This is a genomic window from Streptomyces sp. 2A115, from assembly GCF_052245575.1.
Taxonomy (GTDB): Bacteria; Actinomycetota; Actinomycetes; order Streptomycetales; family Streptomycetaceae; genus Streptomyces.
The window spans coordinates 57,672-114,619 of the sequence record NZ_JBQQCG010000032.1; the positions used below are offsets into that span (position 1 = coordinate 57,672).

At 69.3% G+C, this 56,948-nt stretch carries 51 protein-coding genes and 8 pseudogenes (1 of these 59 only partly in view); 36 read left to right on the top strand and 23 right to left on the bottom strand.

The window, feature by feature from the left end; translation table 11 throughout:
• Nucleotides 1–260, top strand: partial view of a PDR/VanB family oxidoreductase gene (locus ACTWQR_RS26395; RefSeq protein WP_443229657.1) — the end only. 844 nt of this gene lie to the left of the window's left edge; the window shows 260 of its 1,104 coding nt (coding positions 845–1,104); its start codon lies off the left edge, out of view; its stop codon occupies nt 258–260.
• Between the two features lie 310 nt (nt 261–570).
• On the opposite strand, the gene ACTWQR_RS26400 is transcribed toward ACTWQR_RS26395, so the two are convergent.
• The 4 genes from ACTWQR_RS26400 to ACTWQR_RS26415 form a co-directional block, all read right to left on the bottom strand.
• On the bottom strand, nt 571–1,383 hold the full coding sequence (locus tag ACTWQR_RS26400; protein ID WP_443229703.1) for an oxidoreductase: 813 nt from the start codon (nt 1,381–1,383) through the stop codon (nt 571–573).
• Between the two features lie 802 nt (nt 1,384–2,185).
• Nucleotides 2,186–2,755, bottom strand: a complete 570-nt coding sequence (locus ACTWQR_RS26405; protein WP_443229658.1) for a TetR/AcrR family transcriptional regulator — start codon at nt 2,753–2,755, stop codon at nt 2,186–2,188.
• 146 nt (nt 2,756–2,901) lie between these two features.
• Nucleotides 2,902–3,534 (bottom strand): GNAT family N-acetyltransferase, encoded by a 633-nt coding sequence (locus tag ACTWQR_RS26410; RefSeq protein ID WP_443229659.1) that lies wholly within the window; start codon nt 3,532–3,534, stop codon nt 2,902–2,904.
• Between the two features lie 1,089 nt (nt 3,535–4,623).
• Nucleotides 4,624–5,109: a carboxymuconolactone decarboxylase family protein gene (locus tag ACTWQR_RS26415; RefSeq protein ID WP_443229660.1), complete on the bottom strand. Its 486-nt coding sequence runs from the start codon at nt 5,107–5,109 to the stop codon at nt 4,624–4,626.
• A gap of 199 nt (nt 5,110–5,308) precedes the next feature.
• On the opposite strand from ACTWQR_RS26415, the gene ACTWQR_RS26420 reads away from it, so the two are divergent.
• Together ACTWQR_RS26420 and ACTWQR_RS26425 are read left to right on the top strand one after the other, a co-directional pair.
• Entirely contained in the window at nt 5,309–6,232 is a 924-nt protein-coding gene (locus ACTWQR_RS26420; RefSeq protein WP_443229661.1) for an RNA polymerase sigma-70 factor, read from the top strand.
• A 304-nt stretch (nt 6,233–6,536) separates the two neighbouring features.
• Complete coding sequence (locus ACTWQR_RS26425) at nt 6,537–6,977, top strand: hypothetical protein (RefSeq protein ID WP_443229662.1); 441 nt, start codon at nt 6,537–6,539, stop codon at nt 6,975–6,977.
• A gap of 308 nt (nt 6,978–7,285) precedes the next feature.
• Here the strand turns inward: ACTWQR_RS26425 and ACTWQR_RS26430 are convergent, their stop codons facing one another.
• The 6 genes and pseudogenes from ACTWQR_RS26430 to ACTWQR_RS26455 form a co-directional block, all read right to left on the bottom strand.
• Nucleotides 7,286–8,152: a calcium-binding protein gene (locus ACTWQR_RS26430; protein WP_443229663.1), complete on the bottom strand. Its 867-nt coding sequence runs from the start codon at nt 8,150–8,152 to the stop codon at nt 7,286–7,288.
• A gap of 290 nt (nt 8,153–8,442) precedes the next feature.
• Nucleotides 8,443–8,599, bottom strand: a pseudogene (locus ACTWQR_RS26435) (IS110 family transposase); the annotation flags it as partial.
• A gap of 571 nt (nt 8,600–9,170) precedes the next feature.
• Nucleotides 9,171–10,085 (bottom strand): hypothetical protein, encoded by a 915-nt coding sequence (locus tag ACTWQR_RS26440; protein ID WP_443229664.1) that lies wholly within the window; start codon nt 10,083–10,085, stop codon nt 9,171–9,173.
• Nucleotides 10,082–12,187 (bottom strand): PEP/pyruvate-binding domain-containing protein, encoded by a 2,106-nt coding sequence (locus ACTWQR_RS26445; RefSeq protein ID WP_443229665.1) that lies wholly within the window; start codon nt 12,185–12,187, stop codon nt 10,082–10,084. Before ACTWQR_RS26445 ends, ACTWQR_RS26440 begins: the two co-directional genes overlap by 4 nt.
• Before the next feature lie 115 nt (nt 12,188–12,302).
• Complete coding sequence (locus ACTWQR_RS26450; RefSeq protein ID WP_443229666.1) at nt 12,303–13,040, bottom strand: hypothetical protein; 738 nt, start codon at nt 13,038–13,040, stop codon at nt 12,303–12,305.
• A gap of 68 nt (nt 13,041–13,108) precedes the next feature.
• Nucleotides 13,109–13,288 carry a hypothetical protein gene (locus ACTWQR_RS26455; RefSeq protein ID WP_443229667.1) on the bottom strand — a complete coding sequence of 60 codons (180 nt, stop codon included), beginning with the start codon at nt 13,286–13,288 and terminating at the stop codon, nt 13,109–13,111.
• 183 nt (nt 13,289–13,471) lie between these two features.
• Between ACTWQR_RS26455 and ACTWQR_RS26460 the strand changes: the two genes are divergently transcribed.
• A complete protein-coding gene (locus ACTWQR_RS26460; protein ID WP_443229706.1) occupies nt 13,472–13,615 on the top strand; it encodes a hypothetical protein in 144 nt (47 codons plus the stop codon).
• Nucleotides 13,616–14,055: 440 nt separating this feature from the next.
• Here ACTWQR_RS26460 and ACTWQR_RS26465 read toward each other — a convergent pair.
• Nucleotides 14,056–14,334 (bottom strand): annotated as a pseudogene (locus ACTWQR_RS26465) (LLM class flavin-dependent oxidoreductase); the annotation flags it as partial.
• Between the two features lie 115 nt (nt 14,335–14,449).
• Nucleotides 14,450–14,914, bottom strand: a complete 465-nt coding sequence (locus ACTWQR_RS26470; RefSeq protein ID WP_443229668.1) for a MarR family winged helix-turn-helix transcriptional regulator — start codon at nt 14,912–14,914, stop codon at nt 14,450–14,452.
• Nucleotides 14,915–15,346: 432 nt separating this feature from the next.
• Here ACTWQR_RS26470 and ACTWQR_RS26475 point away from each other — a divergent pair.
• A pseudogene (locus tag ACTWQR_RS26475) lies at nt 15,347–15,442 on the top strand (IS5/IS1182 family transposase); the annotation flags it as partial.
• Between the two features lie 17 nt (nt 15,443–15,459).
• Nucleotides 15,460–16,218: an RNA-guided endonuclease InsQ/TnpB family protein gene (locus tag ACTWQR_RS26480; protein ID WP_443229669.1), complete on the top strand. Its 759-nt coding sequence runs from the start codon at nt 15,460–15,462 to the stop codon at nt 16,216–16,218.
• A gap of 84 nt (nt 16,219–16,302) precedes the next feature.
• On the opposite strand, the gene ACTWQR_RS26485 is transcribed toward ACTWQR_RS26480, so the two are convergent.
• Complete coding sequence (locus tag ACTWQR_RS26485) at nt 16,303–17,178, bottom strand: 3-hydroxybutyryl-CoA dehydrogenase (RefSeq protein WP_443229670.1); 876 nt, start codon at nt 17,176–17,178, stop codon at nt 16,303–16,305.
• Nucleotides 17,179–17,228: 50 nt separating this feature from the next.
• Entirely contained in the window at nt 17,229–20,459 is a 3,231-nt protein-coding gene (icmF, locus tag ACTWQR_RS26490) for a fused isobutyryl-CoA mutase/GTPase IcmF (protein ID WP_443229671.1), read from the bottom strand.
• 185 nt (nt 20,460–20,644) lie between these two features.
• Here icmF and ACTWQR_RS26495 point away from each other — a divergent pair, with 185 nt between their 5' ends.
• The 6 genes and pseudogenes from ACTWQR_RS26495 to ACTWQR_RS26520 form a co-directional block, all read left to right on the top strand.
• Nucleotides 20,645–20,923, top strand: coding sequence for a hypothetical protein (locus tag ACTWQR_RS26495; RefSeq protein ID WP_443229672.1), 279 nt, complete (start codon nt 20,645–20,647; stop codon nt 20,921–20,923).
• Nucleotides 20,924–21,103: 180 nt separating this feature from the next.
• Complete coding sequence (locus ACTWQR_RS26500; RefSeq protein ID WP_443229673.1) at nt 21,104–22,009, top strand: NADP-dependent oxidoreductase; 906 nt, start codon at nt 21,104–21,106, stop codon at nt 22,007–22,009.
• A gap of 185 nt (nt 22,010–22,194) precedes the next feature.
• Nucleotides 22,195–22,404 (top strand): hypothetical protein, encoded by a 210-nt coding sequence (locus ACTWQR_RS26505; protein ID WP_443229674.1) that lies wholly within the window; start codon nt 22,195–22,197, stop codon nt 22,402–22,404.
• 37 nt (nt 22,405–22,441) lie between these two features.
• Nucleotides 22,442–22,921 carry a MarR family winged helix-turn-helix transcriptional regulator gene (locus ACTWQR_RS26510; protein ID WP_443229675.1) on the top strand — a complete coding sequence of 160 codons (480 nt, stop codon included), beginning with the start codon at nt 22,442–22,444 and terminating at the stop codon, nt 22,919–22,921.
• 450 nt (nt 22,922–23,371) lie between these two features.
• Nucleotides 23,372–24,280, top strand: coding sequence for an SDR family oxidoreductase (locus ACTWQR_RS26515; RefSeq protein ID WP_443229676.1), 909 nt, complete (start codon nt 23,372–23,374; stop codon nt 24,278–24,280).
• Between the two features lie 269 nt (nt 24,281–24,549).
• Nucleotides 24,550–24,948, top strand: a pseudogene (locus ACTWQR_RS26520) (transposase); the annotation flags it as partial.
• Between the two features lie 435 nt (nt 24,949–25,383).
• Here the strand turns inward: ACTWQR_RS26520 and ACTWQR_RS26525 are convergent.
• Nucleotides 25,384–26,457, bottom strand: coding sequence for an alkene reductase (locus ACTWQR_RS26525; RefSeq protein ID WP_443229677.1), 1,074 nt, complete (start codon nt 26,455–26,457; stop codon nt 25,384–25,386).
• Between the two features lie 257 nt (nt 26,458–26,714).
• On the opposite strand from ACTWQR_RS26525, the gene ACTWQR_RS26530 reads away from it, so the two are divergent.
• Nucleotides 26,715–27,242, top strand: coding sequence for a MarR family winged helix-turn-helix transcriptional regulator (locus ACTWQR_RS26530; RefSeq protein ID WP_443229678.1), 528 nt, complete (start codon nt 26,715–26,717; stop codon nt 27,240–27,242).
• 350 nt (nt 27,243–27,592) lie between these two features.
• Here ACTWQR_RS26530 and ACTWQR_RS26535 read toward each other — a convergent pair whose 3' ends face one another.
• Nucleotides 27,593–28,060, bottom strand: a complete 468-nt coding sequence (locus tag ACTWQR_RS26535) for a MarR family winged helix-turn-helix transcriptional regulator (RefSeq protein WP_443229679.1) — start codon at nt 28,058–28,060, stop codon at nt 27,593–27,595.
• Nucleotides 28,061–28,552: 492 nt separating this feature from the next.
• On the opposite strand from ACTWQR_RS26535, the pseudogene ACTWQR_RS26540 reads away from it, so the two are divergent.
• From ACTWQR_RS26540 to ACTWQR_RS26570, 7 genes and pseudogenes are all read left to right on the top strand, one after another.
• A pseudogene (locus tag ACTWQR_RS26540) lies at nt 28,553–30,013 on the top strand (acyl-CoA synthetase); the annotation flags it as partial.
• A gap of 46 nt (nt 30,014–30,059) precedes the next feature.
• Complete coding sequence (locus tag ACTWQR_RS26545) at nt 30,060–30,470, top strand: AMP-binding enzyme (RefSeq protein WP_443229704.1); 411 nt, start codon at nt 30,060–30,062, stop codon at nt 30,468–30,470.
• A 667-nt stretch (nt 30,471–31,137) separates the two neighbouring features.
• The gene (locus ACTWQR_RS26550) at nt 31,138–32,169 is read left to right on the top strand and encodes an LLM class flavin-dependent oxidoreductase (protein WP_443229680.1); all 1,032 of its coding nucleotides are present in this window, start codon (nt 31,138–31,140) and stop codon (nt 32,167–32,169) included.
• A gap of 19 nt (nt 32,170–32,188) precedes the next feature.
• On the top strand, nt 32,189–32,905 hold the full coding sequence (locus tag ACTWQR_RS26555; RefSeq protein ID WP_443229681.1) for an NADPH-dependent F420 reductase: 717 nt from the start codon (nt 32,189–32,191) through the stop codon (nt 32,903–32,905).
• Between the two features lie 94 nt (nt 32,906–32,999).
• Entirely contained in the window at nt 33,000–33,377 is a 378-nt protein-coding gene (locus ACTWQR_RS26560; RefSeq protein ID WP_443229682.1) for a DoxX family protein, read from the top strand.
• 31 nt (nt 33,378–33,408) lie between these two features.
• Nucleotides 33,409–34,378, top strand: a pseudogene (locus ACTWQR_RS26565) (pirin family protein).
• A gap of 606 nt (nt 34,379–34,984) precedes the next feature.
• Complete coding sequence (locus ACTWQR_RS26570; RefSeq protein WP_443229683.1) at nt 34,985–35,374, top strand: hypothetical protein; 390 nt, start codon at nt 34,985–34,987, stop codon at nt 35,372–35,374.
• Nucleotides 35,375–35,421: 47 nt separating this feature from the next.
• On the opposite strand, the gene ACTWQR_RS26575 is transcribed toward ACTWQR_RS26570, so the two are convergent.
• Nucleotides 35,422–35,760: a GNAT family N-acetyltransferase gene (locus ACTWQR_RS26575; protein ID WP_443229684.1), complete on the bottom strand. Its 339-nt coding sequence runs from the start codon at nt 35,758–35,760 to the stop codon at nt 35,422–35,424.
• A 22-nt stretch (nt 35,761–35,782) separates the two neighbouring features.
• Nucleotides 35,783–36,772 carry a pirin family protein gene (locus tag ACTWQR_RS26580; protein ID WP_443229685.1) on the bottom strand — a complete coding sequence of 330 codons (990 nt, stop codon included), beginning with the start codon at nt 36,770–36,772 and terminating at the stop codon, nt 35,783–35,785.
• 94 nt (nt 36,773–36,866) lie between these two features.
• On the opposite strand from ACTWQR_RS26580, the gene ACTWQR_RS26585 reads away from it, so the two are divergent.
• A complete protein-coding gene (locus tag ACTWQR_RS26585; RefSeq protein WP_443229686.1) occupies nt 36,867–37,361 on the top strand; it encodes a carboxymuconolactone decarboxylase family protein in 495 nt (164 codons plus the stop codon).
• Here ACTWQR_RS26585 and ACTWQR_RS26590 read toward each other — a convergent pair.
• Together ACTWQR_RS26590 and ACTWQR_RS26595 are read right to left on the bottom strand one after the other, a co-directional pair.
• The gene (locus tag ACTWQR_RS26590; RefSeq protein ID WP_443229687.1) at nt 37,342–38,955 is read right to left on the bottom strand and encodes an amidohydrolase; all 1,614 of its coding nucleotides are present in this window, start codon (nt 38,953–38,955) and stop codon (nt 37,342–37,344) included. The genes ACTWQR_RS26585 and ACTWQR_RS26590 overlap by 20 nt on opposite strands.
• Nucleotides 38,956–39,004: 49 nt before the next feature.
• Nucleotides 39,005–40,498, bottom strand: coding sequence for an APC family permease (locus ACTWQR_RS26595; protein WP_443229688.1), 1,494 nt, complete (start codon nt 40,496–40,498; stop codon nt 39,005–39,007).
• A 145-nt stretch (nt 40,499–40,643) separates the two neighbouring features.
• Here ACTWQR_RS26595 and ACTWQR_RS26600 point away from each other — a divergent pair, with 145 nt between their 5' ends.
• A complete protein-coding gene (locus ACTWQR_RS26600) occupies nt 40,644–41,249 on the top strand; it encodes a TetR/AcrR family transcriptional regulator C-terminal domain-containing protein (protein ID WP_443229689.1) in 606 nt (201 codons plus the stop codon).
• 15 nt (nt 41,250–41,264) lie between these two features.
• Here ACTWQR_RS26600 and ACTWQR_RS26605 read toward each other — a convergent pair whose 3' ends face one another.
• A complete protein-coding gene (locus ACTWQR_RS26605) occupies nt 41,265–41,738 on the bottom strand; it encodes a helix-turn-helix domain-containing protein (RefSeq protein ID WP_443229690.1) in 474 nt (157 codons plus the stop codon).
• 122 nt (nt 41,739–41,860) lie between these two features.
• On the opposite strand from ACTWQR_RS26605, the pseudogene ACTWQR_RS26610 reads away from it, so the two are divergent.
• Nucleotides 41,861–42,025 (top strand): annotated as a pseudogene (locus ACTWQR_RS26610) (DoxX family protein); the annotation flags it as partial.
• 76 nt (nt 42,026–42,101) lie between these two features.
• On the opposite strand, the gene ACTWQR_RS26615 reads toward ACTWQR_RS26610, so the two are convergent.
• Entirely contained in the window at nt 42,102–42,857 is a 756-nt protein-coding gene (locus ACTWQR_RS26615; RefSeq protein ID WP_443229691.1) for an SDR family oxidoreductase, read from the bottom strand.
• The gene (locus tag ACTWQR_RS26620) at nt 42,854–43,804 is read right to left on the bottom strand and encodes an NmrA/HSCARG family protein (RefSeq protein ID WP_443229692.1); all 951 of its coding nucleotides are present in this window, start codon (nt 43,802–43,804) and stop codon (nt 42,854–42,856) included. The genes ACTWQR_RS26615 and ACTWQR_RS26620 overlap by 4 nt, the downstream gene beginning before the upstream one ends.
• Nucleotides 43,805–44,209: 405 nt before the next feature.
• Between ACTWQR_RS26620 and ACTWQR_RS26625 the strand changes: the two genes are divergently transcribed.
• The 13 genes and pseudogenes from ACTWQR_RS26625 (at nt 44,210) to ACTWQR_RS26685 (ending at nt 56,859) form a co-directional block, all read left to right on the top strand.
• Entirely contained in the window at nt 44,210–44,881 is a 672-nt protein-coding gene (locus tag ACTWQR_RS26625) for a hydrolase (protein ID WP_443229693.1), read from the top strand.
• 208 nt (nt 44,882–45,089) lie between these two features.
• On the top strand, nt 45,090–46,007 hold the full coding sequence (locus tag ACTWQR_RS26630; RefSeq protein ID WP_443229694.1) for an HAD family hydrolase: 918 nt from the start codon (nt 45,090–45,092) through the stop codon (nt 46,005–46,007).
• A gap of 378 nt (nt 46,008–46,385) precedes the next feature.
• Entirely contained in the window at nt 46,386–46,508 is a 123-nt protein-coding gene (locus ACTWQR_RS26635) for a helix-turn-helix domain-containing protein (RefSeq protein WP_443229705.1), read from the top strand.
• Nucleotides 46,509–46,648: 140 nt separating this feature from the next.
• A complete protein-coding gene (locus tag ACTWQR_RS26640; protein ID WP_443229695.1) occupies nt 46,649–47,428 on the top strand; it encodes a class II aldolase/adducin family protein in 780 nt (259 codons plus the stop codon).
• Between the two features lie 83 nt (nt 47,429–47,511).
• Nucleotides 47,512–48,846, top strand: a complete 1,335-nt coding sequence (locus ACTWQR_RS26645; protein ID WP_443229696.1) for an MFS transporter — start codon at nt 47,512–47,514, stop codon at nt 48,844–48,846.
• A 168-nt stretch (nt 48,847–49,014) separates the two neighbouring features.
• Nucleotides 49,015–50,091, top strand: a complete 1,077-nt coding sequence (locus ACTWQR_RS26650) for an MBL fold metallo-hydrolase (RefSeq protein WP_443229697.1) — start codon at nt 49,015–49,017, stop codon at nt 50,089–50,091.
• A gap of 791 nt (nt 50,092–50,882) precedes the next feature.
• Complete coding sequence (locus ACTWQR_RS26655; RefSeq protein WP_443229698.1) at nt 50,883–51,449, top strand: winged helix-turn-helix domain-containing protein; 567 nt, start codon at nt 50,883–50,885, stop codon at nt 51,447–51,449.
• 13 nt (nt 51,450–51,462) lie between these two features.
• Entirely contained in the window at nt 51,463–52,692 is a 1,230-nt protein-coding gene (locus tag ACTWQR_RS26660) for an acyl-CoA dehydrogenase family protein (RefSeq protein ID WP_443229699.1), read from the top strand.
• A 5-nt stretch (nt 52,693–52,697) separates the two neighbouring features.
• Nucleotides 52,698–53,000: pseudogene (locus ACTWQR_RS26665) on the top strand (TauD/TfdA dioxygenase family protein); the annotation flags it as partial.
• Between the two features lie 96 nt (nt 53,001–53,096).
• Nucleotides 53,097–53,555 (top strand): RrF2 family transcriptional regulator, encoded by a 459-nt coding sequence (locus tag ACTWQR_RS26670; protein ID WP_363109846.1) that lies wholly within the window; start codon nt 53,097–53,099, stop codon nt 53,553–53,555.
• Nucleotides 53,556–54,001: 446 nt separating this feature from the next.
• Entirely contained in the window at nt 54,002–55,108 is a 1,107-nt protein-coding gene (locus ACTWQR_RS26675; protein ID WP_443229700.1) for an ABC transporter substrate-binding protein, read from the top strand.
• 40 nt (nt 55,109–55,148) lie between these two features.
• Nucleotides 55,149–55,946 (top strand): ABC transporter ATP-binding protein, encoded by a 798-nt coding sequence (locus ACTWQR_RS26680; protein ID WP_443229701.1) that lies wholly within the window; start codon nt 55,149–55,151, stop codon nt 55,944–55,946.
• Entirely contained in the window at nt 55,933–56,859 is a 927-nt protein-coding gene (locus tag ACTWQR_RS26685) for an ABC transporter permease (RefSeq protein ID WP_443229702.1), read from the top strand. Before ACTWQR_RS26680 ends, ACTWQR_RS26685 begins: the two co-directional genes overlap by 14 nt.
• The last annotated feature ends 89 nt before the right edge of the window (nt 56,860–56,948 follow it).

The window sequence follows — 56,948 nt, forward strand, 5'->3', positions numbered from 1 at the left end:
TCGAACTTCAGCTGGGCGACACCGGACGGGTGCTGCCAGTGCCGTACGACCGCTCCGCCCTGGATGTTCTCCACGAGGCCCTGCCGAACCTGCCGTTCTCCTGCCGCCAGGGGTTCTGCGGCACCTGCCGGGTACGGGTGGCCCATGGCCGTGTCGATCACCGTGACCGCCGGCTCACCGCCACCGAGCGTGCGGCCGGCGCCATGCTGCCCTGCGTCTCGCGTGCACCGGAAGGAGAGCGGTTGGTGCTGGAGGTGTGAGCGATGGCCGAGCGCCCGTAGAGCGCGGCCGTCGCCGCGAGGAACCTCAGCGGCAGGGTTGATACCCGACCCATGGCGCGACGCCCTGCCTGGACGGTGAGACGGTCCATCTGAGACACCGGCCAGATCCAGAGGCAAGTCGCCTTGAGAGCCACCAGGCCGACCACCGGGCGCAGCGCGAACGGTTGACGGGACATCACTTGGCTGATCTTCACCCCAATCTCCGACGCTTCCCGCGCTCAACGGCGCGATGGGATTTTGCGGGCGGCCGGCGGCGAGTGGCGGCGGGTGGGTGGATGGATGGGGGGCGTCAGCCGGCGAGCTTGTTCATGGTGCGGATCTGCTTGTCCAGGACCCAGGCGGGAACGAAGCGGAGCATGCGTGCGCGTCCGGCCATGGGGCCGGCGGCGTAGCGCAGTTTCGGCTTGGTGTCGGTCGCTGCCGTGACGATCGTCTTGGCGACCACGGCCGGGTCGTCACCGCCCTTGATCGCTTCCGTCATCAGGCGGTCGAAGACGTGCCGCTGGTCGGCGTAGGTCTGCAGGGGAGTGTCGGGCTTGGCGCTGTTGGCCTCGAATCCGGTCCGGGTGTAGGCGGGTTCGACGAGGAGCGAGCGGACGCCGTACTCCCGGACCTCGTGGTCCAGGGACTGGGAGTAGCCCTCGATCGCGTGCTTGGACGCGCCGTAGACGGCCATGTAGGGGGCGGGGATGAACCCCTGCACGGACGAGAGGTTGATGATGCGTCCGCGACCCTGCGCGCGCATGTGCGGCAGGACCTCCTTCACCATGCGCATGACGCCGAAGACGTTGATGTCGAAGACGCCTTGGGCCTGCGCGAGGGAGGTTTCCTCGGCCGCGCCGATCGAGCCGATGCCTGCGTTGTTGACCAGGACGTCGATCCGCCCGAAGCGGCCGATCACCTGCTGGACCACGGCGGTGACCGACTTGTCACTGGCCACGTCGAGGTCGAAGAACGTCACCCCGTGAAGCGGGGCGACACGCGAGGTGTCCCGGCCCGTACCGGCCACCTCGAACCCCGCCGCGACCAGCGCGAGCGCGGCTTCCTTGCCGATACCGGAGGACGCACCCGTCACCAGAGCCACCGGCCGATTTGTCGTCATCATGCACTCCCGAACTCACCCGGGAAACCGATCGGTTTCCTCGTCTCGCCTCACTGTAAACCGATCGGTTTCCAATGCACAAGCTCAATCGAGGAACTGTTCCCAGGCACGCCTCACCGGCTGGCTTCAGGCTGGGCTGACCGGCGCCCGCCGGCATGGCGGCACGGGCCGAATGAGCAGGCAGGACATACGCGAGAGCGCCATACCCTCGCTGCGATCGCCGAGTTGGCGTTCAAGGGCTACTACGGCACCTCTAGTCCTCTACCGAGGCGATTGCCCAGCGTGCCGGTGTCACGCAGCCGCACCTCCTGCGGCTCTTCCCGGGCAAGAAAGTGATCGCCGTCGCCGCCTTGACGCGGAGCATTGAGGACGCCCGCCCGGCTTTCAAGAGGGCGGCCAAAGGGGGAAGGGGCGCAAGCGGGCCCTCCCACACGATGGCCAGCCCCAATGGCGACCGCTTACACACGGCGAATCTCGACGCACCCCGAAATGCTCCAGGTGCAGGTGCAGGGATACGCCATCGCCCCAGCCACCGACGCGCGGGGCGAAGGCCAGCTCGGCGAGCGTCTCGGCCGGCCGGATGAGGCTCCGGGAAACCAGGCCCTGCCGCCTGGCGCCGATACCGACAAGACCACAGTCCTCCCCGCGCCCGGCTGCTCATCAATTCCCTTACGGCCACCCAGCTTCGCCGCGAGTGCCGGGGAGCAGGGGCATGAAGCCATGCGGGCCGTGCCGGTTACCTGAGACCGGCATCAGCCCGGAGAGCACATCAGTCACGGAACCCGCCCGGAAAGGCGATGCGTCAGCGCATGCCTGCCGCATCGAGCAAGGTGGCCGCCGTGGGCACGATGAGCCCGGTCAGCTTGTCGGCGCCGATCCCCGCACGGGCACTGGCGCCGTCGAAGACCAGGATCAGCTGCCGGGCCAGCAGGCCGGGATCGCTCGCCCCACCCCGTTCGGCCTCGGCACGGAAAAAGGCCGTCAGGTCCTCCTTGATCCGGTGGGCCACCTGGCTCGCAGGATGACTGTGGTCCTTCAGCTCGATCTGCACAGCCAGGTACCGACAGCCTCGGAACTCGGGCGCACCCGCCTGCAGTTCCACCCGCTCGAAGACGTGCAGGATCCGCTCGCGGGGTGACCGGTCGTCGTCCGCCGGCGGCAGGGCCCTCGCCACATGGGCAAAGGCGCGTTCCTCCAGGCTCGCCGCGAGCAGTTCGTCCTTGCTCTCGAACAGCTGGTACATGGAGCGCTTGGACACCCCCGCCGCCTTGCACAGCGCCTCGACGCCGATGCCGACACCGTCTCGGTAGGTGAGCGTGGCCGCAGCGTCCAGCAGCCGCTCCCGGGGACTTCGCTTCGCCTTGATGGTCACACTGCGAGGTTAACTCGATTCCACCGAAATGAAAACCGATCGGTTTACACAGCGGTGCTGTCCAAACACTTCACAACGAACCCGTTGATGCAGTCCGCGCAACATTGCCCGGAGCCGCCCGCCACGGCAGCAGACACGCCCGTTCGTCACAGCCCGTCGAGCTCTCTCGTCGTCCGCCCGAGATGGGTGACCGGCCCCACGTCCGGCACCTCGATCTCATGAAAACCCAGGCGGTCGTAGAAGGCCCTGGCCGGAGCGTTGGCCGTCACCATGGACAGATGGACAGCCGGCACACCGCGGTCCTGGAGGGCCTGCAACAACGACCGCATCAACGCACGACCGTGACCACGCCCCTGCCACTCGGGAAGCAGATCGATGTGTAGATGAGCCGGATACGCGGCGACTTCGGGGACGACCATCCGCTCGGGGTGGTGCAGCAGCTGAATGATCGCCTCGTCCGGCGTGCTCGGCGCCCCGACGGGCTCCGGATATCGGTCCGCGACCAGCGGCAGCCACTGTGACCGGAACCGCTCGACGAAGCGGATCGTGTCCGCCGCACCGAGGACGTATCCGACCGCCCGCCCTTGCCCGTCATCGAGTACGAAGGCCAGCTCCGGCTCCAGATGGACGTACGGAGCGGCGAAGGTCACCGGAAAGATCCCGGGGTCCGCGTAGACGGGTCGGCTGTCCCGCCCGTTGTGCGCGGTGCGGACACAGATGTCGTCGAGGGCTTCTCGGTCGTCGGAACGGTACGGACGTACGGCGGGAGACGAGGTCATCGCAGCATCCTGCACAAATGGGAGCGCTCCCACAAGACGCTCCCCGGGGTGCGCCGGCGGCTGACCGACCGGAGTTCCGCACTGGTGGCTTTGCTGTCCCGACCGGCAGCCTGAGCCCGCCGTCCACTCCGGGATCGCCGCCGTGCGGAGCGCCGTCCGTTACAGCAGCCCTCGCATGAACTCCGCGGCCGCCTACCGCCGTACGCCCCTGCGGTCCGTCACCGCGAAGAGGCCCCCAGCCGGGCGGGGCGGTGCCCTCCGGGGCGGGCGGGGGCGAAGGTCAGCCGCCGGGCAGCCACTCGTACCTTCTGGCCGCCGCCGGCACCATGTGCCGGGCCTCGCCTTCCTCCCCTTGGGGGCAATCGACAATTCGGGAGGTAGGCTCAAGGACTGCTTCAGTCAGATCACTTGGAAGGAATGCCGTGGCCAGAATGCTGGAACGCCTCATGAGGTTCGCCCGAAGCCCGCAAGGGCAGCGTGCCGTGGCTCAGGCGCGTCGCGCGGCGTCCGATCCCCGCAATCAGGCGAAGCTGCAGCGACTCCTGGCCAAACTGCGCACGCGTCGGTAGGTAGCACAGCGGAAGCCTTCGGATACGAAGCCATCGGGCGCGCCCATCACAGACTCGACGTGCGGACCGGAGCACGATCCGAGGACGGACAGGTGAGTGTCGCGTCATGGGCTGGTTGCGCCTGTGCAGTCCAGGGCCTGTTGCATCGTCACCGGCTCGCGAGGCGGAGGCATCACGACCAAGCCGCTCTCAGCCCGCGCGGCCACTCCTTGCCGCACTCATGAAGAAGGCCGGCGGAAGCAAGGTCACACGGCATGCTCCCTGGGCCCAGGTGCTCCCACAGCCGTTCGGCGCCCCGCGTACTGACCGTCGGCGCCACGGCGTTGACCGTGACCCCGTACCTCTCCCACGCCGCAGCCACAGACCGGTCCACGCGTGAACACCGGCCTTCGCCACCGCGTAACTCGGCGCCAGGGGGTTCCCGCGGACCCCCTCTGCCGATCCGAGGTTGATGATCTGCCCGCCGCTGGGCCGACCCCGATCCAACGATCGAGGGCCGGACCGTCGGCATCAATGGTGATCAGACGGCGATGGTGGCGAGATTGCCCGGCTCGTAAGCGCCGCCCTGGTTGTTGAGGATCACACCGAGCCGGTTCGTCGCGTTGATCATGGCGATCAGGGAGACCAGCCCGATGACCTGGTCGTCGTCGAAGTGCTTGCGCACTTCGGCCCAGGTCTCGTCGGAGACACCCTCGTAGCCGTCGATGATGCGCGTGCCCGACTCGGTGAGGGCCAGCGCGGCCCGCTCGGCCTCGGTGAACACGCTGGAGTGGCGCCAGGTGGCGACCAGGTTCAGCCGGGCCGAGGTCTCACCGGCGGCCGCGGCGTCCTTGCCATGGATGTCGACGCAAAAACCGCAGCCGTTGATCTGGCTGGCGCGCAGCTGCACCAACTCCTGGGTCGGCTTGGGCAGCGGCGACTCCTGGATCACCTGGCTGACGGCGAAGATCCGCTTGCCGATCTTGGTGCCGATCTCGTGGTCGAACAGGTTCATACGGGGTTCCATCACAACGTCCTCGCTTGTGGAATCGTGTGCCGCGCGGATCGTCCGCGCAGCGTCCTGACGCACACAAGGCGCCGGTCGCCACGGCCCTGTGACAACACAGCGATGTGACGAAGGCCACCGGGCCCCTGTGTCACAAGACAGGGAGTGGCGGCGTCTTGTGCGCGACACGAACCAGAGACGCAACAGGCAGGAGCCGACGATGGACGAGCGCACCGAGCGAGCGACCGGCTTGACCGGGCACAGCCCTCGCGCCGGGCGGGCGGACTCGGCCACCGAGGCGTTCGTCGCCCACCGCAACCTGTTGTTCACCGTTGCCTACGAGATGCTCGGCTCCGCCGCCGACGCTGAGGACGTTCTCCAGGAGACCTGGCTGCGCTGGGCGGACGTCGACCACGACACGGTGCGGGACCCGCGTGCCTTCCTGGTTCGCATCACCACGCGCCAGGCGTTGACCCGGCTGCGTACGCTGCGTCGACGCAAGGAGTCCTACGTCGGCCCCTGGCTGCCCGAACCCCTGCTCACCGCACCCGATGTCGCCGAGGACGTCGAGTTGGCCGACAGCGTCTCCATGGCGATGCTGCTCGTGCTGGAGACGCTCACGCCGACCGAGCGGGCCGTGTTCGTGCTGCGCGAGGTCTTCGATCTCGGGTACGACGAGATCGCGCAGGCCGTCGACAAGACCCCCGCCGCGGTCCGGCAGATCGCCCACCGCGCACGGGCCCACGTCGCGGCGCGCCGACCGCGCGAGGTCGTCTCCCCGGCGCAGACGCGCAGTGCCCTCGCGGCTTTCCAACAGGCCGTCGAAACAGGCGACTTACAGCGCCTGCTTGACATGATCGCTCCGGATGTCGTGCTGCTGACCGATGGCGGCGGAGTCGTACGGGCCGCGCTGGAGCCTGTCGTGGGCGCCGAAGCGGTGGCCAACGTGCTGAGCAGGCTCACGTCCGCGACCTTGCAGCCTGCACAGGTCAACGGCCACCCGGCACTGATCCTGCGCGCGGGCGGCGAGATCGACGCCGTCCTGGCGGTACGCCTCGAGGGCGGCCTCATCACCGGTTTCTACGCCGTCCGCAACCCCGAGAAGCTGTCACGCATCGACCGGGAGACCCCAGTTGGCCGCTGAGCCGGAACCGATCCACCTCGGGCGACCTGGGGGAGCTGGGCGCTGCCCTTCAGAAGCGCGAGGAGGACAGTGGCAAGGCGGCCCCCTTCGCGCCTTTGGGCCGAGGACCGCATTCCCGCCCGGCCTGAAGACCGGGATTCCCTGCGAAGAGCAGAAGATGGGAAATCCACTGAGTGCGGCGCCTGGCCACTTCGGGCGCCCGGCGTCGACCACCTCGGATGCCGTCCGGAAGACCCGCGCCGAGGCCTCCTGAGTACAGGAACTCACGTGCGAGGTCATTCGTCTTGGGCAGACTGTGGTGTTCATGACGGATCAAGAAGGAGCGAACGTGGGACGCACGAGGAAAGCTCTGGCCGTGACGGCGTTGACGGTGTCGGGGCTGACGGGTGTGGGGGCGGGGCCTGCCGCCGCATCGACCGATGTCTTATTGCCCCACCCTGGTCCCGAGGGCTTGGTGTGGGTGGAGGAACGCACGGGAGATGGCGGTCTGGTGTCGGGGGGCGCGTGGGAGGGGCTGCCGACCATACTCACCGTGGCCTGCGAGGGTGGCGGCAGCGTGCGGGTGACGATGGAGTCGCAGCAAGTGGAGGTTGCCGCGTTCTCGGTCGATTGTCCGGCCGGAGCTGCCGGGGTGGGCTCGGTAACCATGCAGGCCGGGGTGGTTCGTCCGGGATCTTTCTCTGTGGCTGTCGACGCTTCGGCTGATTCGATTCGGTGGGCGCTGGCCGTGACACAGCCGGAGTAGCCGTCTGCTGACCTGTGGTCACCCGTCCGCGGACGGGTGACCACGCGTCGGCCATCACCAGGCGTGACAGGTGCCGGCCCGACATGGAACCGGCCTGGCGAGCCGTGCGATGCGTGGTTGCGGCTGCGGCCTTGCCGGGTTACCAGCCGCTCGCGCCGGCCTTCAAGCCCAGGGCCGCCATGACGCTGGGCATGGGCGACGTATCCGGCTGCCCGCAGCCTTCTGGGGAGACCGCGACCAGAGCGCCGCGTTCGGGGAGCTGGGGGAACCGCAAGGGTGACCGCACAGTTCCCCGGACGGTGAGACCGTCAGTCCTGACGGACGATGTTGTTGCCCGGGCCGCCGGAGAGCGTGTCCGTGCCGGGCCCGCCGTACAGCTCGTCGTCGCCGCTGTTCCCCCACATCCGGTCAGCGCCGGCGTTCCCGTGCAGGATGTCGTTGCCCCTGCCGCCGTACAGCTCGTCGTCGCCGTCGTCGCCGTAGACCGTGTCGTTGCCGTCGTCGCCTCGCAGCAGCTGGTCGCCCTCTCCACCGTGGATCACGTCGTCGCCCGCGTTGGCATTCACGATGCCGCCTTCGCCGTTGGCGTAGACCGTGTCGTCGCCGTCACCGCCCCCGGCGTACCCGTACACGCCCACCGTGATGATGTCGTCGCCTGCGCCGCCCCCGACGCTAGTGCCGTCGACGCGCCTGATGGTGTCGCCGGTCCCCTTGTCGTTGCCGTCGCCCAGCTCGATTACGTTGTAGTAGTAGATCTGGTCGGTGGCGTTGTCGAGGGAGACGGTGTCGTCGCCGTCGGCGAGGTCCATCTCCATGGAGTCGAGTGGGGACTGGCTCTCAGGGGCCTCGACCGTGCAGGAGATCTTGGTGTTGTCCGCGCTGTCGGGGTAGCCGCAGCGGTTCCCGGCGTCGATCGGGACGACGTCGTCGATCACATAGGTGAACCGAGTACGGTCGCTGGTGAACGACTGGGTGATGGCCACCTTGTTGGCCTGGCCGGGGGCGGCCGTGTAGGTGAGGTGCCAGCCGTACTCGTTCACCGCGGCCGTGGCCGACGGCTCCGCGGCGCCCGCCGTGCCGGCCACGGCGATCGGAATGGCCAGCCCTATACCGAGTACCGGCGTGAGAACCGACAAGGCGCGTAACACCCGGCGAGTGACGAGGCGAGACGACATTGCATAACCTCCATGAGGCGGTTGTGGATCCTTTCGCAATGGGTGACCCATGGGGCAAGTACTTGGTTGCCTGCGGCACAGAAATGCATCCGCTCTTTCACGGTGGAGACAGCGGGAGTAACCTGCGATGTTCGACCGAATTCACCTGCCCGTCATCCTTCTCGAAAGGCGAGCACGGCGAGAACACTCGGGCGCCCCTGCGGATCGGGTTCCCGGCCCAGTTTCGTGAAGATATTGCGACCGTGCGTCTCTGCGGTCTTGCCGTAGACGCGCAGCTCGAGAGAGGAAACCTAGCCGGTGGTGGGCTGAGGCGGGACGACTTGGCAGAGACGCCGCTTTCGGACCAGGGCTCACCGGGGCGTTGTCTCCGCGGCGGGCGAGCGCGAACAGGGACTGGGGGTGGCGTTTCCCCTCGGCTCGCTTTCGGTCATAAAAGAACCGGGAAGGTCGACATCTCGGGCGATACGGTACTTTCTTTCAGAATTGCCTGTAGTGCGCAATCGAAACTCTCTGAGTGTCAACGGGGCCAGAAGTTAGGATTTTGTGTTGCTCAGCTTCTAATGGTTCCTCCGAACACCCTCCGGGAGGCTGGAAATACCCTGGCTGTAGAGGCGAGGAATCGCGAAGGCGGACGTCGTGTCCTCGTACGGTCCGCACCGGGTACGGCGTCGCAGACCCGAACCGACGACGCGACCGTCCGCAGGGGGCCTCCGGGAGCAGCCACCACCAGGCACCGACCCGCAAGAGCCATGGCATCGGGACTGAACGCCACTCCCCGTACGTCCGGGAGGCGGACGCAGGGCACAAGCCAGATGGGCCTTGGCCCCAGGAGAACCACCCGGCCGCATCGCCGACCGGCTCGACCAGGCGGTCACGCGCATCGCAATCCGGCGAACAACGCACCCAACCGCACGTGGCTCACCATGCTCGACGTCCTGAGACTGGGCACAGCGGCCGATGTCCTCGGAGGTCCAGCACGGTCAGCTCGTGACGATCACGGTGGACGACGAGTTCGCGGTCAGCCCCGTTGCGCCACCTGCCCCTCCCCCAGCACGACGGCGCTGGTGCGGTTGGTGTTGGCGTCCTCGATGCACCCGCGCAGCCGCATCATGTCGTGCGAGGGCAGTGCGGGTCGAACGACGCCGGTGTACACGTCGGCGTCCATCCGGTTCAGGGTGGCGTCGCCGTTCTCTGCCGCCGTGGAGCGGCGGCAGGTCTCCCACAGGTCCTGAGCGGCGAGCTGGACTGCCTCCGGGCTCTGGTCGCCGCGGGTCTCCACGCGGAAGACCATGGTCGTACTCACGGCGTCCGGCGCCTCTTCGGCCCGTGTCTGCGTCGCGTCCGCCAATGCGGACCACAACACGGGCACCAGCACGAGGCCCGCCACGGCCGCCACCACAGCGATCGCCCGTCGGCCGGTGCGGGCGGGCGGTACGGCCGTCTGGTCCTCCAGGGAGGCCGTCCCGGTGGTCGGCGGGGCGGTCAGAACTGCCAGCCGTCCGGCCAGTCGACGTTCCGCGCCCGGCCGTGCCGTGGCTCCGGCGACCTTCTGGAGGACCATGGCGAGCCCCGAGAGCGCGGCACCGGCCACCATCAGCACGGGTACGAAGACGAACGTGCGGCTTCCGTTCACATCCGTCAGGTCGCTCGAGCGCAGCCAGTTGAAGTGGTTCGGCACCGGATCACGGGTCAGTTCGAGGCGCTTACGTACCTCCTCGACGCGGGCGTCCGACTGCTCCAGCCGGGCCTCCAGCCGGGTCAGGCGGGTGAGCAGCAGAACGGTGGCGAGGAAGACCTCGACGACGATGAGCAGGGCGGCGGAGATCAGGGCCCGCTGCCATTCCCAGCGGGTCAGGTAGAGCACGGTGTAGTAGCCGGCGTAGACGGCGGACAGTCCGCCGAAGGTGTAGCCGACCAGTCTGAGGGCCTTCATGCCGCCGGCTCCTCTCGTGTCGTGGTGGCTTCGGTTGCCGCATCGGTGCTGTCGTCCGCGGTGACCGCGCCGGTCCCGCCGTCGACGGTGAGTGCTGAGCCGGGCAGGAAGCGGTCCACCGCTCCGGGTACGCCGACCGCCGTGGGGACGCGGTACTCACGGGCGAGCACGGCGAGGTGGGACAGGGCGCTGCCGGTCTCCGCGACGAGTCCCGCCAGGCCGGGCAGCAGCGGTGCCAGGGCCGGGTCCAGGGAGCGGACGACGAGGACGGGATGGTCGGGGCGTGCGCCGTGGCCGTCCCAGGCCGTGCCCGTGCCGAATCCGCCGCCGGCTCCCTGCCCCTCGCCGGACGTACGGTGTCCGGGCGGGAGTTGGGCCACCGGGTGGCCGTCGGCCAGGCGGAACGCGGCGGGCAGCGGTCCGGTGTCCGGCCGCGGCTGTCGTTCGGCGAGGTCGGCCGGCAGCCCGGCGCCGTCCGCCGCCTTGACCAGTTCGTCCCAGCGCAGCAACGACAGGCGGGTCAGTCCGAGGTGGCATTCACCAGGGCCCAGCCGGCGTGTCATTTCCCGCACCATCTGTGCCTGCATCTCCTGCACCCAGCGGATGCGCAGCCGCAGTCCTTCGCGCACCGGCAGTGCGCCGACACCGCGCGGCGCCGTGGTCCAGCCGGTCTGTTGCGGCAGCGGTGCCCGGTCGCCGAGCGTGGGCGGCAGCAGGGCCAGCAGTACGGGGTGTCGTTCGACGAGCTGTTCGTCGGTCAGACCGCGGGAGCGGCCCTCGGCCAGCTCGGCCAGTGCCTCCCCCGCGGAGGTGGCGCCGGTCCCGGCGCCGAGGAGGGCGCCCGCGAGGGATTCCTGGGCGTGCAGGGAGGACAGCACTTGTCGGCCCCAGGCGACGGCGTCGAGGAGCTGGCCGCTGAGCATCTCGCCGGGTGGCGGGAAGTCGGCCAGCGCACGGTCCACGTCGGCCATCAGGTCGACCGCCAGCATCGGCAGCGCCGAGCGGAGTCGGCCCACGCGCCAGGCCGCTCCCGCTTTACGGGCACCCGGGCCGGGGTTGACGAAGTCCAGGACGGGGTGGGCGGATGGTACGGCGCCCAGCAGTTGCAGATCGGCCGCGGCCCGTCCTTCCACGGTGGTCACCAGGGGGAGTCTGCGCAGTCGGCGCCGCGGTGCCGCCCCGGCGATGTCGAGGGCCAGGGTGAGGCCGTGGGACATCGGGGTCACCCACAGGTCCTCCTCCAGTGGCTGAAGTACACCGGGCAGGGTCTCGGCGACCGGGCCGGGCCCCAGCAGGCGGGCGCCCCGGGGCGGCCGCGCGGCCATCGCGGTGATGGGACGCGCCTGGAACAGCCACAGTCGTTCTTCGGCGTCGAAGCCGAACTCCATGTCCTGCGGCCCGCCGAACACCCGCTCGGTCTGCTTGGCCAGCTGCACCAGCCGGACCCGCTGCCGGTGCGACAGCAGCCGCTCCCCGCGGAACTCGGCCGGCTCCGTCCGCACCAGCCGGGCCATACGGGTCAGTTGGTAACGCACGCCTTGCGTGCTGCCGTCGACCAGCTGGTCCGGTCCGCCGCGTACCGCGCTGACCAGGATCCGGTCGGTGCGGCCGTCCACCGGGTCGGCGCCGAACATCACGCCGCCGACGGCCGAGGTGAGCATCGGCTGCACCAGTACCGCCATCCCGTCGTCCTCCGGGGTGTCCTGCGGCGGTCGTATCGGCCGTACCCGTCGCGCGGAGTCGAGCACGGTCTGCACCGCGGTGGTGAAGTCCTCCCACCCCCGCACGTCCAGCACCGAGTCGAAGCGCCCCGCCATGGAGGATTCCTCGGTGTCCTCGTGGGCGGAGGAGGAGCGCACGACCAGCGGCCTCTCCTGCCCCTCCGGCCCGGCCAGGGAGCGCCACGCGGAACGCACCGCATCCTCGCCGGACTGTGCCCCGGGCCCCCGCTTCACGGGCACCAGCACGAAGCCCGGCAGCGCGGGCAGTCCCGCCACGGCCGCGCGAGCGAGGTTGGCGGCCTTCGCTCCGGCGACGGTCGCGTCCGCAGCCTGATCCGAGTCCAGCGGCACCACCGCCAGTTCAGCACCCTCGAATCCCATGGGTCATCCTTCCTGTGAATACGTGGACATGTGCATCTGGTCGCGTGCGGAACTCCGCGCCGGTCCGCCTGAGGCCACGACCGTCGACCTGGCCCGCATGGCGCTACGACGGTGCCTACGCAGCCATACGACGGCGAGGACCGCGACACCCGCGGCGGCGAGGCCGGCCACGGCGATCAGGCCGACCGAGTGCATATTCCGCGGCGGACCAGGACCGCGACGACTCGGCAGGGGACGAGGCCGGAGCCATGTGCCCTGTCCTGCCGCGCCGCGTGCCTTGCCGGCTGAGAAACCGCCCGGCGGTGTACCACGCCAGGAGCGGGGCGCCCGCGGCGAGCAGCGCGCCGAGCAGGTGACGGTCCGTGGCCAGCACCGCCGCCGCGATCGTGGTGAGGGCAATCAGCAGTACAACGGACCGGACCCGTGCCCTCGTGACCCCGGCGACCACCGCCATCGCGATCAGCACGTACGAGCTTGTGCCCACACCGGGCAGTGCCAGGTAGTCACGGACGAGGGACGCCTCGCGGTCCGGCCAGCTGTGCGAGGCGGCGAAGACGGTCAGGCCGCCTGCGGCGGTCAGCAGCAGCGCGAGAGCAAGGCGGGCGTAGAGGGCCGGATCCCGGCGGGCCAGCCAGAGCAGGGTCAGTACCAGCATGGGCCACGTGGCCACGGTGTGGATCCAGGCGAGAACCTGCCCCGCCTCGTGTCCGAACGCCACGGCGCTGTCCGCGAGGGCGGCCACCCCGGGGCGCAGGTGCTCGGCGCCGGAGGATAGGGAACCGACGGCGGGGAAGGACTCCTTGCCTGCAAAGGCCACGAGGAGAAAGACGTATACGAGCGCGGCCACCGCCACGCCCACCGCTCCATGCCGCAGGCTCCTCGGCACCCTCACTCGTCGCGAAGCGCAGGCGGTCACCGAACTCATCGGATCGCTCCGCGAGCGAGATCCACGCCGCGTCCGCCTGGCTCACCGGGGGCCAGGGCGCGGCCCAGGCCGAATATCTCGGCCGCCCGCCACAGGGGCATGACGGCGGTGACCTGCTGGTTCACCACGGACGGCATCGGGGTCACGCCGCCTTGCACGGTGCCGATCGGGTTCACGGCAACCTCCTACTGGTTGATGCATCAACGGCAATCTTTCGCTCAGTGTCGTTGATGTGTCAACAGGAGCCCCGTCTTTAGTGGCGCCCGCCACATGCCGACCACGTTCCCGGCGGACGCGGTCGGCGGAATCAGCAAGGAGGCGCATGACCTGGCGGTCCAGCGGATGATCCAGCTGGCAGCGTGCCCAACACGGCCTTCGCCCAGGTCGCCGAGACGGGCCTCGACTGGTCGTCCCCGCAGGGAGTGATCATGCGGGAGATCTACGCCTGGCGCCGGGCGGAGTTGAAGAGGCTCGGCCTGGTCCGACCAGGCCGCAGGGCATGAGAAGGGGCACCGGTTGATCGGTGCCCCTCTTCCGCGTACGCGCGCCGCTCAGTCCTCGGCGGACAGTTCGCCCGAGAAGGCGGCAGCCATCCGCAGCCCGCGCCGCCTCGTCGCAGCGCCCCTGGCGTTCCAGGGTGCGCCCCAGCACCAGGTGGGCGTCGTGCTCCACCGGATCGCGGTCGATGACGTGACGCAACCGCTCCTCGGCCCGCCGCAGTTGCACGGAGTGAACTACTCCGGGACCTCCTCGACGACAGGGCCAGGAGACGGGCGGCACCGATGTAGTCCCGGGGCCTCGACGAGCAGTCGGGCTCTCCCCCAGCGCTCGAGGCGGGTCTCCTCATGTGGCCCCCGACGCCGTTGCCGAACAGGTGCAGGGCACTGGTCCAGCGGTTCGGCGCAACTCCGTCCTGCCCTGGGAGGCGTTGAAGCTCGCAGCCCTCGGCGATCTTCACCGGGTCGTTCGTGGCAATCAGCGTGGTGGCCGTGGAGAGGATCAGTATCTCGGTGCGGGCGGCGATCCAGCCCAGCATCGTGGTCGGGGACGACGGTCACGAACGGCCGGTTGTGGTGCTCGTCGGCCGCGAAGACGTCAGGCCCATTTCCTCGGCCTTCTGCGCGATGGTGACCATCGCCTTGATCCTCTCGTACTCCGTCGGCGTACGGCCCGCGGCCGGATCGTTGGCGACATCACCGACGGTGAACATGCCGAACTGCATCGTGATCAGCCCTTCCACGAAGTCGATGCATCAACCATGATCCGTAACTCACCCCTTCACATTCCGCATTCCGGCTGTACGCGTCAGCCACCCAGGCGCGGGCACGGGCCAGCCATCAGCACTGCCCCTTCTCCAGGCGCTCGACGACGCGGTCCGCCACGCGGGCGAAGGTCAGGAGTTCCTCGGGAGTCAGTGGCTCGATGAACAGGCGCCGAACCTCGCTGGCATGACGGGGCGCGGCTTCCGCGATCACTTCCCGCCCCTCCGGCGTAATGACCACGAACGCGCCGCGGCCATCCTCGGGGCATTCCTGCCGGGCCACCAGTCCGCGCTTCACCATGCGGGAGATATGATGCGACATCCTGCTCTTCTCCCACTCCAGACTCCTGGCCAGATCCACATGGCGGCGACCATCGGGCGCCTCCGAGAGGTGGACCAGCACGGCATAGTCGGAGACGGACAGGCAGGACTCGGACTGCAGACCGCGGGCCAGGCGTCCGCCGAGCCTCTCGTACATCCGAATGACGCTTCGCCAGGCGCACTGCTCCACCGGAGTGAGCCACTGTGATTGTTCATCCATCCGAACGAGTGTACGCGATTTGTTGACTCATCATCCACTGATGGATTGCGACTTTCGACGAGCAGCCTGAGCCCGTCAATCCAGTTCCGCGGCGACCCAGTACAGGACACCCGGTGCCACCAGGGCCACCAGGCCGTGATGACGGCAAACCACCCGTAGATGCATCATTTAGTTGACACAACATCTACTCTTCTCTGTGTTGCAGATCGCGCTGGACGCGGCTCCGGCTGCGGTTCGCCTTCCCTTGCCGCGGGTGCCATCCAGACAGCGCAAGGGATCACGTGCATGAAAGGCGCGGACCGGTGTCTTCGCGCGGCTGCTTGGGGTGGCGGAGAACCAGCGGCGGCAAGCGCGGGTCAGTGCCGACTGACAAGGCTCCCGTGCCGTTGAGGGAGGTGTTCGAAGTCTCAGCCCACCGATACAGGAGCCCTGTTGGTTACCCGTCCTGCCGCACTCGACCTCCCGCATACGCTGGTCGCGTGGGTCACCATGCTCATCGTCAGCCGCGCGGGTGACCGCCGCTGCAAGTGACCACGGCCGGGCGGATGAAGAACGTCGCGTTCACCGGCGAGCCGGGGCAGCCGGCGGTGGTGGCCACGCACCGCAAGGGTGAGTCCGATCTGCTGTGCCGGGGCGGGCAGTGGTATCTGCTGGTGACCTGCGACATCGCCGAGGCCGAGCAGAACGCACACCCGGTGGGGTTCGTCGGGGTGGACCTGGGCATCGTCAACATCGCCACCACCTCCACCGGCAAGCGGCACAGCGGGCGCCGCCTGAACCGGCGCCGTGCAGCGGACCGGAAACTGCGCACCAAGCTGCAGAAGAAGAACACCAAGTCCGCCAGGCGACGGGCGAAGAAGCACGCGGGCAAGGAGAAACGCCGGGCCCGCGACATCAACCACAAGATCAGCAAGCGCATCGTGGCGGAGGCCCAACGCACCGGTCGCGGAATCGCCCTGGAAGACCTGACGGGCATCCGCGCACGGGCACGGCTGAGAAAGCCCCAGCGCGTCACGCTGCACTCCTGGTCGTTTCACCAGCTCGGCGCGTTCATCGCCTGCAAGGCGAAACGCGCCGGGGTCCCGGTGGTGTACGTCGATCCGGCGTACACCAGCCGGGAATGCTCCCGCTGTCACCACATCGAGAAAGCCAACCGGCCCTCCCAGGCCGTGTTCGTCTGCCGGTCGTGCGGCTTCGCTGAGCACGCCGACCGCAACGCGTCCCACAACATCAGCCACCGCGGCTGGTACGCGTGGGTCCGCGGGGCCGAGTCACAGGCCCCTGCCCTCACCCTCATCGCCTGACCGGCGACACCACCGAGCATGAGAGCTGGACGCAGCCGGGACCACCGAAGCCATCGGTGAACCCGAGCAGCAAGCCCGGAAACTTCAGCCCCGGGTAGTGGACGCGTCGTAGGTGTAGAAGCCGCGCCCGTTCTTGCGGCCGAGGTGGCCGGCGGCGACCATGCGGCGCAGCAGGGCGGGTGGTGCGTACAGGGGCTCCTTGAACTCCTCGTACATGGACTCGGCCACCGCCTGTGCGGTGTCGAGGCCGATGAGGTCGAGCAGGCGGAGCGGGCCCATGGGGTGGGCGCAGCCGAGTTCCATGCCCTGGTCGATGTCGTCGGGGCGTGCGGCGCCGGACTCCACCATGCGGACCGCGCTGAGCAGGTAGGGCACGAGGAGGGCGTTGACGACGAAGCCGGAGCGGTCGGGCGCCTGGATGGCCTGTTTGCCCAGTAGCTCGGCGAATTCACGGGTGCGCTGCACGGTGGCGGGCGAGGTGATGAGCGCGGGGATGACCTCGACCAGCCGCTGCACGGGAACGGGGTTGAAGAAGTGCATTCCGACGACCCGACCGGGTCGCTCGGTGGCGATGGCGAGGTCGACGATGGGGATGGAGGAGGTGTTGGTCGCCAGGACGGCCTCGGAGTCCTCAACCGCCTTGTCCAGGGCGCGCAGGACGTCGGTCTTGATGTCGCGGTTCTCTGCGACGGCCTCGACGACGAACTGGCGGTCGGCCATCTCGCTGAGATCGTGGGTGAAGGAGAGCCTGGCCAGGGCCTGGTCCCGCTGCTCCTCGGTGAGCTTGCCGCGCCGCACGCCTCGGTCGAAGGAGGCGGTGATACGGCGGCGGCCTGCCGCTACGGCGTCGGGGGTGGCTTCGGCGACGCGGACGCCGAGGCCGTGGCGGGCGGCGACTTCGGCGATGCCGGAGCCCATGAGGCCACAGCCGACGACGCCGAGACGGGTGATGGGTTCCACTTGAGGTCCTATCTGTACGGGAAGGCGCGCGTGGCTGCCGGTTGGTGAGGTCAGACGTTGCGGCGGTATTGGCCGCCGACTTCGAAGAAGGCGTCGGTGATCTGCTGGAGCGAGCAGACGCGGGCGGCGTCCATGAGTACGGCGAAGACGTTGCGGCCTTCCATCGCCGCTTCCCTGAGGGCGGCGAGGGCGGTGTGTGCCTCGTCCCGGTGGCCGGTCTGGTAGGTGCGTACGCGCTCCAGCTGGGACTGCTTCTCCTGCTCGGTGGCGCGGGCGAGTTCGATGGGGCCGGGTTCGGTGGTGTCGGCGTGGGGGTTGCGGAAGGTGTTGACGCCGATGAGGGGCAGCGTGCCGTCGTGCTTGCGCTGCTCGTAGAGCATCGACTCGTCCTGGATGCGGCCGCGCTGGTAGCCGGTCTCCATGGCGCCGAGGACTCCGCCGCGCTCGCTGATCCGCTCGAACTCCTGGAGGACGGCCTCTTCGACGAGGTCGGTGAGTTCGTCGATGATGAACGACCCCTGCAGGGGGTTCTCGTTCATCGCCAGGCCCCACTCCCGGTTGATGATCAGCTGGATGGCGAGGGCCCTGCGGACGGAGTCCTCGGTGGGGGTGGTGACGGCCTCGTCGTAGGCGTTGGTGTGCAGGCTGTTGCAGTTGTCGTAGATGGCGATGAGGGCCTGCAGGGTGGTGCGGATGTCGTTGAAGTCCATCTCCTGGGCGTGCAGGGAGCGTCCGGAGGTCTGCACGTGGTACTTCAGTTTCTGGCTGCGCTCATTCGCCCCGTAGCAGTCCCGCATCGCGACGGCCCAGATGCGGCGGGCGACCCGGCCGAGGACGGAGTACTCGGGGTCCATGCCGTTGGAGAAGAAGAACGACAGGTTGGGCGCGAAGTCGTCTATGCGCATGCCCCGGGCGAGGTAGGCCTCCACGTAGGTGAAGCCATTGGCGAGGGTGAAGGCGAGCTGGCTGATGGGGTTCGCGCCGGCCTCGGCGATGTGGTAGCCGGAGATGGACACCGAGTAGAAGTTGCGGACCTTCTGGGCGATGAACCACTCCTGGATGTCGGCCATCATCCGCAAGGAGAACTCGGTGGAGAACAGGCAGGTGTTCTGGCCCTGGTCCTCCTTGAGGATGTCGGCCTGCACCGTGCCGCGCACGTTCGCCAGCGCGTGCGCCCGCAGCTCCGCCGCCTCCTCGGGCGACGGGTCACGGCCCTCGGCGGCCCGGAACTTCTCGAGCTGCTGGTCCATCACGGTGTTGAGGAAGAACGCCAGGATCGTCGGCGCGGGCCCGTTGATCGTCATCGACACCGAGGTGGTGGGCGCGACCAGGTCGAAGCCGTCGTAGAGCGCCTTCATGTCCTCCAGGGTGGCCACCGACACGCCGGAGGTGCCGACTTTGCCGTAGATGTCGGGGCGTTCGTCCGGGTCGCGGCCGTAGAGGGTGACGGAGTCGAAGGCCGTGGACAGCCGGGTGGCGGGCTGCCCCTCGGAGAGCAGCTTGAAACGCCGGTTGGTGCGGAACGGGTCGCCCTCCCCCGCGAACATCCGCGCCGGGTCCTCGCCGTCCCGCTTGAAGGGGAACACCCCGGCGGTGAAAGGGAAGTGGCCCGGCAGATTCTCGCGGCGCCAGAACCGGACCAGCTCTCCGTGGTCGGTGAAGCGGGGCAGGGCGACACGCGGGATGCGGTTCCCGGAGAGGGACTCGCGGGTCAGCTTGGTGCGGATCTCCTTGTCCCGGACCTTCACCACCTGCTCGTCGCCGGAATAGGAGGCCACGATCGCGGGCCACTTCTCGATCTGCTCACCGACCTCGTGCGGGAGCTGCCTGCGGGCGCCGTCGAGCAACGACTCGACGTTCTGGGCGTCGGAGCCGGCCTCGGCGAGTTCGTCCCGTACGGCTTCCAGACGCTGCACCCGCCGGGCCGCCTCGGAGAGCCGGTCGGTGTCGGTGTGGTAGTCGCGGACGGTGTCGGTGATCTCGGCGAGATAGCGCACCCGGTCCGCCGGGACGACCTGGCGGATGCCGGAGGAGTGGCGTACGTCGACGGGCGCCAGCGCGCCCTCGGACAGCTGAAGCATCTGCTCGGCGAGGGACGACTTCAGGTGCTGGTAGAGGGCGGTGACACCGTCGTCGTTGAAGGTGGCCGCCGAGGTGCCGTACACCGGCATGTCCTCGGGCCGCTTGTCGAACGCCTCACGATTGCGGACCAGTTGACGGCCCACATCGCGCATGGCGTCCTTGGCGCCGCGCCGCTCGAACTTGTTGATCGCCACCACATCGGCGAAGTCGAGCATGTCGATCTTCTCGAGCTGCGAGGCGGCACCGAACTCCGGCGTCATCACATACATGGACGTGTCGACGAACGGCACGATCGCCGCGTCGCCCTGCCCGATACCCGGCGTCTCCACGATCACCAGATCGAACCCGGCGGCCTTCACGACGTCGATCACGTCGGACAGGTGCTCGGGCAGCTCGCGGCTGCCACGGGTGGCCAGGCTGCGGAAGAACACCCGGTTCCCGTCGAGGGAGTTCATCCGGATCCGGTCACCGAGCAGCGCACCACCGCCCCTGCGCCGGGTCGGGTCGACCGCGATCACCGCGATCCGCAACTTGTCCTGCTGATCCACCCGCAAACGGCGCACCAACTCGTCGGTGAGGGACGACTTGCCGGAGCCACCGGTACCGGTGATGCCCAGCACCGGCACGGGCCGGGTCGCCGCCGAGGTACGTAGCCGCTCCATGAAGTCCGGCGCCAGCTTGCCCAGTTCGGCACCGGTGATGGCGCGGGCGACGGCGAACCGATCGCCCGCGAGGACAGCGGAGGCATCCGCCGGCTTGCCGTCCCACAGGTCGAAGTCGCAGTCCTTCACCACCGAGTTGACCATCCCGGCGAGGCCCAACCGCTGACCGTCCTCCGGGGAGAAGATCGTCACGCCACTCCCCCGCAGCCGGGCGATCTCCTCGGGCACGATGACACCGCCCCCGCCGCCGACGACGCGGACGTGGTCCGCGCCCTGGGCACGCAGCGACTCGACCAGGTACTCGAAGTACTCCACGTGCCCGCCCTGGTACGACGACACAGCCACACCGTGCGCGTCCTCCTCCAGCGTCGCGTCCACGACCTCCTGCACCGACCGGTTGTGCCCCAGATGGATCACCTCGGCACCCTGGGACTGAAATATCCGCCGCATGATGTTGATCGACGCGTCATGACCGTCGAACAGGGCCGAAGCGGTGACCAGGCGAACGGGGTGCACGGGGCGATGCAGTTCAGGCATGGGGGCCTTCCCGGACAGGGCAGGGGGACGGTGACCTCAGAGATACTAGGACGTCCTAGTAAATGGCAGAAGGTGATCGTGGTGTGACATATCCCGCGTGGCGGACCCTGGCGCAGGGGCCCTGTGCGGCGTGGGGGTGTCGCCCTCCCCCAATTACCGCCGGGAGGTGCCCCCAGCCTGATCGGGTGCCCGAGGACGCGTCGCCCGACCGCGACGCTCGCCGCATCGTGCCGGAACGTCTTGCGTCGTGGGGCGGTCAAGGGCTTCCGCCAGTGCCGGGCACCCCAGGGGCTGGACGCCGGGTCGACCGCGACGATCGCCACTCCCTGTGCGGCGTCCGGGCCGAACTGCGCGTCTGTACCGGCGGTTTCCACATGCTCGACGACGCCGCCCCTACGGCGGCCTTGTCCACCGCCGCCCCCACGGTCCGCACTGCCTGGGGGCGCCGCACTCTCGGCGCCTGAGTGCAGGGCTCGCTCCGGCAGGCACCTCCCGCTTCGACCACCCTCCCGGGGAGACCGACGCGACCGCAGTCGATCTCGCGCGGCACCGAGCGGCAGTAATACTTGGCTAGCCACATGCTTACTGTTACGTTGATTATGTGTCCAGCCACCTAAATGGGTGGCGACACGAGAGGAGTCGTCATGAAAGCCATCCTGTTCGACCGTTTCGGAGGCACGGAAGTGCTGCACGAGGCGGACATCGAGGTCCCGCAGCCCGGCCCCGGGCAGATCCGCGTCCGCGTCAAGGCGGCCGGGCTGAACGCGTTGGACGGCAAGATCCGCTCCGGGGCACTGGAGGCCCTGTTCCCGACGCCGTTCCCCTCCGTCCCCGGTCACGAGCTCGCCGGCGTGGTGGACGCCCTGGGTGAGGGCGTGCAGGACGTGAAGGTGGGCGATGAGGTGGTGGGCTGGTCGGACACCGGCTCGTACGCCCAGTACGCGCTGGCCACCACCGTGGCCCTCAAGCCCGCCGGCCTCGACTGGCAGCACGCGGTCGCGCTGCCGGTGGCGAGCGAGACGGCCGAGCGGGTCCTGGACCTGCTCGGCGTCGTCGCCGGGGAGACCGTACTGATGCACGGCGCGGCCGGAGCGGTCGGCACCCTGGCGGTCCAGCTCGCCACGGCCCGCGGGGCGCGTGTCATCGGCACCGCCGGTCCCGCGAACCAGGACTACCTCACCTCGCTCGGCGCAACCTCGACCCTCTATGGCGAGGGCCTGGTCGATCGGGTCAGGGCACTCGCCCCCGACGGCGTGGACGCGGTGTTCGACCTGGCCGGGAAGGGAGCCCTGGAGGACTCCATCACCCTGCGCGGCGGCACCGAGCGCATCGTCACCATCGCCGACTTCCGCGCGCACCAGCTCGGCATCACCTTCTCCAACGGTGGCCAGGAACGCTCGGCCGCCCGCCTGGCCGCGCTGGCGCAGGACGCCGCGACCGGCAAGCTCGTCACCACCGTCAACGTCTACCCGCTCGACCAGGCCGCCACGGCCCAGCAGGTCAGCCACGCCGGGCATGTCCGGGGCAAGATCGTCCTCACCGTCGCCTGATCACGCCCGCCACTCCATCCGCCAGGCCCTCCCGCTCTCCCGATCACCACCTGATCGTCACAGCACCGAAGGCCCTCTCATCTGAACTCCCTGTGGACATCGACCACCGTCGTTGACGTCTCCCTCCCCCACCGCCTCCACGTCCTCCATGCGGGCGACGACGCCCTGCTGGTCACCCTGCGCGCGTGCGGCCGACCAACCACGCTGGTCCTCAACCCGCCGGTACCGGGGACCTGCCCACCCGCGCCAAATGCACCGACAACGGCACGGCCGACCTTGTCTCCGTGGACACCTTCGCGCTCGCCAACCCGGACCTGCCCGAGCGGCTACGCTCTGACGCGCCGCTGAACACCCCCGATCCAGCAACCTTCTACGGCGGCGGAGCGGTCGGCTAACCGACTACCCCACCTACACCGTCTGAGGAACCGAATCATGCCCGCCCCGACACCCCGCATCCCTACGACGGCCAGCGAGGGACCGATGAGCTACGCGATCTTCCAGCTCGCCCGCGCTCACCGCGCCCGCGCCGGCGCCATGCTCCGCGAGATGGACCTGCATCCCGGACAGGAACTGCTACTGATGCAACTCCTCGACCGGGACGGCCAGACCCAGTCCGAGCTGCTCGAAAGCGTCGGCCTGGACCACTCCACCGTCTCCAAGTCCCTGCGCCGCATGCAGGACGCCGGCCTGCTCATCCGTGAGCCGGCGGAACACGACCGGCGCGTCGTGGTCGTCCACCTCACCGACAAGGGCCGTGCCATGCGCGAGCCCATCGCAGCCATGTGGCGGGCCCTGGAGGAGGCCTCCGGACGGAACCTCTCGGCGCAGCAGGCAGACTCCTTCGTCCGTATCGCCTACGCCATCGCCGATGCGATCAGCAGCCGCGCTCTTCCGGAAGAAGAGTCCAAGTAACTCCCCCGTTTGCACCCCATGTTGGCGTGCCCCACGCGACAGGTGGGTGGGTATGCGGACATGGGGTGCAAATCGTTTGGGTGTGGCGGAGTCGCTGCTGACCTCCGCACGTCGGAGATAACGGGTGGTTGCAGGGCCTCAGCGTCATTCAAGCGCGAGCCGTCCCGGTGCGGGCAGGCGGAACTCATCCGGGGGAAGGGCACACCCCGTGGGGACAGCGAGCCCCTCCCCGTCGCCAGCCGGCTGCACATCGAGGACGGCCGCATCACTCGCGCCCGGGTCACCTTGACCTCGGCAAGCTCCTGCAGGCCGGCGGTGACCGGCGCAGGCGGATCCGCCCAACCACAGGCCCGCCCCTGAGCGACTCGGGCCGACGGCACCCACGTCCGCGGCCACCCTGCCCCGCCCACCCCATCCCCCACTACTGACCTGATGGAAAGTGAGACCCTCATGGCCACCACCCTCCCCGTCCTCGTCGTCGGCGCGACCGGATCCGTCGGGGGCAAGGTCGTCGACGAACTGCTCAAGCGCGGTAAGAACGTCCGCGCGCTGGTCCGGCCGACCACCGACGCGAGCAAGCTCGAAAGCCGGGGTGTCGAGATCGCCCGCGGCGACATGCTCGACCTCGACTCGCTCGTCGCCGCCATGAACGGCGCCGATGCCGTCATCACCACCGCCGCCGGCTATACCCGCGGCGGCAAGAACGCGTACGACATCGACACCGTCGGCAACGCCAACCTCGCCGAGGCCGCCCACCGCGCCGGCATCCGACGGTTCGTCCTGACCAGCATCCTCACCAGCGACCAGACGCCCCAAGTCCCGCACTTCTGGCACAAGAAGATCGCCGAGGACAAGCTCGAACAGCTCGGCGTCCTGTTCGTCGCACTGCGCCCGGGGGCGTTTTTCGACCAGATCGCGACCATGGCGGGCGACCCCGTCGACAAGGGCCGCCTGATCTGGATGGGCAAGACCACCGTCCCGCTGACCTGGGTCCGCACCGCGGATCTCGCGGCGTACCTGGCGGCCGCGGTCGACGCCGAGGCCGCCAACGGCGAGCGCATCGACATCGGCTGGGACCGTCCGGTCAGCATGCGCGAGGTAGCCGACCTCATGGGCAGCCGGGCCGGAAAGAAGATCAAGGTGTGGGGCATCCCTTCGACCGTCACCCGCGCCGCAGGAGCCGTCGTCGGCCGCTTCATGCCAGTGGTCAAGGACATGGCCGCGATGTTCGGCTGGTTCGACAAGGGCCGCTACGTCGCCGACACCCGCCGGCAGGAGCAGCTGTTCGGCCCCGTCCCCACGGCCGAAGACGCCGTCGCCCGGTTCACCGACGAGCCGAGCAAGGCACGGCACCGGTGACGGGCCCTCACCCCGGTCCCCGCTGCCCGGGCGAGGTCCCATCGATGTGTGGCGGAATCGCCATGACGGCTTCGTCAGCTCCGGTGCGTCCATGACGATGCGCGCCATCGTGCAGAGCTGTCAATGCTGGTGACGCGATTAGGCGGTCAGGCGGTCAGGCGGTCAGGCTGGAAGATTGTCCGAACCTGTTGGCACGGTGCGGTTGCGGAGCAGTTGAGCAAGTCCGTCCGGCACGAAGAAATCGACTGCCGGCGTAGCGCCGGGTTGGGCAGACCACCGCCGAGGCCGTCCGCACCCAGCTGGACGTCGTCGCTGACATGCTCGGACGGCAGTTTCCGAAGGTCAGGACGATGCTGCTGGACGCTGCGACGGACATCACCGCGTTCGCGGACTTCCCGCCGGCCCACTGGAAGAAGATCTGGTCCACCAACCCGCTGGAGCGGTTGAACCGAGAGATCAAACGCAGGGCCGACGTCGTGCAGGTCTTCCCCAACCCTGCGGCCCTGGACCGGCTCGCCGCCGCGGTCCTGGCCGAACTCCACGACGAGTGGCAGGTCTTCGACCGCCGCTACCTCTCCGAAGGCTCCATGGCCGAACTCTTCACCGCCAACCCCACCGAGGACGACCCGCAGCTTCCCCCGCCCGAACCGAACCAGCTCGGCCAGTGACTACACCACTACAGGGGACATGACCCAGGTCGAATGCGACACCGGCCTGCCTGATCCGACCAGTCCGGCGCCGGACGCGCCGCGCCGAAGCACTGCATGGCCCCGACTTGGCGAACGAGCCGCCGATCAACCAGCCGCTCGGCGTGTCGATCAACGAGATCACCCTGCGCGAGACCGGCGAGAACTACATCCTCTGAGGCCGGCACGCTACGCAAAGAAGGCTGACGCCGGAATCGGCGTCAGCCTTCTTTGCGTAGCGCACCGCAATCCGACCTCCGTCGTGGCGCTCGACTCCTCGTACACGCACAGGCCGTTCGTACTCGCCCGGGCTATCGAGCATGAACTGTTCGGACAGGAAAATATGTGGGTGATGCAAGTGTGCCCCGGCCGGATCCACCAGGTCGGGGGCACACGTGCAGGCCTGACGGACGAGGATCAGCCGTGGGTCGGGTAGTCGGTGTAACCGGAGTGGTCGCCGCCGTAGAAGGTTGCCGGGTCCGGGGTGTTGAACGGGCCGCCGGCGGCGAGCCGCTTGGGCAGGTCGGGGTTGGCCAGGAACAGCGCACCAAAGGAGATCAGATCGGCGGTGCCGTCCTCGACCAGCTGCAGCTCCTCCGGCCCTGTGGGCCGCGGGGCGGTGAAGGGGTTGAGGATGTAGGTGCCCGGGAACTGCTTGCGCAGGCGGAGGGTCAGGTCGCGGGTCTCGGGGGCTTCCATCTGGTGCAGGTAGGCCAGGCCGAGCGGGGCGAGCGCGTCGACCAGCGCGGTGTAGGTCGCGTCCACGTCGACCCGATCGGACTCGTCGATGTCGTTGAAGGGGTTTCCGGGGGAGATGCGGAAGCCGACCTTGTCCGCGCCGATGGCCTCGGCGACGGCCTTGGCGGACTCGACGGCGAAGCGGATGCGGGCCTGCGGCGAACCGCCCCAACCGTCGGTGCGCTGGTTGGAGTTCGGGGCGAGGAACTGGTGGATCAGGTAGCCGTTGGCGCCGTGCAGCTCCACGCCGTCGAAGCCGGCCTCGATCGCGTTGCGCGCGGAGGAGGCATAGTCGGCGATCGTCTCGAGGATCTCGGCCTCGGTGAGTTCCTTCGGCGCCACGAAATCCTGCGGGCCGTTCTGCGTGTAGACCTGTCCCTTGGCCGTGACGGTGGACGGGCCGACCGGCTGAAGGCCCGTCAGGCTCGGGTGGCCGACCCGGCCGGTGTGCATCAGCTGCAGGTAGATCACACCGCCCTCGGCATGCACGGCGTCAGTCACCTTGCGCCAGGCCTCGACCTGCTCGGCCGAGTGAATGCCCGGGGTGGCGGGGTAGCCCTGGCCCACCACCGACGGCTGGGTGCCCTCCGTGATGATCAGACCAGCGCTCGCCCGCTGCGCGTAGTAGGTGGCCGACAGATCGGTCACGCACTGTCCGTCATCGTATGCGCGACTGCGGGTCATCGGAGCCATCACGATGCGATTGGCAAGGGCCTTGCCGCTGAGGTCGTAGGACTGGAATGCCGTTGACATGAATCAATTTCCTTGTCTCACAGGCGGGCCACCGTTTTCCGCAGCCCATGACGTACCAGCACCGATCGCGCTGTTCACTGTCCGAACAAGTAAACAGCATGGAGCCATCCCATCACACCCGTGATCCACGTCACTTAGACCGTCTTCGCGCAGTAGGACGGGGCGAAGACGGGGCTCTTGTCACAACCGTTGAGACTCAGCAGGGCGGTAGCGTCTACTTGTTCAAGCAAGTCCCGAGACCGCCCCGCGAGGAAGAAATGACCCAGCCGGAGAGAGCGGACGCAAGTCGCTCGACCGCAGCCCATACGACGCCGTCGGCTGACGGGCCCTTGCCGCTGCCGCCTTCCGTCGCGGCCGGTCCCCTCAGTCACGCGATCTTGCGCGTGGCCCGCGTGCACCGGATGCTCGCCGGACAGCTACTGCGCCGCGTCGGCCTCCACCCCGGCCAGGAACTGGTCATGATGCAGCTATGGGACCGCGGTCCGCAGCGCCAGACCGACCTCGTCCGCCTGCTCGGCTCCGACGCCGCCACCATGACCCGCACCGTTCAACGCCTGGAGAACGCGGGCTTCGTACGTCGCCGCCCCTCCCCCAGCGACAAGCGGGCCACCATCGTGGAACCCACGGCCGCCAGCAACGCTCTGCGGCAAGAGGTGGAGCGCACGTGGCTCGATCTCGAGGCCAGCACCGTCAACGACCTGACCCCCAAGGAGCAGGCCGAGGCTCTCGAGACCCTGGGCCGGATCGAGGACAGCCTCGCGCGGGCCGCGGCACAACTCGACTGAGGGACCGCACGACGGATCCGGAGCCGCCATGCGGATCGGGGTTCAGCCCGCTGCCTCGGCCCAGGGCCTCGGGCACAGCCGGGGCAGAAAGAGGGCCAGGATCAGTCCGACGACCACGGCGGCTTTGACGGTCACCGTGTGGAGTCGGAGGGGACAGACGACAGTGCTGCGGCCCAGGCCACTAGCGGCCCCACCCCAGCCTCACCAGCAGGAGGGGCTCCGGCTCGACGTCCACGACAATGCCAGAGCGCCTTCGCGGCCAAGTAGCACTGCGATCGGCCAACTGTCGCTGCGACCACAAGAGCCGGGTTACCGGCCCTACCGACGCGACCGAAGGTCCGCGCAGCCACTCAGGCGGAATCCTCGTCCAGCTTCGCCACCACTCGGTCGGAGATGTCGGCCAGCGTCCGCAGCTCCGACGGGGTCACATGGTCCAGGAACAGCTCCCGCACCGCCTCCACATGCAGCGGAGCCGCCGCCTCGATCGCCGCACGCCCCACGTCCGTGATCACCACGAACGCTCCCCGAGCGTCCTCGGGGCACTCCTCACGGATCACCAGCCCCCGTCCGGCCATCCGCGCGATGTGGTGGGACATCCGGCTCTTCTCCCACTCGACCGCCCGGGCCAGATCCTGGTAACGCCGCCGACCGTCCGGCACATCCGTCAGATTGACCAGCACGGCGAAATCCGCGGCCGACAGTTTCGACTCGCTCTGCAACATGCGCGAGAGGCGGCCCCCCAGCCGCTCATGCAACCGCACAAAGCTCCGCCAGGCGTGCTGCTCCTCTGCCGTCAGCCACCGCACGTCTTCATCCATACAAGCGAGTGTATAGGGTTGATGGGTCACCCAGTTGGACGAAGGTCGACTCATCAGCCCCAACATCTCCCGCGGTCAGGACGAGTACCGCGGTGCCCACTGCACCCCGGGATCGCCGTGCGCACCTCGGCCTCCGTGGCCTGGCACCACCTGCGCCACACCCCCGACGTGTCGGTCGACAAGCTCCGGTCGATGGCACGCCTGATCTCCGCATCCCGTACCCGATGAACTGAGAGTGGGAAGACATGGCAACCACCGTGGCGCGCTCCGCCGCCGACGGGCCAGCGCGCTGGGGCGTCCTCCACGACGACAAGATCACCCCGGCTCCCGGCGAGTTCGGGACGACGGGCGAGCTCGTCGAGGGTACGACCACCGCCGAACCAGGCCGACCGGATCTGCGACCGGCGACGTCGTCGAGGCAAGCATCGCCAGCCGTGACGGCCGCGTCGACCTCGGCGTGCAGCGCAACCGCGTCGTCGAGGGAGGCCGGGCATGAGCGCGCGACCGCAGGGTGTGGCGACCCTGGCCGACGTGGAGGCGATCGAGGCGCGAGGCTGGCCGCAGGACGTGCCGGCCAGCACGTACGAGATGATCCGGCGCACCGCCGACCGGACCCCCTCGGCGCCGGCCCTCAGCTTCTTCCTCACCGCCGACCGGCACCGGACGCCCGAGACCTGGACGTATCAACAACTGCTCGGCGAGATCACCCGCGCCGCCAACGCCTTCCACTCCCTCGGCGTCGGCGAGGACACCGTCATCGCCTACATCCTGCCCAACCTTCCCGAGACGCACTTCGTCATCTGGGGCGGCCAGGCGGCCGGCATCGTGTTCGCCGTCAACGCGTTCCTGGAGCCCGAGGCCATCGCCGACCTCCTCCGGGCGGCGGGCGCCGCGATCGTGGTCACGCTGGCGCCGTTCCCGGGAACCGACACCTGGGAGAAGGTCGCCCGGGCCGTCGAGAGCGTCGATTCCGTGGGGCATGGCGTCCTGGTCGACCTGGTCGAGCATGTGCCCGGACCGGCGTCGGCACCCCTGGAGGACGCCCGGCAGTTGCCTTCCGATATCGCCGTACACGACTTCACCGCACTGCGGGCGAGACAACCGGATGACCACCTGGTCAGCGGCCGGGTCATCGCCCCGGACGACTTCTCGTCGTACTTCGGCACCGGCGGGACCACCGGCCTGCCGAAGATCGCGATGCGCACCCACCGCAACGAGGTATCCGACGCCCTCAGCACGTCATACCTGCTCTCCGGCCTCGTCGGCGAAGGCAAGAACATCTTCTGCGGCCTGCCGATGTTCCATGTCAACGCCGTCCTCATGACCGGTCTCGTGCCCTTCTCGCAGGGCGCGCACGTCGTCCTCGGAACTCCACACGGCTACCGGGCCGACGGGCTCTTCGCGGCCTTCTGGGACATCGTCCAGCACCACCGGATCCACTTCTTCTCCGGCGTCCCGACCATCTACGCCGCCCTGTTGGAGCACCGGACGGACGGGTACGACCTCGGCTCGCTGGAGTACGGCATCTGCGGGGCGGCCCCGCTCCCCGTGGAGTTGATGCGCCGGTTCGAGAGCTCCACGGGCGTGAAGATTCTCGAGGGTTACGGACTGACCGAGGGGACCTGTGTGTCCTCGGTCAACCCGCCGCTCGGGGAACGGCGCACGGGCTCGATCGGTCTGCGGATCCCGTTCCAGAGGATGAAGGCCGTCGTGCTCGACGACGCCGGAGTGTATGTGCGCGACTGCGCGGCCGAGGAGACCGGGGCGCTGGTGATCAGCGGGCCCAACGTGTTCGCCGGGTACCGGGTGGCCGCGCAGAACGCGAACCTGTGGGTCGACACGGGCGCCGGTGAGCGGTGGCTCAACACGGGCGACCTCGGACGCCAGGACGCCGACGGCTACTTCTGGCTGACCGGGCGGAAGAAAGAACTCATCATCCGCGGCGGCCACAACATCGACCCCCTCGGTGATCGAGACGCCGCTGTACGCCCACCCGGACGTGCAGTACGCGGCGGCCGTCGGCCGGCCGGATCCTCGGGTGGGCGAACTGCCGGTGGTCTACGTCCAGCTCAAGGACGGCGCCACGGCGGGCGAGAAGGACCTGCTGGCCTATCTGGACGAGCGCATCGCGGAGCGCGCCGCCCGGCCCAAGGCCCTGCACATCATCGACAGCATGCCGATGACCGCGGTCGGCAAGCTGTTCAAGCCCGCCCTCGTCCGCCGCGAGACCGAGGCGGCCCTCACCGCCGCACTGCGCGACGCGGGGTTCGCGGACGCCGTCGTACGCAGGCACCCGGATCCGCACCTGCCGCAGAACGTGATCGCGACCCTGCCCGCCGGTGCGGACGTCGACGCCGCGGCCAAGGTGCTCGGGGCGTTCGCCTTCCCGTTCACCATCACGACCGACTGACCAGCACACGATCGGACACCAGGCCCATCTGCTGTGCCTGCCCGGCTGGTACGAGCGTGCTCGTGAGCAGCATGTACGAGGCGTTGAGGCGGCCCACGAACTTCGTGTCGTGGGTCAGGACGCACAGCACGGTCCGATCGTCGATCCATGGGCCTCGGCCTCCTGCCGAGGTGGCGGTGCGGCCAGTCGACGACGACCTCGTCCGCCGAGGGGAACCGGCTGTGCGTGGCGAGGACCGGTCGGGCGTCGCAGACCGTGACGTGGTGGCCCAGGATCGACCGTACCTTCGCGACGGCGGCGGTGAAGTCGATCGCGCCGAACACCGGCATCCGCGTCGGCGGAGCGAAACACCGGACGAAGACCTTCGTCCCCTCGCCACGCCACTCCCCCTCGGGTCCGTACGCCGAAGTCCCGCTGTGACCCGAACCCAGCATGCCCAGGGATCGGCGCCGACCACCTCATTGAGCCGGGCGCCCAGGTCGTGAAAGGTCTGCCGGTCCACCCGCTCGACGTACACGTCGAGGATGCCTCCGCAGGTCAGGCCGACCGACACGGACTGACACCACCATTTAGTTGACGCATCAATTAGAGCGGGGCATTATTGATACGTCAACCATTCCCGCGAAATCGCCCGCAGGTGCAGCACCTACTCACGAAGGAACCAGCCATGTCTGATCTCGTCTTCGGTCTGGACACGTTCGGCGATGTGCCGGAGGACGACTCCGGCACCCCGGTGTCCGACGCACGGGCCATCCGGCAGGTCGTGGACGAGGCCGTTCTCGCGGAGGAGACCGGCGTCGATGTCCTCGCCCTCGGCGAGCACCACCGCCCCGAGTTCGCGATCTCGACTCCGGAGACCGTCCTCGCCGGCATCGCCACCCGTACCAGCCGTATCCGTCTCTCCTCCGGCGTGACGGTGCTGAGCTCCGACGATCCGGTCCGGGTCTTCCAGCGCTTCTCGACCGTGGACGCCCTCTCGAACGGCCGGGCCGAGGTCATCCTCGGACGGGGTTCCTTCACCGAGTCGTTCCCCCTCTTCGGCTACGACCTGAGCGACTACGACGTGCTGTTCGAGGAGAAGATCGAGCTCTTCGCCAAGCTGCTGGAGGAGAAGCCGGTCACCTGGAGCGGCACCAAGCGACCCGCGCTCGATCACGCCGACGTCTTCCCCAAGACCGAGTCCGGGCACCTGACCACCTGGGTCGGTGTCGGCGGCTCGCCCCAGTCGGTCATCCGCACCGCCAACTACGGCTTCCCGCTCATGATCGCCATCATCGGCGGCAGCCCGGAACGCTTCGCGCCCTACATCGACCTCTACCAGCGCGCCACCGACAAGTTCGGCACGACGGCCCACCCGGTGGGCATGCACTCACCGGGCTTCATCGCCGACACGGACGAGGAGGCCCGGGAGCTGCACTGGCCGCACTACAAGGTCATCCGCGACCGCATCGGCGCGCTGCGCGGCTGGCCGCCGGTCCGCAAGGAGGAGTACGCGGCCGAGATCGAGCACGGCTCCCTCTACATAGGCTCCCCCGAGACGGTGGCCCGCAAGATCGCCCGCGCCGTCAAGGCCCTCGACGTCGGCCGATTCGACCTCATCTACACCACCGGAGCCCAGCCGATCAGCGCCCGGCTGCGCGCCGTCGAGCTGTACGGCACGAAGGTCCTCCCGATGGTCCGCGACCTCCTCGCCGACTGACACCCCGAACGGAGCAGACATGGCCACCACCGACATAGGAACCGTCGGCATCCTGGGCGCGGGCAAAGTCGGCACCGTGCTCGCGCGGCTGGCCCGCGCGGCCGGCTACCGCGTGCTCGTCGCAGGATCCGGCGACCCCGCCAAGATCGCCCTCACCGTCGAGGTCCTCACCCCCGGCGCGGTCCCGGTCACCGCGGCCCAGGCGGCGGCGAAGGCGGACGTCGTCGTCCTGGCCCTCCCCCTCGGCAAGTACCGCACCATTCCCGCCGAAGCCCTGGAGGGCAAGCTCGTCATCGACGCGATGAACTACTGGTGGGAGGTCGACGGCCCCCGCGCGGACCTCACCGACCCGCTCACCTCGTCGAGCGAGGTCGTGCAGGAGTTCCTGTCCGGCGCGCGCGTGGTCAAAGCCTTCAACCACATGGGCTACCACGACCTTGAGGACGGGGCCCGGACCGCCGGATTCCCTGGCCGGAAGGCCATCGCCATCGCCGGTGACGACCCCGAGGACCTCATCACCGCCTCGCGCCTCGTCGACGACCTCGGCTTCGACCCCGTCGTCGCGGGCCCGCTGGCCTCGGGGGTACGGCTGGAGCCGGGCACGGAGCCGTTCGGCGCCAACGTCGACGCCGAGGAACTGCGCGCGATGCTCCAGCGCTTCCCGGAGTCGGAGCGCGGACGGACCGTCGCCGCCGCGCGGGCCGCCCTTTCGGAACCGGCGCCCGAGCCCTCGTAGGCATCGTTCGTGCCCACCCCGACGCATTTACTTGATGCGCCATCTATGTGGACCGCCCCTGCGGGACCACACCACCCGATCACACGAGGTACCTGTGAACGTCGCTCTGTGGGCTGTCGCGGCCCTGCTCGCTCTGGTGTTCCTCGGGGCCGGCGCTGCCAAGCTCGCCCAGCCCAAGGAGAAGCTCATCGCATCTCCCTCCATGGGCTGGGCCGAGGACTTTCCCCCGGCGATGATCAAGGCGATCGGCATCCTGGAGGTTCTCGCCGCGCTCGGGCTGATCCTGCCCGCGGCGGTGGACATCGCCCCGGACCTCGTTCCGCTGGCTGCCTCCGGCCTGGCGCTGACCATGTTCGGCGCCGCCATGACGCACAGTCGGCGCGGTGAGGCCCAGTCGGTCGTCGTGAACGTGGTCCTGCTGGCCCTGACCGTCTTCGTGGCCTGGGGCCGGTTCGGTCCGCACGCCTTCTGACAGCGACAGACAGAGAAGAGGGGAAGCACACATGCCCGCGATCACCGTGGCCGACGTCCTGGTCCTGCCGCGCCTGCCGGAGCTGGACCCGACCGGCACCGCCTTCCGGCCCGTCCGCCGCCTGACGCGACCGCCCAGCAGGGCTTCGAGGGCGAGGGCTTCCCGGTCCGCCGCGCCTTCGCCGGAGTACTGCCGACCGAGCTCGACCCGTTCATACACATGGACCACATCGGCGAGGTCGAGCAGGCCCCGGGCGAACCCATGGGCACCCCCTGGCATCCGCACCGCGGCTTCGAGACCGTCATCTACCTCATCGACGGCGCCGTGGAACACAAGGACTCCAACGGCGGCGGCGGCCTCATCACCGACGGCGACACCCAGTGGATGACCGCAGGCTCCGGAATCCTGCACATCGAGCAGCCTCCGGAGCAGCTGGTCCAAAGCGGCGGGGTGGCCCACGGTGTGCAGCTGTGGGTCAACCTGCCCCGCGCCAAGAAGATGAGCCCCCCGCGCTACCAGGACATCCGCGGCAAGTACACCGGACTCGCACCCCCGACGGCGGCGCCCTGATCCGCGTGATCGCCGGCGACATCGCCGGACACACCGGTCCGGGCGTGACCCACACTCCGATCACCGTCGCCCATCTCACCATCGAGCCGGGCGCCCAGGTCGACCTGCCGTGGAACCCCTCCTACAACGCGCTGGTCTACGCCCTGGCGGGCCACGGCACGGTCGGCGCCGAAGCCCGCCCCATCCAGGAGGGCCGGCTCGCCGTCCTCGGCTCGGGTGACGCGCTGCGCCTGACGGCCGACCGCGCCCAGGAGTCCCGCTTCCCCAAGCTGGAGCTCTTCGTGCTGGGCGGCCGCCCGATCCGCGAACCCGTCTTCCAGTACGGCCCGTTCGTGATGAACACCCGCGAAGAGGTGCAGCAGGCCTTCGAGGACTACCAGGCGGGGCGCTTGGGCGTCATCCCCGCCCAGCACCTCCCCCACACGTCCTGAACCTTCGCGTCGAGACTGCGCAGAGGCATCGGATCTCCAACCCTTCGGATCGTGGCGCGTGACGGCGCGGGCAAGCATGGTGATGTTCTGCGGGCAGATATCGCGAGCTTGGACCGCTCATGGGAGACGGGCAGCGGGCAGAGCGCCGAGGCGGTGAACACGTGGTGAACACAGGTACGCCTCGCACGCGGTCGACGCGCCTGACGGAGTAAAGAACACGTAGATGCTGCGCGGCTCGTGGCGACAAGGCCGCCTGCCGGGTCGTGTCGCCTCCGATCCGTGCCGGTGCTAGGCCCTCGGCGAGGTCTTCGGCGAGCAACCGCTTGGCGATCGGGTCGAGGGCCGCGCGCCGTTCCGGGGTGGCGGGGCGGCCCTGGTCTCGTTCGAGGTGGTCCGCGAGCCAGTTCTCCCAGCCCTGCGGGATGGCATGAGCCTGCTCGTCCCCCTGCGCGGTGAGCGAGTAGAAGTTCCCTTGCCCCGCTGACGTCACCTCTGCGGATCGCCGCGTCGAAGGTCGGCTGCAGGACCCGTTCGGGCATGTGATGGCGGGAGGCGATCTGGCTGAGCTTGGCGTAGCCCAGCAACCTCGTCCAGAGGGCGACCTGCATGACGGTCCACGCACGCCCCGGGTCGAGCCGGGAGCCGGTCAGGGCGAGTGCGTCCACCTACGCCCACTCCATGGGCAGGATGTTCCTGTGGACGGTGCCCGTGACCCTCCTAGGGTTCGTCGTGGCGCTCTTCCTGCGCCAGGTCACCCTGCGCGACAGTGCCCGGATGGCCTCCACCGACCTCGACGGCGCCTTCGGGGCCCCGGTCGACGGCGTCCGCGTTCCCCTGGAGCGGCAGATCTCCGCCCTGCTGCGAAATGCGGGCCGCATGCCGTACGCGGGTGTTCTGCACGACGGCCGCCAGAATCTGCGTGCTCAGGCCAAGACCGGCACCAGCCCCTCCTGCCCGCGGATGAAGTTACGGTCGAATCCTGCTCGGGGGTGCTGAGCCTCCTGATTGCCTGTGGAGAACAGCAGGGTCCAGGCGGCGATCAGTCAGCCCAGCTGCGCCTCAAGCCACTGCAGGATCTCGGGGGTCACGGGGTCGGTGATGTCGGTGAACTCGTCATGCTTCTTCAGGAACTTGGCCACGTACGGGCAGACAGGCACGATCCGCTTCCCGGCGGCGCGCGTGTCGGTGAGCGCCTGCCGCACCAGCTGTGCGGCCAGGCCCTGTCCGGCGTAGGCGTCGTCGACCTCCGTGTGGAAGAACACGCGCTGCTCAGCGTGGTCGCGGTACTCGGTCAGGCCGGCGCGCTTGCCGTCGACCACGATCTCGTACCGATGGTGTGCGTCCACCCGCTCGACGACGGGGGTGGCAGGAGGCTGGCTCATGGTGGTGCCTTTCTGAGAGAGGTCAGCGACGCGGAGGGTTGCGGCGCGGCCTGATGGTGGCGTTGGGCAGGGCGGGCGCGGGAAGTCGGCCCCCGGGAAATCCCTCCATGGCGCCGAAGCGGTCGGAGGAGGCCTCCCAGTCCTCGCGGGCCTTGACGATGTCCTCGTGGCTGCGGCCGATGAAGTTCCACCACATGACGATCTCCTCCTCGAACGGGGTGCCGCCGAGCAGAATCGTCCGCGCCGGGCCGTCCGATTCATTCGTGAGCGTCAAGGTGCCGGCACCGGGCGGGACGTAGCCCAGCTCTGCCCGGTGCAGCAGGGTGTCGTCCACGCGGACGTCCCCGCTGTCCACGAGAACGCCGTGCTCGAAGTCGGTGTCCACGGGGAGGGCGACCGTCATACGCGGTTCGAGGACGATCTCGGCGCCGAGCAGCGGCGTGAACGTCCGCACCGGCGAGATCCCACCGGCGAGCGAGCCGAGGAAGACCCTGATCTCGGCCCCCTTCATTCGCACGGGCTCGGGCACATGGTGCTGGAAGTCCCGTTCGGCGTTCCGGTGCTCCTCCGGCAGCGCCACCCACAGCTGGACGCCGTGGACGACGGTCGTGCGCGGGGTGGAGAGCTCAGAGTGGGCGATGCCGTACCCGCCCGTCATGAGGTTGATCTCCCCGGGCCGCACCAAGGCGTGGGTGCCGAGCGTGTCGCGGTGCTCGACCTCCCCGCTGAACAGCCAGGTCACCGTCTGCAGGCCGGTGTGCGGATGCGGGGGCAGCGCCATGCCGCCCCTGTCGGTCACCTCGTCGGGACCGTAGTGGTCGGCGAAGCACCAGGCACCGATCAGCGTCCGGTCCCGCTGCGGCAGCGTCCGCCGCACCGTCATCGAGCGCGGTCCGCCCAAGGGCACCTCCCGTGCGGGGAGCACGTCGACCCGGGGCGCCCCGGCCGGCCGTGCGTCGTCGACTGGCGCCCCGCATCTCATGACTGCCGGCTCAGCTTCTACATTGCTCACCGAGACCACCTCTCATGGAATCTAGTTGTTGCATCAACTATGATGCCATGATCATAGAGCGAAGGCCACAGCCAGTAGACAACGAGCGGGAGACATGCGGATCTTCATCGACAAACAGAGCCCCAAGGCTTACCGCGCCCTGGTGCAGACATCGGTAGCGGTGCGCGCGGTCGCCGCCGAGGCAGGGCTCGACCGCACCGTCGTGGAGCTGGTCAACCTCCGCGTGTCACAGATCAACGGCTGCGCCATCTGCCTCGACACGCACACCAAGGCGGCCGTGCGCGCGGGTGAGTCGGCGCGGCGGCTGGGAGTGCTGGCCGCGTGGCGGGACACCGAGGTGTTCACCCCCACGGAGCGTGCGGCCCTCGCACTGGCCGAGGCCACGACCGACCCCACCGATGCCGTCGCGCAGGAATCCGCCTACGAGGCCGCGCGACAGGTGCTCACCGATGACCAGATCTCCGCCGCGATCTGGGTGGCGGTCACCATCAACGCGTTCAACCGGGTCTCGATCATGAGCAAGCACCCGGTACGGGCGCATCGAGATGTTCCGGGCGAGGAGAGCGGCGTCACAGTGTCCGGTGGGTGATGTGGCCCCCGCTCATCGTGAGCCGGATCGGGGCGTCGGCGAGTTCGTCGGGGGCGGTGGTGAGGGGGTCGAGAGTGAAGGCGGTGAGGTCGGCCCGGAAGCCGGGCGCGATGCGTCCGGCGATGTCCTCCTCGCTGGCGGCGCGCGCGGCGTGGGTGGTGTAACCCTCCAGGGCGGCCAGCGGGGTGAGTGCCTGGTCGGGTCGCACGGGCGGGGTGCCGGGGTCGCCGGGCTGGCGGCGCAGTTGGGCGGCGGCGAGTACCCGGCGTGGGTCGTAGGGGGCGACGGGCCAGTCGGAGCCGAGGACCAGGGTGGCTCCGGCGGCGCGCAGGTCGCGACAGCGCCAGGCCCGGGCGGCGCGTTCGAGGCCGAGTCGGCGGGACCACTCGTCGCTGTGGTCCGCCCGGGCGTAGGTGGCGTGGGCGGGCTGCATGGAGGCGGCGACGCCGAGCCGGGCGAAGCGCGGGATCTGGTCGTCGGGCACGGTCTCCAGATGCTCGGCGCGGTGCCGGGCGTGCGGGGTGCCGAGGGCCTGGACGGTGTCGAGGACGCGGCGGACCGCGGCGTCGCCGATGGCGTGGGTGGCGGTCGGCACGCCCGCGCGGTCCAGGGCGTGCACGGCGCGGGTGTACGCGGCGGGGTCGGGCCAGAACGGCTCGGTGCCGGCGCCCTGGCAGTCGGGGTGGTCCAGCCAGGCGGTGCCGCCCTCCACGGTGCCGTCGAGGAACAGCTTCACGCCCGCCACGCGCCAGTGCCGTCCGGCGCGCCTCTGGAGGGCGATCAGCCGGTGCAGTTCGTCGGGGCCGGCGCCGGGCTGGCACCAGGGTGCGATGCGCAGCCGCAGCGGCAGGACACCGTCGTCCTCGATGGCGGTGAGCAGATCGAGTGCGTCGGGCGTCTCCAGGTCCATGACGTGGCCACCGGTGAGGCCTGTGGCAGCCATGTCGGCCAGCAGGGCGAGCAGGTGTTTGCGGCGCTCGGCGGTAGAGGGCTGCGGGATCAGGGCGGCGACGGTCTCCATGGCGGCCTGCTCGACGAGGTGTCCGGTGGGGCGCCCGTCGGGGTCGCAGACGATGGCGGCACTCTGGTCGAAGCGGCGTGGCCCGTCGACCCCGGCGGCACGCAGGGCCGCGGAGCCGGCGAGCGCGGAGTGAGCGTCGTACAGCCGTAGGAAGGCGGGGATGTCGCCCACGACGTCGTCGATGAGGTGGCGGCTGATGGGGCCGCCCTCGAAGGTGTTGTGGTCGAGGTTCCAGCCGGTGATCCACGACCCGGGGGCGGCCCGCCGGGCGGCGTCACGCAGCGCGGCGCGCAGCTGGTCCAGGGTTCTGCAGCCGGAGAGGTCGATGCCCTGGGCGAGTTCGAGACCCTTGACGGCGTGGGTGTGCCCGTCGGTGAGGCCGGGGGTGAGGGCGGCGCCGCCGAGGTCGACGACCTGGGTGCGGGGGCCGCGCCAGTGGCGTACGTCGGCCTCCTCGCCGACCGCCGCGATACGGCCGTCCCTGATGGCGACGGCGGTCGCCAAGGGGCGTCGCGGGTCCAGGGTCCGGACGGTGGCGCCGGCCAGCACGGTGTCGGCGTTGGTGAAGGGCACGTGGATCGCCTTTCGCGGCGGCTCGTTGGGGGTGAGTGGGGCGCAGCGGCTACGGCTGGGTGCCGGGATTTCCGGCGGTGCGGTTGTCGGTGTCGGGCTCGGCGGCGAACGCCTCGTACACCTGCGGTCGGGTGCGGCGCAGCCGGTACGCGAGGGCGACGCCGACGGCGAAGACCAGCGGGACGGGCACGAGGAGCGCCACGTTGGTGCCGGTCCCGGCACCGGTCAGCAACTCGACCTTGTCGATGATCAGGTACAGCGCGCCGCCCATGAGCACGACCCCGGCGATCGGAGCCACCACGGCCCGCCAGACACCCTCGGAGTGACTGATGCGGCGGAAGAAGACCGGGACGGCGACCGCGGTCAGCACCTGAAGCAGCACGATGCCGACCACACCGGGGGTGTTCACCCACAGCAACAGCCGCTCGTAGGGATCGGCGCCTGCGGCGGCGAAACCGAGGACCACCAGAGCCGCGAGACCGGTCTGCAGGATCCCGGCGATGTGCGGTGAGCGGTGCCGCGGGTGCACCCGGCCCAGGGCCGCGGGCAGCACCCCCTCGTGGGCGAGGGCGTGGGTGTAGCGGTTGATGGCGTTGTGGAAGGCGAGCAGCGCAGCGAAGACGCTGGTGACGATGAGGACGTGCATCACGTCCGCCGCCCAGCCGCCGACGTACTTGGTGGTGGCGGTGAAGAACAGAGCGGCGGGGTCCTCGGCGGCCGCGGCCATGACGCCCCGCGCGCCGAACGCCTGCACGACGATCCACACGACGAAGGCGTAGAACAGGCCGAGGAAGCCGACAGCGGCGTAGGTGGCGCGCGGGATCGTCCGCTCCGGGCGGCGGGCCTCGGATCGGTAGATGGCGGTGGACTCGAAGCCGACGAAGGCCGCGAAGGCGAACGCGAGCAGGGCGCCGGTGCCGGGCGTGAAGGCATTGCCGGGACTGAAGGAGTCGAAGTGGATGCCCTGAGCACCGCCGTCCGCCAGCACCCCGCCGGCCAGGACCACGAGGATGCCCGCTTCGGTGACCAGTAGCACGCCCAGCACCCGGGCCCCGAAGTCGATGCTGCGGTACCCGGCGAACCAGACGACCGCGACACCGACGAGGGCGGCCACCGGCCAGGGCACGCTGACTCCCCACAAGGCCTGCAGCGCGTCGCGGACGGTGGTGGCCAGCAGTCCGTACATGCCGATCTGCATCGCGTTGTACGACAGCAGCGCGAGGGCTGCCGAGCCGACCCCCGCGGGCCGGCCGAGGCCGCGGGTGACGTACGCGTAGAAGGCGCCGCCGTTGCCGACGTACCGGCTCATGGTGGTGAAGCCCACCGCGAACAGGACGAGGACGGCGCCGGCGATGAGGTAGCCGCTCGGGGCGCCGATGCCGCCGAGCAGGATGGCGAACGGGGCGACGCCGGCCATGACGGTGAGCGGGGCGGCGGCGGAGACGACGAGGAAGGTGATGTCACCGGTGCGGAGGGTGCCGGAGCGGAGCGAGGAGTCGGCTTCCGCGGCGGTCGGGGGTTGGGGTCTTGTGGTCGAGGCCATGGCGACGGGGCACCTTTCGGACGGCGCCGTTCGGCGGCAGGGGACCGCCCGGCGAGCTAAACCTAAAGCCTTTCGGTTTCGGTAATGTAGCCCTGGGCCCCACCCCTGGGAAGACCCGAGTGACAACGATCAAGGAGAACGACGCATGGGGCGGCCGAGCAAGGCCCTGCTCGACAGGGAGCGCATCGGCACCGTCGCGCTCGAACTCGTCGACCGCGACGGCGACTTCAGCGTCCCGCAGATCGCCAGAAAGCTCGGCGTCCAGACCGGCTCGATCTACCACCACGTCGACGGCCGGGCCGGCATCGTCGAGCTGATCCGGCTGCGGGTCACGGGAGCCATCGACCCCGCCACCCTCGACCTGCGCCCCTGGGACACCGCCCTCGCCGCCTGGGCCCGCTCCTACCGGGCCGCCTTCGCCGCCCACCCGCGCACCATCCCGCTGCTCGCCACGGCGCCCGTCCGCGCACCCCACGCTCTGGCCCAGTACGAGCGGGCGGTCGCTCTGCTGCTGGACGCGGGCTTCGCCAAGGACCGCGTCATGGCGGTCCTCACCGCCTTGGACAACCTCGTCCTCGGTTCGGCGCTCGACCTGGCCGCGCCCGAAACGATGTGGGAACCCGACGCCGACGGCAGAACCCCGCTGCTCGCTCAGGCGCTGGCCGCCGTCGGCCCCGACCGCGCCGACGCCGCGTTCGACCTGGCGCTGGACGGCTTCCTGGCCCACTGCCGATGCCTGATCGCCTCCTGACGGCAGCGGAAGCGGTCACTCTCTGGCGGCGCCGGGAAGCGACCACCGGCGGAACTCCCGCGGGGAGACACCGAACGCGGCCTTGAAGACTCCGCCGAAGTAACTCGGGTCGGTGATGCCCCAGCGGGCCGCCACGGCGTAGGCCGGAAGGTGGGACAGGCCGGGATCGGCCAGGTCCTGGCGGATGCGGTCCAGTCGCCGACGCCGGATGTGGTCGCCCAGTGGCTCACCCTGCTCCTGGAACAGGGCGTGCAGGGAGCGGACCGAGATGTGGTGCGCGGCGGCGATCCGGGCGGGCGGGAGTTCCTCGGCCAGGTGCCGGTCGATGTGCTCCAGGACGTGCTTGAGCCGGTGCGCGTGAACAGGGGGCATGTGCCGGCCGGCGTACTCGCGGACGAGGGTCCGGAGGATGCCGGTCACGTGCTCGCCCATCTCCCCTTTCGACACCGGTCCCAGGCGATGACCGCGGTGGGCGAGTTCGACGAGCATCGAGGAGAGGATGCGACCGGAGGGAACGGGTGAGCTCCTGGGCGACCATGGCGTCGGGAGAGGTGGGGCTGCGACCCAAGACGCTGCTCAAGGCCGACGTCTTCGCAGGGCTGCAATCGCGCATGGGACCGCGAGCGGGCCGGGTCCGTTTCATCGGGCAGGCGGAGGTCGCCGCAGCCGTGGGTCTGATCATCGGGCTCTTCCGGCGGCCTCTGGGCATCGCGGCAGCCATCGGCTTCACCATCACGATGATCGGCGCCGTTGGCCTCCACGCCGAGGCAGGTGACTACGCCAACCCCGCCACCTGGTACAGCAAGGCGCCCGGCCGGGTAACCCGGCCGGGCGCCTGCGGGCCCGAGCGGCTCAGACGGTGTAGCCGCCGTCGACGTCGATCGTCGCGCCCGTCACGTAGCCCGACTCGGGCCCGGCGAGGTAGACCATCAGGCCGGTCAGCTCCTCAGGGGAGGCGAAACGTCCTGCCGGGGTCAGCGGGATCATCACCGCGGCGATGTCGCCGTCAGCTGGATTGCTGTCGGTGTCGATCGGGCCAGGCTGGATGTTGTTCACCATCGCCCTCGGCCCCAGTTCCCGGGCCAGCGCCCGGGTGAAACCGCCGATGGCCGCCTTGGTGAGGGAGTACGTCGTGCCGTTCGGAATAGGCATCCGCTCGGCGAAGACGCTGCCGATCGAGACGATCCGGCCGCCGTCCCCCATGTGCCGCAGCGCCTCCTGGGTGGCCCGAACACCGAGCGCATGTTCACCGCTGACGGACTGGTCGAAGTCGTCGACGGTGAGCTGCTCGAACGGTCCGAAGGGACCCGCCGCCGGCGTCACCAGGATGTCCAGGCGGCCGAAGGCTTCCACGGTGCCGTTGACGGCGGTGCGGACCGCTTCCGCGTCCGCCGCGTCGGCCGCGATGGCGACCGCCCTGCCCCCTTCGGCCGTGATGCCCTCGACGACCTTGTCCGCGTGGTCGGGAGACGAGTTGTACGTGATCACCACGGCCGCGCCCTCCCGGGCCAGGCGTCGGGCGATGGCCGCGCCGATGCCGCGGCTCGCGCCGGTGACTAAGGTGACTTGCCGCCGAGCTGCCCGCTCACGGTGGTGGCGGTCATTCACTTCACCTCGAACTTCGAGGCGTTCTCGGCCAGCCAGTCGTCGAAGCTCTTCAGCGCCGGGTTGATCTCCCGCAGCCGGTTCAGATCACGGGCGCCGGTGAACTCCTGGTCGAAGTCGCCGTAGTACTGGAACATGTTGCCGAGCTCCTCGGCCAGCGGAATCTCAAGGGTGCGGAAGACGCCGTACGGGACGGACTGGAAGCGCACCTGCTCGCCCAGCGCCGCCGCCAGCTTCTCCGCGTACTGCGCACCGGTCAGATGGTCACCGGCCAGGCCGACGCTCTGGCCGATGAACGGCGCGCCACCCCTGAGGATGGCCAAGGCCGTCCGGCCGATGTCCGCCACGTCCACCCCGGCCAGCAGCTTGCCGTCCTCCATCGGCAGGCTCAGCGTCAGTACGCCGTCCTCGCCGCGCTGAGGGCCCAGGCCCTGCAGGAACCCCTGGAAGTAGAACGTCGTGTTCAGGAAAGTGGTCGGCACCCCGGCCTGCCTGAACAGCTCATTGCCCTCACCCTTGATATCGAAGTGCGGCACGTTGTACTTCTCCTGCAGGACCGGCATACGGCCGTCCTCCAGCGGCAGCAGCTCGCGGGTGTCCTCCAGCGTCGACCAGACCACATGACTCAGCCCCGCCGCCTTGGCGGCCCGGGCCAGAACCTCGATCTCCTCCCTCTCCTTCGCCGCCGAACCATGCGCCCAGAAATTGGTGACGAGGAAAGCGCCATAGGCACCCTCGAACGCCTTGTGCACAGTCGGCTCGTCGCCGAAGTCCGCCCGCACGACCTCAGCCCCCAGCTCGGCGAGCTCCCTGGCCGCCGGCGAGTCAGGGTTCCGGGTGAGCGCGCGCACCGTGAAACCCGACCCCGGATCGGCCAGGATCGCCCGCGCGGCACCACCGCCCTGTGCGCCCGTTGCTCCAGCGACCGCGATGACCTTCTTGTTACTCATGGCAGCTTTCCTGTCAGAAGAGAGCGTCTCGTTGATGCGTCAACCGACCATATCGTAAATAGGTTGATGCATCAACCGCAGAGGCGCGATCGAGCCATGCTCGTTTCGAGGTTTCCGCGGCAATGGGCGCGAGTGCCCACGAGCGGGTCATCCAGCTTGACGAAAATCAAGCAGCGACGTCATGCGGGGCTGCAGTCAGCCACCGACCCCGCGGCGCATTGCTATTCACATCGACGAAGGCGCGCCAGACGCGCTGTTCGGACAGGCCGGGTCAGCGTGCTTTCACCTTCACGCGAACCAACTTGGACCGATGGTTGACGCATCATCTATGATGCGTAATGGTTGAAACATCAACGGAACGGGGCGCACAAGTACTCCCGCGTTCCACGCACTGGAGGAGATCCCGTGAGCGAGCTCCCGAAGACCGGCCTGGACGCCCTGCTGACCCCCGAGGAGAGCGTCCTGGTGCTGATCGACCACCAGCCGTTCCAGTTCGCCAACCTGCACAGCCACGAGCCGACGATGATCGTCAACAACTTCGTCGGGCTGGCCAAGACCGCCAAGGCATACGGCGTCCCGACGATCCTGACCACGGTCATGGAGGAGCGCGGCGGCCTCATCATCCAGGGCCTCCAGGACGTCTTCCCCGACCAGAAGCCGATCAACAGAACGACCCTCAACAGCTGGGAGGACCAGCGCGTGGTGGACGCCGTCAAGGCGACCGGGCGCAAGAAGCTGATCATCGCCGGCCTGTACACCGAAATCTGCGTGGCCTTCCCCGCTCTGCAGGCGGCCGGCGAGGGCTACGACGTCTACGTCGTCACCGACGCCTCCGGAGGCGTGTCGGCCGAGGCCCACGACATGGCCGTACGCCGCATGGTCCAGGCAGGCATCACCCCGATCACGTGGATGGCCGTCCTCGCCGAGTTGCAGCGCGACTGGGCCCGCACGGACCTCGTCGCGCCCCAGGACCTGGCGACCCTCATGGGCTACGCCGGCGGCGCCGGTGTCGCGTTCGCCTGGGAGATGCAACTCCTCAACACCCCCGTCCCCAACGAGAGCACCCCCGGGATGTAAGGGGGGGCGGACCGACACCACGGGGCGGCACCAGCGCCGGTGCCGCCCGTGCCCGGGCGCCGAGACTTTCACGCATCCCTCCCCGCGCGGCTCCGCCGATGGCGCGGCGCCAGGGGCCACCGACCGGAGAGAGGCACCCCTGTTCCGCTCTGTTCCGCGGGGCACCGGAACACACCTGCTCAGTCCCTCGATCCAGAAGGCTTCCGCCATGACAACCGCGCCCACCATCCCTCCTGTTGTCCCTCTGGTCCCTCCCAAGCTGATCGCGACGGACCTTGACGGCACGCTGCTGCGCAGCGACGGAACGCTGTCGGACCGCACCCGGGCCGCCCTGACGGCAGCCGAGCAGGCCGGGATCCGCGTGGTGCTGGTCACGGGCCGCCCGCCGCGCTCCGTACCGGAGTTGCTGGCCGCCATCGGACCGCATTTCGTCATCGCCGCCAACGGCGCGGCCGTCCACGCCCCTGACGGAACCCTGGCGCACGTGTCCCCGATCCGGCCCCTGGCGGCCACCCGGCTCATCACCCGCGTGCGCACGGCGCTGCCCGGCGCCGCTTTCGCCGTCGAGTACGACGGGGACTTCGGCCACGAACTGGCCTACCCGACCTGGTCGTTCGGTGAGGAAGCCGCCCAACCGGTCGGCACCGCCGGGGAACTCCTCACCCGTATCCCGGGCAGGCCGGTGCTGAAGATCCTCGCCTACCACCCGACTCTTCCACTCGACGACTTCTACGAGCGAGCTCGGCGCACCGCGGGCAGCAACGCCGAGACCACCTACTCCACCGGACTGTCGCTGGTGGAGTTCAGCGCCCCCCGCGTCACCAAAGCCACCACCCTTCTTGCGTGGAGCGGCCGGCTCGGCGTCGGCAGCGGGGAGATCGCCGCCTTCGGCGACATGCCCAACGACCTGCCCATGCTCACCGCGGTGGGTCACTCGTACGCCATGGCCAACGCCCATCCGGACGTCCTGCGGAACGCACGCCATCGCGCCCCCGCCAACGACGAGGACGGCGTCGCACAGGTACTGGAACGGTTCGTCGACACACTCCTGCGCCGGCCGTCCCCGCACCTCCGTGCACCGACCGTCCGGGACGGCTCCGACGACCCCACCGACGCGCTCGGCTGACGCCCGCGGGAGCCTCCCCCAAGTCCCACCGCGCCCACCGCGCGATGAAGTGTCTGGAGGCAGCACATATGCTCCGGCGGCATCTGAGCCGGACGCGGGTGGCAGCGATATCAATGTGGAGGGCTTCGACGACACCCCCCCATACCGCCCATGTGTCTCCCTTAGCCGGCCACGCCACAGAACTTGACCGAACAGGCAGGCGAATGCCCGGGATCGGGCAGCGTGCGGCTTCATCTCGGCAGGCGCGGGGCGTTCCGGCCCTCTTCATCGCGGCACGCCGGGCAGCCCCGCAGCCATGTCTCCCAGGAGGGGCCCGCGCGCTTTCCGACGCATATCACCCGCTCGGCTCCGTAGGCGGAGCCGCTCTTCGCGGTCAACATCCACCAGAACACGCTGCGGCTGCGGCTGCGGCGGGCCGAACAGCTCTTCGGGGTGTCGCTCGCCGATCCGACGCGGCGCCTCCTGCTGGCGCTGGAACTCACCGCCCTGGCACGACCGTAGTGTCGGATCGCACAGCGCAGGACCGCTTTCCATGGCGGCCACGATATTGGCCCGCCGGGCGCTCGGGCCACATGCTCCTGCACACCGAGGCACGCCTCCCCGCAGCGGCGATGCCCATGGAGCAATCAAGGAGCACGGCATTGACCGTTCTGGACGCCCCTACGAGCACGAAGAAGCCCGCGGGCATGAGTGATGCGGAGTGGCAGGCGCGGCTCGAGCTGGCCGCGTGCTACCGGATCTTCGACCATCTCGGCTGGGTCGAGATGATCTTCAACCACATCACCGTGCGAGTGCCCGGCGAGGAAGGGCATCTTCTGATCAACCCGTTCGGCCTGACGTACGACGAGGTCACCGCCTCGAACCTGGTGAAGATCGACCTCGACGGAAACATCCTGTCGGACTCCGACTGGCCCATCAACGAGGCGGGACTGCTGATCCACTCGGTGGTCCACGCCAACCGGCCCGACGCGCACTGCGTGATGCACACCCACACCACCGCGGGCACCGGAGTCGCCTGCCTGCGCGGCGGACTGGACCCGGACAACTTCTACGCCGCCCAACTGCACGACATGGTCGCCTACCACGACTTCGAGGGCATCACCGTCGACCCCGAGGAGCAGCCACGGCTGGTGGCCAACCTCGGCGACCGCAACCTGATGATGCTGCGCAACCACGGCCTGCTGGCCTTGGGGCCGACCGTGCCCGCCGCGTTCGCCGCCCTGTGGACCCTGCAACGGGCCTGCGAGATGCAGCTCGCCGCCCAGTCGTCCGGGCAGCCGCTCATGCCGGTGACCCAGGAGGCCGCTGTGCGCTCGACCGCGGAGTCCTTCCAGATGGGCGACCGCACCCAGGCCGGCAGCACGCTGTTCGACGCGCTGCGCCGCAGGATCGACCGGATCGCCCCCGACTACGCCATCTGACACAACCCCGCCCCCCGTCCCCACCTTCTACCGCTCCCTCCCCGCTCCGGGTCAACGATGACCCGACGACGATCGGACTTGCCATGTCCCAACCCACACCGGCACGCGGCAGTCAGCACCGCACCGTCGCGCTCGCCGCCATGGCGGGCACCACCATCGAGTGGTACGACTTCTTCATCTACGCCCTGTCCACCGGTCTGGTCTTCAGCACGGTGTTCTTCGACGGGCTCGGCAAGGACTCGCTGATCATCTCGCTCGCGACCATCGGGATCAGCTTCTTCTTCCGGCCGGTCGGAGCCGCGCTCGCCGGCCACCTCGGTGACCGGCTCGGCCGCCGCGCCATGCTCATCGCGACCCTGCTGCTCATGGGCGTCGCCACCACCCTCATCGGCTTGCTGCCGACACAGAATTCCATCGGCACCGCCGCTCCCGTCATCCTCGTCCTGCTGCGGATCCTGCAGGGCCTGTCCGCCGGCGGCGAGTGGGGCGGCGCCGCGCTGATCTCCGTGGAACACGCGCCCACAGACCAGCGCGGCAGGTTCGGGGCCTACCCCCAGCTCGGAGCACCGCTGGGCCTGCTCCTGGCCAACGGTGTCCTCGCCTTGGTCACCGCCCTCACCACGGACGACCAGTTCCTCGCCTGGGGCTGGCGCATCCCGTTCCTGCTCAGCGTCGTCCTCGTCGCCGCCGGGTTCCTCATCCGCCGCAAGGTGGAAGAGAGCCCCGTCTACCAGGAGCTGAAGGAGTCCGGGAACCACGCACGCACCCCGCTCGCCACCCTGTTCAAGAACCACTGGCCGCTCGTCCTGGGGGGCGCGCTGCTCTTCGCCGCCAACAACGCCGTCGGCTACATGACCACCGGCGGCTACGTCCAGGCCTACTCGGTGAACCACCTCGACATGGACCCGACGACGATCCTGATCTGTGCGATGGTCGCCGCCGTGGGCTGGCTGGGCAGCACCATGGCCGGGGGCGTGCTGTCCGACCGGTTCGGCCGCCTGCGCGTCTACCGCATCGGCTTCGTCATCCAGCTCGCCTGGCTGTTCCCGTTCTTCGCACTGCTCAACACGGCGAACACCGGCCTCGTCGTCCTTGCGCTCCTCCTCTACAGCATCGGCCTCGGACTCACCTACGGGCCGCAGGCCGCACTGTTCTCGGAGATGTACCCCACCGCCGTCCGGTACAGCGGCGCGGCACTGTCCTACGCCATCGGAGCCGTCCTCGGCGGCGCCTTCGCCCCCATGATCGCCGAGGCCCTGCAGTCCAGCACCGGCACCGTGTACTCCGTCGGCGTCTACCTCGCGGCAATCACCGTGGTCGGACTCGTCGTCACCTTCTTTCTGAAAGAACGCAAGGGCGTCCCCCTCAGCGACGCGGAGGCCGGCGAGCAGGACAAGCGGGCGACCGTGACCGCCTGAGGAACCGCTGACCAGCCAGAAAGACGAACCGGACACCACGGCCGGCCATCACAGGCAGCACACGGATACCCCACCGAACGTGGCGCCCCGGCCCGCAGGGCGGGGGCGCCACGCCCTTGTCGCACCCACCGATCCCCCGATCCCCGTTCCCACCAAGGAGCCATCCACATGAACGACCCGAAGGCCGACACGACCCGCCAGGCACCCTCCGGGGACCACGGCCAAAGCGCCCTCACGCGCCGCCGCTTCTGGCAGCTCGGCGCCGCCGCCGCGGTCACCGCCGGTGCGGCGTCTCTGTTACAGGGGCGCGCCGCCGACGCCACGACCGCCACGACCGCACAGGACTACTTCGACAAGGCTGCCGAACTGGCCGGTGACGACCCGGTACTCAAGAGCATCGTCAACGCACTCACCGCCGGCTTCACCCCTCCCCGGCCACCCGCTCCCGCGCCGCTCAAGATCTTCGACAACATCGCGGTGCTCAGCGCCGGTTTCGTGAACGCCACGGCGATCCTCACCCCCCGGGGCATCATCCTCATCGACGCCCTCAACACACCGGAGGAGGCCGAGCAGATCCTCGTCCCCGGCCTGCGCGAGCTGGGAGCCGACCCCTCGACGATCAAGTACGTCGTCGTCACCCATGCCCACGGCGACCACTTCGGCGGCGCCCAGTACCTCGCCGACCAGTACGGCACCCGGGTCATGATGGCCCCGGCCGACTGGGACCTCCTCGCCGCCACGTCCCCGGCCAACGCGCCCACCCGTGACCTGGACATCACCGACGGCCAGAAGCTGACCCTGGGCGACACCACGGTCAGGCTCCACCACACGCCGGGCCACACACGCGGCAGCGTCTCACCGATCTTCCCCGTCCGCCGGCAGGGCGGCGCGCACACCGCGATGCTGTGGGGCGGGACCAACCCGCCCACCCGCACCGCGGACAAGGAGACCTACCTCTCCTCCCTCCAGACCTTCAGGATCCGGATGAAGCGGGCCGGGGTCGACATCGAGCTGAGCAACCACGCGTTCTGCGACTACGGTCTGGAACGCATGGCAGAGCTGCGCTCCGCGCCCGGCAGTTCCGACAACCCCTTCGTCCTGGGCACCTCCGGGACACAGCTCTTCATGGGGGTCATGGAGAACATGCTGCGCGGCCGCATCGCCCAGGACCAGGAGGCGGCCTCCGGCACGTCGGCGGCATCGGCCGCGACGACCGCAGCCCATACGGCGGGCTGCGGCTGCTGAGAGCCGCAGCTCCCCGCGCCGACCTCGAAGCGGCTCATGCGGAAGCTGATGACCAGCTTCCGCCTCGCTTGGTTCGCCACGGCGGTCCGGTGGCAGGAGTCGGTCGACACGGCGACTGAGCGCGCCGTCCTCGCTGTCGGGGCCACCCAACTCCGTGATCAGCTCTCAGCGGCTGGTACCCACGTCGTTCCTCTCCGCGGGGTGCCATTGCCGGACGGCGAACGAAGGCACATGTAGTTGAGCGTGATGCGCGGCCGTTGGGCTCGGCGCTGCCGAACTCAGCAGGGTCGGGGGCTGGAAGCGGAGCATCAGCCCCGCGACTCGAAGAAGTCGGTGCGCTGCGGCAGTTCCAGGTTGGCAGTGACCGGCGGGACGTGACACCTCGAAGGCCGAGCTGGTCTGCGCCATGCCGAAGCCGTAAATCGGCTGCGGCGAAGCTGGTAGGGCCCTACCCCGGTCAGGGGCCCTGCCCTTTACGGGTCCTCGCAACGGTGATCGGTGAGCCCACCCGCGGTGTTGCGTTCCCTATATTTCCTATCGACTTACTAGGAAACGGTTGACGACACCCCAACAGGTGCGCAGGATGAAGCACATGTCCCACACGCAGCAACGACTCGTTCGTCGTCGGCATGTCGACTTTGGTCACGTCGTCAGCGCCGCCTGCTGTCGCGTGTAGGGCACGCGGCTCACACGTTGCGCGTGCCGCGCTGCTCCTTCCCCCTCCTCCCAGGTGATCAGGCGATCCCACCCACTGCGCCTGATGGCCGACGCACTCCTGAAGGACGATCGCCATGACCACGGCCCTTCCGGCCCACGCCACTCCATCGGATTCGCCACTCCCCGACGTCCATCTCCGCCTCGTGGGCGACACCGCGCAGGGCGGCGGCGAGGGACACGGTTCCGCTCCCCTCGTCGGCTATCTCGTGTTCGTCCCCGAGGGCACCGATCCCGCCCAGCTCTTCGCCAAGGACGTGACACGGCCGGAGATCCGACCAGTCGCCTACATGGACTCAACTCCCGTGCAGCAGACGGGAGGCGGCGTCGTCCGCATCGATCCCGCCCGACATGTCGCAGAAGTGGACGGACGCGAACTCGACCTCACCTACCTGGAGTTCGCGCTGCTGGCCCATCTCGTTCAGCATCCCCACCGTGTGCATTCGCGCGAGCAGTTGATGGCCGGCATCTGGGGCTACGACCACATCGGCGACGGCCGCACCGTGGATGTCCACATCGCGCGGCTGCGTCGCAAGCTGGGCACGGCTCACCGGCACCGGATCGTCACCGTACGGCGCATGGGTTACAGGTACGTGCCCGACCAGCAAGAAAGCCCCAACACCGCACCGTGCCGCCAACCTTGAGGAGACCACCGCCATGGGCGTTGCCACTGCGCCGTCCGGCCCCGCCTCGGAATCCGACCGGACCGGGCCCGGCCATGCCCACTGGCTGCGCGTGGCCCGCGAGACGGCGGATGACCTGGCCACGGATGCGGTGGCCAGGGAGCAGGCAGGCAAGGCTCCGTTCGACGAGGTGTCCCGACTGCGTGAGGCGGGACTGCTGACGCTCCTCATACCGGCCGAGTCCGGGGGAGGCGGCGCGGACTGGCCCACGGCCTACGCCGTCGTCCGGGAGATCGCCGGCGCCGACGGCGCAATCGGGCAACTGCTCGGCTGTCACTACTTCCTGTCGTGGAGCACCCGGTTCATCGCCGAGCCCGCTCTCGCTACTCAGGCCGAGGGGCAGTCCGCGGCGGAGCCGTGGTGCTGGGGTGGTGGTTTCGCCCGTCAAGGGCCGCCTCTGACGCTGGCCAGGACAACCGGCGGCTATGTGCTCGACGGTCGGCAGAGTTACGCCACCGGGGTGCTGGTCGCCGACCGCCTCGTCGTGCGGGCCGCACGGGCCGACACCGGCGTTCCACTCGCTGTCGTCGTCGATCCCACCCGTCACGGCGTGGCGGTCGACGGTGACGCCGACACCTTCGGCCAACGGCTGGCGGCCGGCGGGAGCGTGGAGTTCGACGCCGTGCCGGTCGCCGCCAGCGACGTACTCGGCTCCCTGCCCGTGGACGAGGATGACCTGTCACCCCGGGCCTCTCTGGTATCGCCGGTCGGGCGTCTCCTCTCCGTCCAGCTCTGTCTCGGCATGGCCGAGGGAGTGCTCGCCGAAGCCCGTGAGTACAGCAGGGCCGGCCACTCGCCCTGGCACCCCGCCTGGCCGGTCGGCTCTCCCCAGGACCCACACGTGCTGACCGCCTACGGAGAACTCACAGTCCTCACCCGCTCCGCGTCCGCACTCACCGATCAAGCACTGGGCGCCGTGCACGGCGGGCTGGCACGCGGTGAAAACCTCACCTACGACGAGTACGCGGAGATCTCGGTCCTCGTGGCCATGGCCGAAGCCGCCGCCTCCAGGGCTGCCCAGGAGTCCACCGCCCGCGTCCTCGATGTCATCGGCACCCACTCCGCGTCCTCGCGGCTGGGCTTCGACCGCTTCTGGCGCAATGCCCGGACCCACACCCTGTACGAGCCCGTCGCCCACCGGCTCCGCGATGTCGGGGACTACTTCCTCAACGGTGCGCACCCTCCGTTCGTCCTGCCGGTCTGACCGTCATCGGCGGCTTCGCCCAGAGCGTCGTCGGCCTCGGCCCCTCCGACTCCCGCGACCTGCTGCGCATCTTCCAGTCGTACGTCACCCGCCCGGAGAACATCGTTCGCGTGGCCTGGACACCGGGCGACCTCGTCCTGTTCGACAACCGCATCACCCAGCACTACGCACCCGACGACTACGGCGACCTGCCACGCCTGCTGCACCGGGTGACCGTCGCGGGCGACACCCCCGCCGGGGTCGACGGCGCCCTCAGCCACGTCGTCGAGGGCGACGACGCCCCCCACTACACCCCCGCCGCGGCCTGAGCCGCGCAGCCGCCGGGCAGGGGCAGGTATCCATGCCCCTGCCCGGCGGCCCGCCCGAAGCGGACACCGACCGAAGCCATACGGGATAATGCACACATGCGGATCTCAGCCAGGGCGGACTACGCGGTACGTGCCGCACTGCAACTCGCCGCGTCACGGGATGACGGGCCACTGAAGGCCGAGGCCATCGCCGACGCCCAGGGCATCCCGCACAAATTCCTCGAAGGCATCCTGAACGACATGCGCCGGGGCGGTCTCGTCCTCAGCCAGCGCGGCGGCAACGGCGGCTACCGACTGGCCAAGCCCGCCGAGTCCATCAGCATCGCGGACGTCATCCGCGTCGTGGACGGACCGCTGGTCTCGGTGCGCGGGGTCCGGCCGCCGGACCTCTCCTACACCGGTCCCGCCGAGTCGCTACTCCCTCTGTGGATCGCGCTGCGGTCCAATGTGCGCGAGATCCTCGAGGGCGTGTCGCTCGCCGATGTCGCATCGGCCCAACTGCCCGCCGACGTATCCGCATTGACCGACGCTCCGGGAGCCTGGGTAAACCCCTGACACGCTGGACCGTCGACCGAACATCTCAAATGGCGAGATAGTCGCGTCCACCATATGAACTCCCTCTTGGGGTGGGCGAATCCTTCTGCCACGATCCCTATCAACCAGGTAGGAAAACTAGGGATCTGTGGGGTGGCCATGAGAACGCTCAACCGCGCAGACCGGTCGCTCCCCCTGCTGACCTCGCGTCGCCACATCGATTTCGGCCATACGTCCAGCGCCATCTGTCGGCCCGCCTGAGACCGTCCGCGGAACTTCCTTCGGACGGCAGCGCCACCCGCGTCTTCCCATCACCGCGTTACCTCCGCTCCCGAACCCGCGACAGCATTCCCGCCGCCGAGGGCCGGCGAGGGCCGGCGAGTGGAGTGCCGGAGGACGCCCATGGGCTTCACGCCTCGCACTTTCCGCATCTCCCTGATCAACCCATTCCCTGAGAGGACACCTCCGTGTCTGCCGCAAGACCGCTCACCACTCTGCGCACCATCGCCGTCATAACAGCGCTCCCCCTGCTGCTGACCGCCTGCGGCTACGGTGCCGAGTCCACCGATGACGACAAGCAGACCGGGGTGGCGGCGGACGCCAAGAAGCTCTCCGTCGACGAAGTGAAGATCGGCTACTTCCCCAACCTGACGCACGCCACCGCTCTGGTGGGCGTCCAGGAGGGTCTGCTCCAGAAGGAACTCGGCGGCACCACGATCAAGGCCTCCACCTTCAACGCCGGCCCTTCCGAGATCGAGGCGCTGAACGCCGGCTCCATCGACATCGGATGGATCGGTCCGTCCCCCGCCATCAACGGCTACACCAAGTCCGAGGGCAAGAACCTGCGCATCATCAGCGGGTCCGCCTCCGGCGGTGTGAAGCTCGTCGTCAACCCGGACAAGATCAAGTCCCTGGACGACGTCAAGGGCAAGAAGATCGCGACTCCGCAGCTCGGCAACACCCAGGACGTGGCGTTCCTCAACTGGATCGCGGAGAAGGGCTGGAAGGTCGACGCGGAGAGCGGCGGGGGTGACGTCTCCGTCGTCCGTACGGACAACAAGATCACCCCGGACGCCTTCAAGGCCGGTTCCGTCGACGGCGCCTGGGTGCCGGAGCCGACCGCGTCCAAGCTGGTCGCCGAGGGCGGAAAGGTGCTGCTGGACGAGGCCGACCTGTGGCCGGACAAGAAGTTCGTGATCACGAACATCATCGTGTCGCAGTCGTTCCTGAAGGAGCACCCGGACGTCGTCGAGGCGGTGCTGCGCGGCTCGGTGAAGACCAATGAGTGGATCAACGCCAACCCGGAGGACGCCAAGGCGTCCGCCAACGCCGCCCTCAAGAAGGAGTCAGGCAAGGCGTTGCCCGCCGAGGTCATCGACCCGGCCTGGGAGTCCATCACCTTCCTCGACGACCCGCTGGCCGCCACCCTCAACACCGAGGCGGAGCACGCGGTGAAGGCCGGTCTGCTGGAGGAGCCCAATCTGAAGGGCATCTACGACCTCGCCCCGCTCAACAAGGTCCTCAAGGCCGATGGCGAGGACGAGGTCGACGACGCCGGTCTCGGCGCCGAGTAACGACAAACCGGGCCCGATGAGTTCCCAGGAGGTGACGACCATGGCCAACACGATCATCCAGGCTGCCGAGGACGCCACGGCGGTGACGTACGCCGCCCGTATCGAGCATGTCTCGAAGTCCTTCCCCGCGCCGGGCACGCCCGGCGGACAGCAGCTCGTGCTGGACGACATCACGCTCGATGTCGCACCGGGCGAGTTCGTCACCCTCCTGGGGGCCTCCGGCTGCGGCAAGTCCACCCTGCTCAACCTGGTCGCGGGGCTGGACCTGCCGTCCGCCGGCTCGATCGGCACGGCCGGTCGGCCCGCCCTGCTGTTCCAGGAGCACGCGCTGTTCCCGTGGCTGACCGCGGGCAAGAACATCGAGCTCGCGCTGAAGCTGCGCGGGGTCGCCAAGCCGGAGCGTCGGCAGGAGGCGGACCGGCTGCTGGAACTCGTACGGCTGAAGGGCGCGTACGGCAAGCGGGTGCACGAACTGTCGGGCGGCATGCGGCAGCGCGTGGCCCTGGCCCGTGCGCTGGCCCAGGACAGTCGGCTGCTGCTGATGGACGAGCCGTTCGCCGCGCTCGACGCGATCACCCGTGACGTACTGCACGACGAACTGACCCGCATCTGGCATGAGACGGGACTGTCGGTGCTGTTCGTCACGCACAACGTGCGGGAGGCGGTGAAGCTGGCGCAGCGGGTGGTGCTGCTGTCCTCGCGGCCGGGGCGGATCGCCCGGGAGTGGACGGTCGGCATTCCGCAGCCGCGCCGCATCGAGGACAGCGCGGTCGCCGACCTGTCCGTCGAAATCACCGACGAACTGCGTGAGGAGATCCGCCGCCATGGCCAGCACTGACACGGGCGCCGACAGCAAGAACGGCGGCTCTCCGGCAGCCGGGGAGCCCCAGGACTCGCACGATCTGGCGGGACTGGAGGCCGGGCTCGACGCGCTGGACGCGGTGCAGGTCCGCCGTACGCCACTGCGCGAGACCCTGATACGCAAGGTGCTGCCGCCGGTCACCGCAGTCGCGCTGGTGCTGGTTGTCTGGCAGCTGCTGGTGTGGGCCGAGGCCGCCCCGGCCTACAAGCTGCCCTCACCGTCCGCGGTGTGGGACGAGGTGACCGACGCCTGGCTCCAGGGCACCCTCCTCGAATACATCTGGACCTCCGTCTCGCGCGGCCTGATCGGCTTCCTGATGGCACTCGCCATCGGTACGCCGCTCGGCCTGTTGGTTGCCCGGGTGAAGTTCGTCCGGGCGGCCCTCGGCCCCATCCTGTCCGGTCTGCAGTCGCTGCCGTCGGTGGCCTGGGTGCCGCCCGCCGTGCTCTGGCTGGGCCTGAACGACTCGATGATGTACGCCGTGATCCTGCTCGGCGCGGTCCCGTCCATCGCCAACGGCCTTGTCGCGGGCATCGATCAGATCCCCCCGCTGTTCCTGCGCGCCGGACGGACGCTGGGCGCGACCGGGCTGCGCGAGGCCTGGCACATCGTGATGCCCGGGGCTCTCCCCGGCTACCTGGCGGGGCTGAAGCAGGGCTGGGCGTTCTCCTGGCGGTCGCTGATGGCCGCCGAGATCATCGCCTCCTCGCCCGATCTGGGCGTCGGTCTCGGCCAGTTGCTGGAGAACGGGCGGAACAACTCCAGCATGTCGCAGGTGTTCCTGGCCATCTTCCTGATCCTGCTCGTCGGCATCGCCATCGATCTGCTGATCTTCAGCCCGCTGGAGCGGCGGGTGCTGCGCAGCCGGGGCCTGCTGGTCACCCGCTGAACGAACGGATCGCGATCGACACGGGATGCGCGTCCCACCCCGCCGCACACCCGGCACACAGCAGCAGCGGGGGGGGGGGGGGGGGGGGG

Coding starts and splice junctions, on each gene's coding strand:
- ACTWQR_RS26550 (WP_443229680.1), top strand. CDS start 31,138: ATGTCTGATCTCGTCTTCGGTCTGGACACGTTCGGCGATGTGCCGGAG.
- ACTWQR_RS26500 (WP_443229673.1), top strand. CDS start 21,104: ATGAAAGCCATCCTGTTCGACCGTTTCGGAGGCACGGAAGTGCTGCAC.
- ACTWQR_RS26605 (WP_443229690.1), bottom strand. CDS start 41,738: ATGCTCGTCGAACTCGCCCACCGCGGTCATCGCCTGGGACCGGTGTCG.
- ACTWQR_RS26535 (WP_443229679.1), bottom strand. CDS start 28,060: ATGGATGAAGACGTGCGGTGGCTGACGGCAGAGGAGCAGCACGCCTGG.
- ACTWQR_RS26415 (WP_443229660.1), bottom strand. CDS start 5,109: ATGGAACCCCGTATGAACCTGTTCGACCACGAGATCGGCACCAAGATC.
- ACTWQR_RS26585 (WP_443229686.1), top strand. CDS start 36,867: ATGCGGATCTTCATCGACAAACAGAGCCCCAAGGCTTACCGCGCCCTG.
- ACTWQR_RS26600 (WP_443229689.1), top strand. CDS start 40,644: ATGGGGCGGCCGAGCAAGGCCCTGCTCGACAGGGAGCGCATCGGCACC.
- ACTWQR_RS26680 (WP_443229701.1), top strand. CDS start 55,149: ATGGCCAACACGATCATCCAGGCTGCCGAGGACGCCACGGCGGTGACG.
- ACTWQR_RS26410 (WP_443229659.1), bottom strand. CDS start 3,534: ATGACCTCGTCTCCCGCCGTACGTCCGTACCGTTCCGACGACCGAGAA.
- ACTWQR_RS26555 (WP_443229681.1), top strand. CDS start 32,189: ATGGCCACCACCGACATAGGAACCGTCGGCATCCTGGGCGCGGGCAAA.
- ACTWQR_RS26440 (WP_443229664.1), bottom strand. CDS start 10,085: ATGAAGGCCCTCAGACTGGTCGGCTACACCTTCGGCGGACTGTCCGCC.
- ACTWQR_RS26575 (WP_443229684.1), bottom strand. CDS start 35,760: ATGAGCCAGCCTCCTGCCACCCCCGTCGTCGAGCGGGTGGACGCACAC.
- ACTWQR_RS26595 (WP_443229688.1), bottom strand. CDS start 40,498: ATGGCCTCGACCACAAGACCCCAACCCCCGACCGCCGCGGAAGCCGAC.
- ACTWQR_RS26670 (WP_363109846.1), top strand. CDS start 53,097: ATGCGGATCTCAGCCAGGGCGGACTACGCGGTACGTGCCGCACTGCAA.
- ACTWQR_RS26425 (WP_443229662.1), top strand. CDS start 6,537: ATGACGGATCAAGAAGGAGCGAACGTGGGACGCACGAGGAAAGCTCTG.
- ACTWQR_RS26420 (WP_443229661.1), top strand. CDS start 5,309: ATGGACGAGCGCACCGAGCGAGCGACCGGCTTGACCGGGCACAGCCCT.
- ACTWQR_RS26430 (WP_443229663.1), bottom strand. CDS start 8,152: ATGTCGTCTCGCCTCGTCACTCGCCGGGTGTTACGCGCCTTGTCGGTT.
- ACTWQR_RS26480 (WP_443229669.1), top strand. CDS start 15,460: ATGAAGAACGTCGCGTTCACCGGCGAGCCGGGGCAGCCGGCGGTGGTG.
- ACTWQR_RS26400 (WP_443229703.1), bottom strand. CDS start 1,383: ATGACGACAAATCGGCCGGTGGCTCTGGTGACGGGTGCGTCCTCCGGT.
- ACTWQR_RS26470 (WP_443229668.1), bottom strand. CDS start 14,914: ATGGATGAACAATCACAGTGGCTCACTCCGGTGGAGCAGTGCGCCTGG.
- ACTWQR_RS26645 (WP_443229696.1), top strand. CDS start 47,512: ATGTCCCAACCCACACCGGCACGCGGCAGTCAGCACCGCACCGTCGCG.
- ACTWQR_RS26685 (WP_443229702.1), top strand. CDS start 55,933: ATGGCCAGCACTGACACGGGCGCCGACAGCAAGAACGGCGGCTCTCCG.
- ACTWQR_RS26530 (WP_443229678.1), top strand. CDS start 26,715: ATGACCCAGCCGGAGAGAGCGGACGCAAGTCGCTCGACCGCAGCCCAT.
- ACTWQR_RS26570 (WP_443229683.1), top strand. CDS start 34,985: ATGACGGTCCACGCACGCCCCGGGTCGAGCCGGGAGCCGGTCAGGGCG.
- ACTWQR_RS26655 (WP_443229698.1), top strand. CDS start 50,883: ATGACCACGGCCCTTCCGGCCCACGCCACTCCATCGGATTCGCCACTC.
- ACTWQR_RS26510 (WP_443229675.1), top strand. CDS start 22,442: ATGCCCGCCCCGACACCCCGCATCCCTACGACGGCCAGCGAGGGACCG.
- ACTWQR_RS26660 (WP_443229699.1), top strand. CDS start 51,463: ATGGGCGTTGCCACTGCGCCGTCCGGCCCCGCCTCGGAATCCGACCGG.
- ACTWQR_RS26650 (WP_443229697.1), top strand. CDS start 49,015: ATGAACGACCCGAAGGCCGACACGACCCGCCAGGCACCCTCCGGGGAC.
- ACTWQR_RS26445 (WP_443229665.1), bottom strand. CDS start 12,187: ATGGGATTCGAGGGTGCTGAACTGGCGGTGGTGCCGCTGGACTCGGAT.
- ACTWQR_RS26515 (WP_443229676.1), top strand. CDS start 23,372: ATGGCCACCACCCTCCCCGTCCTCGTCGTCGGCGCGACCGGATCCGTC.
- ACTWQR_RS26620 (WP_443229692.1), bottom strand. CDS start 43,804: ATGAGTAACAAGAAGGTCATCGCGGTCGCTGGAGCAACGGGCGCACAG.
- icmF (WP_443229671.1), bottom strand. CDS start 20,459: ATGCCTGAACTGCATCGCCCCGTGCACCCCGTTCGCCTGGTCACCGCT.
- ACTWQR_RS26525 (WP_443229677.1), bottom strand. CDS start 26,457: ATGTCAACGGCATTCCAGTCCTACGACCTCAGCGGCAAGGCCCTTGCC.
- ACTWQR_RS26630 (WP_443229694.1), top strand. CDS start 45,090: ATGACAACCGCGCCCACCATCCCTCCTGTTGTCCCTCTGGTCCCTCCC.